Annotated in this window: 32 protein-coding genes and 5 pseudogenes; 8 read left to right on the forward strand and 29 right to left on the reverse strand. The window is 61.5% G+C overall.

The genetic code is table 11. From position 1 onward, the window contains the following. From AC1DZU_RS33865 to AC1DZU_RS33920, 12 genes and pseudogenes are all read right to left on the reverse strand, one after another. Positions 1-540: pseudogene (locus AC1DZU_RS33865) on the reverse strand (hypothetical protein); the annotation flags it as partial. A 12-nt stretch (positions 541-552) separates the two neighbouring features. Then, positions 553-2,298, reverse strand: a complete 1,746-nt coding sequence (gene virD4 / locus AC1DZU_RS33870) for a type IV secretion system ATPase VirD4 (protein WP_436175683.1) — start codon at positions 2,296-2,298, stop codon at positions 553-555. Between the two features lie 1,499 nt (positions 2,299-3,797). Continuing rightward, a complete protein-coding gene (locus AC1DZU_RS33875) occupies positions 3,798-5,450 on the reverse strand; it encodes an MFS transporter (RefSeq protein WP_477291600.1) in 1,653 nt (550 codons plus the stop codon). Positions 5,451-5,856: 406 nt separating this feature from the next. Beyond that, positions 5,857-6,912: a type 2 isopentenyl-diphosphate Delta-isomerase gene (fni, locus tag AC1DZU_RS33880; RefSeq protein WP_172352308.1), complete on the reverse strand. Its 1,056-nt coding sequence runs from the start codon at positions 6,910-6,912 to the stop codon at positions 5,857-5,859. Between the two features lie 84 nt (positions 6,913-6,996). Next, positions 6,997-7,899, reverse strand: a complete 903-nt coding sequence (locus AC1DZU_RS33885; RefSeq protein ID WP_477291602.1) for a terpene synthase family protein — start codon at positions 7,897-7,899, stop codon at positions 6,997-6,999. Beyond that, the gene (locus AC1DZU_RS33890; RefSeq protein ID WP_477291604.1) at positions 7,896-9,446 is read right to left on the reverse strand and encodes a hypothetical protein; all 1,551 of its coding nucleotides are present in this window, start codon (positions 9,444-9,446) and stop codon (positions 7,896-7,898) included. Before AC1DZU_RS33890 ends, AC1DZU_RS33885 begins: the two co-directional genes overlap by 4 nt. A 307-nt stretch (positions 9,447-9,753) precedes the next feature. Continuing rightward, positions 9,754-10,761, reverse strand: coding sequence for a polyprenyl synthetase family protein (locus tag AC1DZU_RS33895; protein ID WP_181956590.1), 1,008 nt, complete (start codon positions 10,759-10,761; stop codon positions 9,754-9,756). A gap of 145 nt (positions 10,762-10,906) precedes the next feature. Continuing rightward, positions 10,907-12,250: a cytochrome P450 gene (locus AC1DZU_RS33900; protein WP_477291606.1), complete on the reverse strand. Its 1,344-nt coding sequence runs from the start codon at positions 12,248-12,250 to the stop codon at positions 10,907-10,909. Further along, positions 12,250-13,074, reverse strand: a complete 825-nt coding sequence (locus AC1DZU_RS33905; RefSeq protein ID WP_477291653.1) for an SDR family oxidoreductase — start codon at positions 13,072-13,074, stop codon at positions 12,250-12,252. The genes AC1DZU_RS33900 and AC1DZU_RS33905 overlap by 1 nt, the downstream gene beginning before the upstream one ends. 18 nt (positions 13,075-13,092) lie before the next feature. Continuing rightward, positions 13,093-13,374, reverse strand: a pseudogene (locus tag AC1DZU_RS33910) (ferredoxin); the annotation flags it as partial. 1 nt (position 13,375) lies between these two features. Then, positions 13,376-14,662: a cytochrome P450 gene (locus AC1DZU_RS33915; protein ID WP_477291608.1), complete on the reverse strand. Its 1,287-nt coding sequence runs from the start codon at positions 14,660-14,662 to the stop codon at positions 13,376-13,378. 94 nt (positions 14,663-14,756) lie between these two features. Further along, on the reverse strand, positions 14,757-15,959 hold the full coding sequence (locus AC1DZU_RS33920) for a cytochrome P450 (protein WP_477291610.1): 1,203 nt from the start codon (positions 15,957-15,959) through the stop codon (positions 14,757-14,759). Positions 15,960-16,606: 647 nt separating this feature from the next. On the opposite strand from AC1DZU_RS33920, the pseudogene AC1DZU_RS33925 reads away from it, so the two are divergent. After that, positions 16,607-17,106 (forward strand): annotated as a pseudogene (locus AC1DZU_RS33925) (Tn3 family transposase); the annotation flags it as partial. A 276-nt stretch (positions 17,107-17,382) separates the two neighbouring features. On the opposite strand, the gene AC1DZU_RS33930 reads toward AC1DZU_RS33925, so the two are convergent. The 5 genes and pseudogenes from AC1DZU_RS33930 to AC1DZU_RS33950 all read right to left on the reverse strand — a co-directional run bounded on the left by AC1DZU_RS33930 (position 17,383) and on the right by AC1DZU_RS33950 (position 23,355). Then, a complete protein-coding gene (locus AC1DZU_RS33930; RefSeq protein ID WP_244748465.1) occupies positions 17,383-18,015 on the reverse strand; it encodes a ProQ/FINO family protein in 633 nt (210 codons plus the stop codon). 152 nt (positions 18,016-18,167) lie between these two features. Further along, positions 18,168-18,353, reverse strand: a pseudogene (locus AC1DZU_RS33935) (hypothetical protein); the annotation flags it as partial. A gap of 1,069 nt (positions 18,354-19,422) precedes the next feature. Then, positions 19,423-20,186 (reverse strand): IS5 family transposase gene (locus AC1DZU_RS33940; protein ID WP_477291613.1). Its coding sequence is split into 2 segments (ribosomal slippage): positions 19,423-19,853 and positions 19,853-20,186, totalling 765 coding nucleotides; the frame shifts between segments, so codons are not numbered across the junction. Between the two features lie 443 nt (positions 20,187-20,629). Beyond that, complete coding sequence (locus tag AC1DZU_RS33945; protein ID WP_477291615.1) at positions 20,630-21,391, reverse strand: AAA family ATPase; 762 nt, start codon at positions 21,389-21,391, stop codon at positions 20,630-20,632. Beyond that, entirely contained in the window at positions 21,388-23,355 is a 1,968-nt protein-coding gene (locus AC1DZU_RS33950; protein ID WP_477291617.1) for a hypothetical protein, read from the reverse strand. The genes AC1DZU_RS33945 and AC1DZU_RS33950 overlap by 4 nt, the downstream gene beginning before the upstream one ends. 970 nt (positions 23,356-24,325) lie before the next feature. On the opposite strand from AC1DZU_RS33950, the gene AC1DZU_RS33955 reads away from it, so the two are divergent. Further along, positions 24,326-25,237 carry a hypothetical protein gene (locus tag AC1DZU_RS33955; RefSeq protein ID WP_477291619.1) on the forward strand — a complete coding sequence of 304 codons (912 nt, stop codon included), beginning with the start codon at positions 24,326-24,328 and terminating at the stop codon, positions 25,235-25,237. A gap of 181 nt (positions 25,238-25,418) precedes the next feature. Continuing rightward, positions 25,419-26,375: a hypothetical protein gene (locus tag AC1DZU_RS33960; protein ID WP_477291621.1), complete on the forward strand. Its 957-nt coding sequence runs from the start codon at positions 25,419-25,421 to the stop codon at positions 26,373-26,375. Here AC1DZU_RS33960 and AC1DZU_RS33965 read toward each other — a convergent pair. Continuing rightward, positions 26,365-27,291, reverse strand: coding sequence for an ImmA/IrrE family metallo-endopeptidase (locus AC1DZU_RS33965; RefSeq protein ID WP_477291623.1), 927 nt, complete (start codon positions 27,289-27,291; stop codon positions 26,365-26,367). The genes AC1DZU_RS33960 and AC1DZU_RS33965 overlap by 11 nt on opposite strands. Positions 27,292-27,293: 2 nt before the next feature. Beyond that, complete coding sequence (locus AC1DZU_RS33970) at positions 27,294-27,674, reverse strand: helix-turn-helix domain-containing protein (RefSeq protein ID WP_477291625.1); 381 nt, start codon at positions 27,672-27,674, stop codon at positions 27,294-27,296. Between the two features lie 165 nt (positions 27,675-27,839). Here AC1DZU_RS33970 and AC1DZU_RS33975 point away from each other — a divergent pair, with 165 nt between their 5' ends. The 3 genes from AC1DZU_RS33975 to AC1DZU_RS33985 are packed head-to-tail and all read left to right on the forward strand — an operon-like array spanning position 27,840 to position 30,675. Then, the gene (locus AC1DZU_RS33975; RefSeq protein ID WP_477291627.1) at positions 27,840-28,949 is read left to right on the forward strand and encodes a multiubiquitin domain-containing protein; all 1,110 of its coding nucleotides are present in this window, start codon (positions 27,840-27,842) and stop codon (positions 28,947-28,949) included. Then, positions 28,946-30,346 (forward strand): ThiF family adenylyltransferase, encoded by a 1,401-nt coding sequence (locus AC1DZU_RS33980; RefSeq protein WP_477291629.1) that lies wholly within the window; start codon positions 28,946-28,948, stop codon positions 30,344-30,346. The genes AC1DZU_RS33975 and AC1DZU_RS33980 overlap by 4 nt, the downstream gene beginning before the upstream one ends. Further along, a complete protein-coding gene (locus tag AC1DZU_RS33985) occupies positions 30,343-30,675 on the forward strand; it encodes a ubiquitination-like system serine protease family protein (RefSeq protein WP_477291631.1) in 333 nt (110 codons plus the stop codon). The genes AC1DZU_RS33980 and AC1DZU_RS33985 overlap by 4 nt, the downstream gene beginning before the upstream one ends. Before the next feature lie 11 nt (positions 30,676-30,686). Here AC1DZU_RS33985 and AC1DZU_RS33990 read toward each other — a convergent pair whose 3' ends face one another. From AC1DZU_RS33990 to AC1DZU_RS34025, 8 genes are all read right to left on the reverse strand, one after another. Continuing rightward, on the reverse strand, positions 30,687-31,619 hold the full coding sequence (locus AC1DZU_RS33990; protein WP_477291633.1) for a hypothetical protein: 933 nt from the start codon (positions 31,617-31,619) through the stop codon (positions 30,687-30,689). Continuing rightward, positions 31,616-32,203, reverse strand: coding sequence for a DUF6932 family protein (locus AC1DZU_RS33995; RefSeq protein ID WP_477291635.1), 588 nt, complete (start codon positions 32,201-32,203; stop codon positions 31,616-31,618). The genes AC1DZU_RS33990 and AC1DZU_RS33995 overlap by 4 nt, the downstream gene beginning before the upstream one ends. A gap of 257 nt (positions 32,204-32,460) precedes the next feature. Continuing rightward, complete coding sequence (locus AC1DZU_RS34000; RefSeq protein WP_477291637.1) at positions 32,461-34,575, reverse strand: DUF4238 domain-containing protein; 2,115 nt, start codon at positions 34,573-34,575, stop codon at positions 32,461-32,463. Between the two features lie 419 nt (positions 34,576-34,994). Beyond that, complete coding sequence (gene hxsA / locus AC1DZU_RS34005) at positions 34,995-35,540, reverse strand: His-Xaa-Ser repeat protein HxsA (protein ID WP_477291639.1); 546 nt, start codon at positions 35,538-35,540, stop codon at positions 34,995-34,997. A 70-nt stretch (positions 35,541-35,610) separates the two neighbouring features. Beyond that, complete coding sequence (locus AC1DZU_RS34010) at positions 35,611-36,648, reverse strand: radical SAM protein (protein WP_477291641.1); 1,038 nt, start codon at positions 36,646-36,648, stop codon at positions 35,611-35,613. Continuing rightward, entirely contained in the window at positions 36,645-38,054 is a 1,410-nt protein-coding gene (gene hxsB / locus AC1DZU_RS34015; RefSeq protein ID WP_477291643.1) for a His-Xaa-Ser system radical SAM maturase HxsB, read from the reverse strand. The genes AC1DZU_RS34010 and hxsB overlap by 4 nt, the downstream gene beginning before the upstream one ends. Further along, positions 38,051-38,317: a hypothetical protein gene (locus tag AC1DZU_RS34020; protein WP_477291645.1), complete on the reverse strand. Its 267-nt coding sequence runs from the start codon at positions 38,315-38,317 to the stop codon at positions 38,051-38,053. Before AC1DZU_RS34020 ends, hxsB begins: the two co-directional genes overlap by 4 nt. 333 nt (positions 38,318-38,650) lie before the next feature. After that, positions 38,651-38,848: a hypothetical protein gene (locus tag AC1DZU_RS34025; protein ID WP_477291647.1), complete on the reverse strand. Its 198-nt coding sequence runs from the start codon at positions 38,846-38,848 to the stop codon at positions 38,651-38,653. A gap of 252 nt (positions 38,849-39,100) precedes the next feature. Between AC1DZU_RS34025 and AC1DZU_RS34030 the strand changes: the two genes are divergently transcribed. Next, positions 39,101-41,968, forward strand: coding sequence for a peptidoglycan-binding domain-containing protein (locus AC1DZU_RS34030; protein ID WP_477291649.1), 2,868 nt, complete (start codon positions 39,101-39,103; stop codon positions 41,966-41,968). Between the two features lie 122 nt (positions 41,969-42,090). Here AC1DZU_RS34030 and scpB read toward each other — a convergent pair whose 3' ends face one another. Both scpB and AC1DZU_RS34040 read right to left on the reverse strand, forming a co-directional pair. Next, entirely contained in the window at positions 42,091-42,783 is a 693-nt protein-coding gene (gene scpB, locus AC1DZU_RS34035) for an SMC-Scp complex subunit ScpB (protein WP_477291651.1), read from the reverse strand. A gap of 2 nt (positions 42,784-42,785) precedes the next feature. After that, positions 42,786-43,301 (reverse strand): annotated as a pseudogene (locus AC1DZU_RS34040) (DUF1403 family protein); the annotation flags it as partial. A gap of 7 nt (positions 43,302-43,308) precedes the next feature. Here AC1DZU_RS34040 and AC1DZU_RS34045 point away from each other — a divergent pair. Further along, positions 43,309-43,429, forward strand: a 121-nt coding sequence (locus tag AC1DZU_RS34045; protein WP_477291655.1) for a DUF1403 family protein, incomplete at its 3' end; no start/stop codon positions are given.

The following is a 43,429-nucleotide window of genomic DNA, read 5'->3' on the forward strand; positions in this document are numbered from 1 at the left end:
CGGCGAGGGCCGGATCTGCTGTTGGCTGGCAGCCAAGACTGGCGGGGCGGCGGCCTGAACTCCGGCGTGCCCAGAGCTTGCGAAAGCGTCCGACACGCTTCTGTTGGGGTCCTCCGGCCCAGCACGCATCCCTGAGTTGCTGAGCGAAGACGAGGCGGCTTGATCATCCTGCCGCTGCTGAAGCACTTCGCGGAACCCCTGTTCCAGTCGCAGAAGCTCCTCTGCATTGGTTGGCGGCTGGTGAGCTCGATCATCGAACAGCGGCCGGAGCGCCTCGGGAACCTCAGCGCTGAAAGAAGACGAGGCGGCTTGCTCATCCTGCCATTGCTGAAGCACTTCGCGGAACCCCTGGTCCAGTCGCTGAAGCTCCTCTGGATTGGTTGGCGACTCGTCAGCTTGATCGAACAGCCTCCGGGCCTCGGCAAGGTGCTGCTCAACGCCCACTTGCCTGGCCTGGACCGCTTGATCCTCTTCCAAGCCGGCGTCCTGCACCACCTGCGGCAAAGCTGTTACACGGGATGGATTTTTTCGCTGGTCCACATTAGCCTCGCATCAAACTGTATCGTCAAAGTCTTGCGCCAATCCGCGCAGCGGCTCATCGAGTCGAGATTCTGCGGAGAATCCCTCCTCTGCTTCCGTCAAGGGTGCCGGCTCCGGGAGGGCGCCTGTCTGGCTTTCAAAGATGCGTTTCAGAATGCGGTCCGAAAAATATCGCACCTTCCTCAGTTGCAATGGCGGCAGACCTTTGATGAGAACAATCTCGTACTCGTCATTGAGCAGCCGAACCTGTTCGGGACGCAGCAGCGGCGCACCTTGAAACGAATTCTGAATGTTCCGGTCGAACGCTCGCGACTGGCTGTAGGAAATCGATTTGGCTTCAAACGTGTATTCACCGATGGCTTTGGAAATGTAGTTCGGAGTCTCGTCATCGGCCGTGGCCATGAACACTTGCAGTCCGGTATTGCTGAGAAAATTCTGCTTACCAGCCTCTCCATAAGCCCCCGTTAGTGCCGAAAGGCTTTGGATGATGAGCATGAAACGCCCCTTGTAGCCCGCGATAGTCGTAATTGCGGTCTCGATCGCCTCCAGCTTCCCCAAGTGCTTGAACTCATCGAGCAGAAAGAGAACCTCGTGCTTTTCGTCCTGGCGGGGCAGCGACCGCTGTAGAATTGAAACGATTTGCTGAAAAAATAAGCGTATCAAAGGCGCGATCACCTCAAGGTCGTTCGGACCAACGCAAAGATAGATGCACGTTCTGCGACGGCGAAGATCATAGACCGAAAAGTCCGAGCGACTTGTAGCCGCCTTGACAGCCGGATCCGCCCACAAGTTGAGCCCGCCATCGCCGAGCACGGACGTGTAGGAGGTTAGGATTTTCGTGTCGTTCCCCGCCATGTCGTCGAAGATGCGTTGTGCCTCTTTGTTCCGGGTCTCCATGGCGAGCTGCGCGAAGAGCTTAAACTTCTCCCCCGGCTGAGCGAACAGATCATAGACGGCGCCGATTGTTGGCGTGCCCCGCTCGATGCAGGCAAGGATCCCCGCGACAAAGATATCTCGCGCGCCGGCGACGAAACCTTCCGCCCCCTCCCCCTTGGCCGTAATCAGGTTCGCGGCCAAGCGGCGGGCTTCGGTGAATTGCTGCTGTGGATGCAGTGCTATGAGATCCAACAGTGGATTGTAGCAGTTTGTGCGCCGCTCTGAATCCAGTGGCGCGAATTTGAACACTTCGTGGCCAGCGGCTTTACGCGCCCTCGATGTGAGCTCAAAGAGCTCCCCCTTGACGTCCAGAGCTATCACAGAGCCTTTAAATGTAAGTAGCGTTGGAATGACTATGCCGACCCCCTTGCCAGCGCGGGTCGGCGCAACGATGAGGCTGTGAGGCTGCTCGCCATTGGTCAGGTAATAGCCAGGCCAGAAAGGACCACTCGTCTTCCCGAAGACCGGCCCTGTCACGCCACGGTATCGTCGCAGATATCCCGGGCGTCGCATTTCATCCACTCGAGCCCAACGAGCGGTCCCGTGATGTTCGAGCTTGCGGCGCAATACGACCTGCTGAATCAGCAAGACAACCGCAGACGTCGAGAGCACGATAGCCGCGCCCTGATAGAAAACGGGGGTTGCGAAACCCAAATAGAAGGGCGTCTCAAACCAAAAGGCACGGACATCAAACGCCATCAGAGCCTCGCCGCTACCCCCGTGGCGGAAGGTTGCGTACAGACTTGCCGCACAGAACCCCAAGGCGAGTGAGCACGCGATGCTAATGGCTATGTTGGGGGACGTCGTTTTTGTAGAAGACATTGTTCCATGGCCGAATTAGCCGTGCTGATGCTGCGCTTGCTTCAGACACCGAACCGAGGTCGCGCGATGCCGACGCTCGACAGATCGATGCCGCAGCGGGTGGTGCGATGCTTGAATCGCGCCACCCGGCAGACGTGGATTTTGAAAGTTTCACGAAGCAGGTACGTCGACGGCCAGCGAATTGGAAACAGCAAGGCCGTGAACGGAATTCGGGAGAGGAAGTGTTACTGCCATGGCCAAGACCTCAACGGCCGGTGCGATCCCTGCTTCTCCTCGCCTCCATTAGATTCTCTCGGGCGTGATTGTAGGAGTGGCTTATATCCCGGCCGACTTGACCACCCCGCTGCAGCTGTTCGTGGGAGGTTTGCGGGCCAACTGTATCACGGACTGCAGCCCCAATACCTGCTATGTGGGCGTCCAGATCCGCACTGCGTTCCTCTGCTGCATGCCGCGGAGGAGGCATCTGCGGCAAGATGTCTTGCATGCCGGGAATTGAGTGAGCTTGGGCCTGTTGATTTGGATCTAACTGGTGATACATCGCGTACATAGCATTGGATGCTGTCGACCTGACGTGGCCATCCGGATCGGTAGCCAATTCAGCGGCCTGATCAAAAATGCGAGCTTTATTTTCAGCGTTAAACTTGCTGAAGTTTTGCGCAGCGTAAAGCGCTCCGATAGCTTGCGAAGGTGGGTCCATGTTGCCAATGCGATTAACAATGCTATCTTGCGTCTCTGGCCTAAGGTAATGGGATACGTTACTGACTGCTCTGAATTGCTCCAATGCTACTTCATCCGAGGTGTGCCCCAACCCGGCAGTCAATTTGTCCCCCAGATCGACGGCTGATCGTCCAAGCTGATTGGTCCGCGTTTCAAATCTCGCGAGGTCAGTTTCTGGCTCGGTTCGAGTGCCCCGAACGGCTATGCGCTCTCGCCTCCCGAGTTCTTTGAAGGTCCCAAGATTTCGCGCTGTATCGCGCGGGTTAGCGCTTACCAGCCGTTCTGCAACATCGGTCAATGGTCCGTATGGAAGGTCACGGAGGGTACTGCGATTCCCCACGTCTTGGGATGAACTTGCAGCTGCGCGTGCCCGTTTGTTATCGCGATCCATTGCTCGGCCTCCAAAGTCGTTAAGTTACCCAATCAGGGTACCACCGACGCTTGACCTGCTAAACCGATATGAGGTTACAGTTGTAGTCTGGCAGAAGCTTCTCCCAACTCTGGGATGCGCCGAGAGCCGTAACCGGGGCAGATTTCCGGGCGGAAGGGTTTGCGGCGAGAGCGTTCGTGATTCACCGTTTGCGTGACGCATCAGGATCGTCTCGTATAAGAGAGTGCTCGAGTGCCGAGGAATCTCTCCGACAAGGATACGTCTGAGCCGCCCAGTATGCCGGCTCGGCAACCACCCGAATGGATCGCAGCCGATCTGCAAAACGGATGGTGAGAGCGTTGGCTCGTTTCCAACCCATCCTGTCTCACCAGCGCGGACGCCTGGACGGATGTCAACGACGGAAAAAGAACCGCATCGATTGGTCCCGCTTGCGGCCAGCTCCAGTCGGGCGCTCGATCGCAAGCGTGATTCGAGGAGGAAGCTCTCCCAGGTGCAATGCGAGGAGACGCTGGTCCAACTCCTTGTCGGCTGCCGTAAGGCGGTGGTTCAGGCGAAGGTAGTCCATCCAGGTCGGGGTGCGGAAGGTTTCTGTCCAACGCGAAGGCTGCTGGAGGTCGCGCTGGAGATTCCAGTGTCGCGCACCAACGCCGCTTTGTACTCGCCGCCGTTCCCGCATCTGCTCCAGGAACGCTTCGACATTTGCTTCGGGTATTGAATATTCGATCTTGGCGACGATCGGCCCGCTTCGGGGCTTCAAATCCAGGGCAACCTGAGGCGTTTCGAAGCCAAGAGGAGCCTGATCGGAATCTTTCCATTGACGGATGGGCAGCAGGAAGCCGGTGCCAGCGACCAGCACCAGCGCGCCACCTGAAAGCTCCAGAGCCGAGCTCAGCGAATAGCTCTCGGCCACCGTACCCCACAGCCAGCTGCCAGCCGCGATGCCGCCGGATGAAAGGGCATAATAGATCGAGAGCGTGCGACCAACGACCCACCTTGGACTCGCCAACTGGACGCTTACGTCCAGCCCGGTCCAGGTCACGACCCAGCCCGCGCCGCCGAGCGCCAGCGCGATAGCCGCCACCGCCACCGAGGGGGTGAAAGCAAGCGATAGACAACAAGCCGCACAGGCGATGCACGACAGTGTCGTCAAACGTTCCTGGGACAGCCTCCGTCTCAGAATGTTGTTGCAGATGCCGGCGAACAAGGCGCCGGTCCCGAAGCCGGCCATCAGGATGCCGTAAACGACTGGCCCTCCCCCCAGCTGATCGCGGGCGACGAGAGGCAAGAGCGCTAGTATAGAGATGCTCGTCAGCCCAAAAAGGGCACCGCGGGCAATTGCTGCCTTGATTTCGGATGACAGGGCAGTGAAGCGCGCTCCGTCATGGATCGCCGTGGTCAATGGTTCACTCGGCAGCGGTGACGAGCGAACATGCCATTTGCAGCGCCCTATGGTCCACAGCAGCATCAGATATGTAAGCGTCGCCACTGCGAAAGCCGTCAAAGGGCCAAAGGAAGCAACGACGACGCCACCGAGAGCGGGACCGATGCTTCGGACGGCGTTATATCCGACCGAGATAAGCGTGACGGCGGCCGGAACATCGCGCTTTCGCAGGATATCGCCAACCGACGCGTGCCAGGCGGGGTCGGTGAAAGCGGCGCCTACTCCGGCCAAACAGCTGAATGCAAGAACCATCCATGGATTGAAAATTCCGAGACCTGCAAGAACAGTCAGCATCGTCGAGGACAATGCTATCACGCACCAGCCAGCGAACATGAGATTGCGGCGGCTGTAATTGTCCGCTAGGGCGCCGGCGATAATTGACAGGAGGAATGTGGGCAAGGTTGTCGAAGCCTGCACCAAGGCGACCATCACATCCGATGTCGAAATGGTCACCATCAGCCAACTGATGGCAACCATTTGAATCAGCCACCCTAGACTGGATACCTGTGTGGCAATCCAGATCGGACGGAAAGTTGAATTCTCGAGCGGCGCAAACGTTGCCGATGACACCGGATTAACTTCTTCACGCGCCACCCCGCTCATTGGGCCGAGCCTCCCTTCGCTGCCAGTTGTATGAGATTTCTCCCTGCCCACGTGCCCATGGAGGAATGGCAGGATCAGGGCATTTTATCCGCGCAACGCAAGTTATTTTTGCCTGGCCGATGCTGTGGCAGAACCGAATGCTTCCGGTGGAGCTATCGTTCCGCTATACGGGACGAGACCGGTTCGATCCTGTCGTTGTCGATCCCCGACCACGTTACATGAATCGTCAGTTTGACGTTCCTTGGCGTCTCCAACCAAGCCACGTCCTGGGCATCGACTTTCCTTCTGGTGATCACGAGTTCCCGCGCATTGAACCGCCTCGCCAAGGTGGATCAGTAGTCTATCTTTGGCGTAGGTATTCAGCAGCCTGCTAGGCGCCCGCCGCCACGTGCGGGCGACGCCGGCATCAACCGGCGGGCAGATGCGCCGGGGGCAACAACCGCGCCTGACGCAACGCCGCCAGATCAGCCGAGCCGGTGCAGAAGCAGGCAACGGCCAACTGGCGGATGACGATCTCGAAATGCGCGACAACCGCCTCGGTGGACACCGTCGCCGCGCGCAGCACGCCGGCCGCCTGCCCGGCGATGTCCGCGCCCAGGCGGATGGCCTTGGCCACGTCGACGCCGTCGCGGATCCCGCCCGACGCGATCAGCTTCACAGTTGGCAGCGCCCGACGTACCGCCTGCACGCTGGCCGGGGTCGGAATCCCCCAGTCGGCGAACGCCATCGCCACTGCACGGTCGGCGGCATCGCGGGCGCGCTCGCCCTCCACCGCGGCCCAACTGGTGCCGCCGGCGCCAGCGACATCGATGACCGCCACGCCCGCCTTGACGAGCGCGCAGGCCACCGAGGCGGACAGGCCCGACCCCACTTCCTTGGCCACAATCGGCACGTCCACGCTGCGCGCGGCGCGAGCGATCTGCGCCAGGACGCCGCGCCAGTCGCGGTCGCCCTCCGGCTGTACCGCTTCCTGCAGCGCATTGAGATGGACGATGAGTCCATCGGCCTCCAGCGCATCCACCGCCCGGCGCGCCAGGTCCAGGCCGTCGGCCTCGCGCAGTTGCGCGGCGCCGATATTGGCCAGCAAGGGAATGTCTGGGGCCATGCGGCGCAGCGCGCGCGTCAGCCCCTGGGAGTTGCGGGATTGCAGGCTCACGCGCTGCGAACCGACGCACATGGCGATCCCCAAGGCTTGTGCTGCCTCGCTCAGATGCCGGTTGATGGCCTCGGCGCGTGGCACGCCGCCGGTCATGGAGCTAATTAGCAGCGGCGCGCGCATGGTCTTGCCCAGCAGCGAGGCGCGCAGGTCGATCTGCGTCAGGTCCAACTCGGGCAATGCGCAGTGTTCGAAACGGATGTACTCCCAGCCGGCGGCGACCGTGGCCGGCGCCGTTCGCCGATCCAGCACGATGTCCAGATGGTCGTCCTTGCGCCGGCTCGGGATGTTGTCGCTATCGCTCATGCTCGCTCCATCCGTCGCATCGGGCGACGGCGTTGCATCGGATCGCACCGACGGCAGCGCGCGCACGCAGCCGCATCCCGCCGTTCAGGCGGGCGCACGCTGGCCTCCCCCCGCAGCGTCGCTGCGGTAGCGGCTGGTCGAGGTCTGGTAGTACTGCGCGCGGATGGCCGCCATGGCCTCGATCAACGCTCCCCACGGCGCGGGAAAGCGTTCTTCCGCCATCACCCGGTGCAACATTCGCGTATGGCCGGCCAACTCGTCGTTGAGGAACTCCACCACAGGCATAGCCGGATAGCGCTGCCGCAGCAGGATCGCCGCGTTGTCGGCCTCGCCCGCCGACCTGTCCTTGTCGCGTCCATGCAGATCGTTCTGCAGGCGCCCTATCGCGGAGATGAGCCGCAGGACCTGGCGAAACGCCGGACGCGCGCGCAAGGTCGCCATGTCCAGCCCCCACAGCAACGACAGGCAACAGAACACGTTCGTGTAGGCGATCGAATCGATGCCGTTGTGCAGGTACTCGGCGTAGGACCAGCGTTCCGCCCCTATCGCCTGCGCGTGTCCGGCGCGCAGCGCCGCGCAGTAGCACCGGGTGTCGTCGAGAAGCCGAGCATAGTCGCGACGATCGTAGGCGAGCGCGGCCAGCGAAGCGCGCAGCACAGCGCAGCCCTCGAATCCGGGGAGCGCGCACGGCACGCCCTGCCCCAGCGCCTGCTCCACCGCGGCGAGCTCCTCCGGCGCGATCAGGCCAAGGTCGTTGCAATCGTCGAGCCAGAACAGCAGCGCCAGTTCGCGATAGAACGCCACGATCAGCGTTTCGGCCTGCGGATCGCGGCCAGTGCGGGCGCTGGTGTCGCGCAGGCTCGGGTGGATGCGCTGCAGGATGTACTGGCCGCCCCTGACCGCTTCCACTGCATGCTCGTCGGCGAACCCTGTCAGGGAACGCCCCCACTCCAGCACCTGCTGCAGCGCGCTTTCGGTCTGGATCATAGCGCCGCTCCTGCTTCCTCGGCCAGGACGCGCCGCCGCCAACGAAGCGCCAGCCACAACCCGGCGAGTTCGGCCACGCGCACGACCCGGGTGGGGCAATACAGTTCCTTGCCGATCCACAGCGCCGTCTGCGGCAATGCATGCGCCACATGGCGAGCGAGCATCCACTCCAGCGCACGCGCCACCGCCTGCGCGATGCGCCGGCGCCCTGTCGGCTCTTCGCTCCCGTCCATCACGTGCAACGCGAACAGCGCATAGGCGGTTTCCTCAAATGAGGACGCGCGACCGGCGCCCCAGCCGCCGTCATCGCGCTGCGCCTGCAGCAGCGCCGCCAGCGCGCGCTCGTCGCGCCACTGGGGCTTGCCTTGCGCCAGCGCAGCGACCGCATGCGCGGTGGGATACAGCCACGAAACGTGCCATTTTTCGTTGTCCCATAGACCGTGCGGGTTGCGATTGGCCTCGACGTAGGCGCTGGTGCCGGCGGCGGGCTTTCCCAACAGTCGCAACGCATGCAGGGCATGGATGTTGGTCGACACCGAGGCATTGCGCTCGCCGGGGAAGGTGACGAATAGCTCGCCGATTTCGAAATGGCGCAAAGCATCGACCGCCGGGTCGCGGCCTGCAAGGCGCAGGACGCACAGCGCAACGGAGGTGTCGTCCGCATCGGCCGCGAAGTGCAAGGCCGGGCCTAGACCGCGCACGCCCATGCGGGCGTCGAGCTGCGCGACGATCACGCGCACCGCATCGGCGAGCGCGGGATGCGCGAACAGCCCGGCCAGATGCAGGGTGTACAGCGACCAGCATGGCTCGAACACATTGATCGGCCAGACGTTGGGGACGACACCTTCGATGCCGCTGCGCGTCGCCCGCGATGCCGCCTGCAGATACGCGTCGGTGCGCCCGACCTGCGGCGTGCTCCCATGTGTTACGGCGTGCGCACGCCACGCGGCGGTGGCCGCCGGACTGATGCCAATGCTGCCGTCGTCGTCCGGGCATGCGGTGGTCGGCGACGTTCCCCAGGCTTCCCAGGAGTGCAGCAACGGATGGCCGCTCGGCAACGTCGCCACCGCCCCCAACTTGACAAGGCACGCGTGCCGCAACGGCAACAGCGCCGGGTGGCGCGGAAACGCCACGCCGCCCAGCAAGGATGCGGCCTCGCCACACAACTGCGGCAGGATCAGCTCCGCGCCGATCGGCGCGTCTTCCGGCACCGCATGCGCGTAGGGATCGGGCTGGCGCTCGAGGAACCGAATTGCAGCCTGGACTGCGTCGGCCGCGCCGGGAAGAGGATCGGCACGCTGCAATGTCAGCAACGCCGCCCAGGTGGGCGCATGGCGGAACAGGGGGAAGTCCGCGCTTCCCCATCCACCATCGGCCTGTTGCTGCGCGATGAGCCACCCGTATGCGTCCTGCCGACCGGTGACGTTGCCGTGGAACTGCAGAGCTCGCGCCGTGTCGTAGACGGACGGACCGACGCTGCCGCCGTCGCTCATCTCGCTCAGCAGGTAGCGCAATTCGGAGAGGATCTGTTCGGACAGCGCGTTCACGCGGTATTTTCCTTCTGCAGACGGTTGACGAGAACCAGGATCGGGCAGACGCCCCGCACGTCGCCGCAGGCCCGTCCCGGCCCGGCGCATGGGCAGCGCCGGACGGCCGCCCTGCTCCGGCGCGGCGACGCACCCCGATGCTGGCGCCGGTCCGCTGCATAGGCTTGCGCGCAGCGCGCCGCGTGCGCCGCGGCCGTGCTGGGCAACCGCTGCGAGCGGTGCCGCGGATTCGGACACAGTGCAGCATGCACTGCTACCGCCGGCCGATCACAGCGGCACAGGGGCGACTCCATGCGGACGGGCGCGCTCATGCGCATGGCGCGTGCTTTAACAGATACGCGTTGGCCCGCTGCAGCATCTGCGCCAACCGTTCCGCACGCGGCCCCAGCGGGGCGATGGCCTCTCCGGCGTCGCGCAACAGCTCCAGCGCGAACTGGCGCGCTGCCTGCAGCCCCATGATCGACGCACAGGTCGGCTTCTGCGCCGCCGCGTCCTTGCCGGGGGTCTTGCCCAACGTCGCGGTATCCGCTGTTGCGTCGAGAATGTCGTCGACCACCTGCAACGCCAGCCCGAAACAGGCGGAGTAGCGATCGAGCGCACAGTACAGCGCAGCGTGGGCGGCATCCTCCGCGATGGCGCATAGCGCGCCCATGCGAACGGACGCGCGCACTAGCGCTCCGCTCTTCATCCGGTGCATCGCCACGATCCTGTCCAGCTCGACGTGCTTTCCGACCAGCGACAGATCCATGGCCTGCCCGCCTGCGGCACCCTCGGCGGACACCGCCTGCGCCAGTTCGCGCACGAGCGCGATACGGTTGTCGCCCGGCGCATCCAGGTTCGCCAGGGTCAGGAAGGCGTGCGCCTGCAGCGCATCGCCGACCAGGATCGCAGTGGCTTCGCCGAACTTGACGTGCACCGTCGGAAGGCCGCGGCGAAGCACGTCATCGTCCATTGCGGGCAGGTCGTCGTGGACCAGGGTACAGGCGTGCATCATCTCGATGGCGGCGCCGACATCGTCGAGCATGTGCGTCGGCGTGTCGGCCAGTGCGCCGGTAGCCAGACAGAGCAAGGCGCGGGTGCGCTTTCCGCCATGCAAGCTAGCGTAGCGCATCGCAGCCATCAGCTCGGTCTCACCGTCGTCTTCGGCGCAGAGAAGACGCGCCAGCGCCTGTTCGACCCGCTTTGCGCCGTCCTGCATCCAGATCTCCGGCGGCAGCCTGCCGGATGCGCCGCGCGCCTGCGCGCCCAATCCGCCGAGCGCGGAAACGCCAGTTCGGTCGTCGTGTCGCGTGGAACCGGTCTGGATGTTTTTCATGTCCTTGTACCTGACAGGAGACGGCCACGGCGAGCGGCGAGCCGCCGCGGCGTTGCCGGCGTCGCACCGAGCGCGCGCGCCGAGTGGAGCAATGCTGCGGGTCGCCGGCGCCGCTGCCTCGCCACACGGGGCATGCGATGCCAGCTCATGAGAATCCGATGCGGATTTTCATGGACGGATGTGCGGTCGGGAAATAGCGCCGACCTTTTTCGACGGGGCTCAGCAACCGCGGCCGCACCCCGGCCTTGTGCATGGTCAGTGCCAAGGCGATGCAGAACTGCACCATTTCCAGCCATACCAGGTGGTAACCGATGCAGACGTGTGGGCCGGTACCGAACTGCAGCATGTCCACCGGCCGGATCGGCTCCGTGCGTTGCAGCCACCGCGCCAGGCGGAACTGATCAGGCGCCTCGTGCAGCAGCGCCGAGGTCGACAAATGCAGCAGCGGGATGCACAGATGGGTGCCCGCGGGAATGCGCCGTTGGCCGAGTTGCAATTCCTGCAGCGCGCGACGCGGCAGGAGCGTGGTCGCCGGATGCACGCGCAGCGTCTCGCGGAACAGCGCCTCGGCGACCGGACACTGCGCCAGGTCCGCGTGCCGGGTCGGCACCGCGCCCACGCGTTGCGCCTCCTCGACCAGGGCGTCCCACAGCCCAGGCTGCCGCGCCAGCTCGATCACCATCCAGGCCATCGTCGAGGCCGTGGTGTCGTGACCGGCAAGCAGCAGCAAGCGGATATTGGCGACCAGGACGTCGTCGGAGAGCGCATCGTCGCCGCGATCGAAGGCGCTCACCATGTCGTTGATCAACCCGGTGCGCGCGGCATGCGCGCGCGCGTCGCGGACGAACTGGCGCAACTGCGCGTCGATCCAGTCGCGGGCGGCGCGGCCGCGCCGCAAGGGCAGTCCGGGCAGGTCGACCGGGGGCGCGACGATCAACTGCAGCAGTTGCCGGTATTTGCGATGCCATCCCGGCAGGTCCTGCGCTGGGATTCCCATGAGGCTGAAGATGAGCTTGAGCATCAGGTCGCCGGTTTCGCGCAGGATGGTTACGTCGCCGCGGTCGCGCCACGCCTGCACCCGCGCCTGGATGACGGGCGCGAACAGGTTGCCGATGCCGGCTTGGGTCAGCCCCTTGGGCAGGAACGCCGCCTTGATCGCGTCGCGCGCCTGCCGGTGCGCGCCGCCGTCCTGGGCGACCAACGTTCCGCCAAGCAATTCGGGCGCGATCTCTTCGATCAGAGCCGAGGACACGTCCTTGTGCCGGAGCAGTGCGAACGCATCTGGATCCACGCAGGTCATCAGGTGTCCGGCAGGGCCGAAATCCAGCCAGAAGTGGCTGCCCAACGTCCGTTCCGCGCGCCGCAGCAGGCGCGGCAGGTCGCATACGATGGCGGGAAGATGTCCGACCAGGGGGAAAGCGCCGGGCACGACCGGGATGTCGTCCCGCAGCCGGTGCCGACGGTCCAGCGGGTTGAGCAGCATGTCCATCAGCAGCGCGGCGCCGCGGCCGCTTTGGCGGTGTCGCCGGCAGGCCGCGCGGCGCGGCTGTTGCCACCGTCGGCGTACGTCGGCACATGCGCCAGCATGCCGCCGTCGATGCACAGGACCTGGCCGGTGATGAACGCAGCATCGTCGGAGAGCAGGAACGCCACCAGCGCGGCCACGTCCTCGGGGCGGCCGACGCGCTGCAGGAGTTGGTGCCGGCTCAGATGCCGTTGCATGCACTCATCCAGCTTGGCGAGGAGACGCTCGGTCATGATGAGACCCGGCGCAACCGCGTTGCAGCGGATCTGCGCATGACCGTACTGGGTGGCGAGCGAGGCCGACAGCATGTTCATCGCCGCCTTCGACGCCGCGTAGGACGTCTGCGCGGTGTCACCGCTGAGCCCCTGGCACGACGACATGTTGACGATCGCGCCACCGCCGCGGGCGATCATTCGTGGGATGGCCTGCCGGCAGCAGAGCAGCGTGCCGCGCAGATTGGTCGCCATGGTCTGATCCCAGACCGCCAGGTCCAGGTCGAGGATCGTGCGGTCGCGCGGTGTCAGATGCATGGCGCTCGCGTTGTTCACCAGCAGGTCGACCCCACCGAAGTGCCGCTCCGCCGTCTCGAACAGCGCTGCCACCGCCTGCGCATCGGCGATGTCCATGGCCAGGGCCAGCGCGTGGCCCGCTTCGGCCGCGATCTTCGCGGTGCAGGCGACGGCCGCCGAGCCATCAATGTCGGCCACCACCACTCTGCCGCCCTCGCGCGCGATGGCGAGGGCGCATGCCTTGCCGATGCCGGCGCCGGCGCCGGTCACCACGGCCACCTTGCCTTCAAACCGTCCTCCTGGGTTGCGTTGGTCTTTCGCGGCATGCCGCTCAGCCTGCGCCGGAGAAGGCGCAGGGTCGGCGCTGGCGCGCTCGCCAGCGTCGCTTTCGATGACCCGAATGGCGGCGACCGGACACTGGCTGGCCGCGAGCCGCGCCGCGGCGTGCAGCGCCTGCGGGACCTTCGCCACGCACACTTCCGCCACGCCGTCCGGTTCGCGCTGGCGAAAGATGCCCGGCAGCGTCAGCACACACTGCCCGGTGGTTCCGCATAGATCCTGATCGATCACGACGCGCATCTCAGCCCCCCTTATGCAGCCGCACCGGCAGCGCGCGGAACGTCCTAAGGAACGCGGAGGGTTCCCGGGTCGGCTGCTCGGCCAATGCCAGTGTGGGGAAGCGCGCTTGGATGCGCGGCAGGCTCTCGGCCAACTGCACCCGGGCCAGTTGCGCACCGAGGCAGAAGTGGATGCCGTGGCCGAAGCTCAGCATGATCTTCCCGTCGGTCGACATGCCAGGAGTGGTGCCGTAGAACCGCGCGGGATTGAAGCGGTCGGGATCGGCGAAGGCGTCCGGGTCGCGATTGCCGGCCGCGATGAGCACGCGCACGTCCGCGTTCTTCGGGATCACCACGCCGCCCAGTTCGATGTCGCGCTGGGCGATACGCGGAATGGAGCTGAACATGGCAGGCGCGTCGCAGCGCAGGACTTCTTCGACGAATGCCTTCACCCCCACGGCGTCTCCCTGCAGCCAGTGCCGCTGTTCGGGATACGCGAGCATCGCCAGGACCGCATGGTCGATGGTCGAAGCAGTGGTGGCGAAGCCGCCTAGCAGCATGCCCCACAGCATGCTGATCAACTCCGCATCCGACAGCGTGTCGGCATCGTCGTCGTGTACGCCGACCACCATCGACACGATGTCGTTGCGGGGATCGGTGCGCTTGCGCTGTATGAGATCGCCGAAGTAGGCCTGCACCCTGGCGCTGGCCGCGTCCGCCGCGGCGAGCTGGGGATCGCTGGCGTGTGGGCTCAGGCCTTCCAGAATGGCGCCGATGCCGGCAGCGAGCCCGTACATGTCGTCCTGGGGCATGCCGAACAGTTCGGCGAAGACCAGCATTGGCAAGGCCAGCGCGAATTCCCAATGCAGGTCCACCGCCTCCCCGCGCTCAAGCGAGGGCGCCATGCCGTCCAGGCGCGCCGCGACGATGCGCGCGATGCTCGGCCGCAGGTTGTCGATCTGGCGCATGGTGAAATCGCGCGAGATCAGCCGGCGCAGACGCGTATGCGTCGGTGGTTCCTTCATCGCTAGCGTGGACGCCAGGAGATTGAGTGACAGGCTGGTCGCCGCACGCGGGAAATAGCGCGCCAGTTCGCCTGGCGCCGGTCCCCGAAACGCGTCGCCCGTGGCCTTGAGCGCCCAGAAGATGTCGGCGTGGCGGCTCAACAGAAAGAGGCCCGACGCCGCGCGATGCACCGGATCGTGCTCGCGCAACCACCGCATGAACGGATACGGGTCGTGGATGCACGCTGGCGACGCAAGTTCGGCGAAGGCGTCTCGGCATGCTGCCTTGGTTTCTTGCACGTCCATCTTGGTTACCCGTTGGCTGGCTGATCTGACCGGCGCGTGCTAGGCGCGCCGGCAAATTGCGGATAAGATCGCGATTCCGGGCGGCGTCCGCGCGTCACCAGAGCACCGGGAACTCCTCGAACCCGCCAGTGATGATCTCCTTGCGCAACTTCAGTTCTTCGGGCGCCACGGCCAGGCGCAGCGCGGGAAAGCGCTGGAAGATCGAGCCGACCACCACCTTGAGTTCCAGCCTGGCCAGCGCCATGCCGATGCAGTAGTGCGGCCCGTGCGAGAACGTCAGGTGCGGATTTTCGTCGCGTCCGATGTCGAAGATTTCCGGGTCGTCGAAATGGCGCGGATCGAACGACGTCGCCGGCAGGCCGACCAGCACCTTGCTCTCCGCGGGAATATGCACGCCCGCGATAGTCACGTCGGTCCTCGGATAGCGCATGATGCCGTCCCAGCCCGCGCCCGGCGGATACATGCGCAGGATTTCCTCCACCGCCTTGTCCACCAGGGATGGATCGCCGACTAGGCGTTCGCGCTGTTGTGGATGGCGGAACATGGCCAGCAGGCCGAATTCGATCTGCGCGACGGTGCTCTCGTGCCCCGCCACCAGCATGCCCGCCGCCAGGCCGATCGCCTCTTCCTCGGTCGCATTGCCCTGCTCGACCGCCGCGAGCAGATCCGTCAGCAGGTTGTCGCCCGGATCCTGGCGCTTGTCACACATCTTGCCGCGAATGTAGGCGCGCAGTTCTTCCCAGGCCAGGCGCGACGCGCTGCGCGGGCCGCTTTCATGCTGGTGCGTCATCACCTCGTCGGACAGCCCGGCGAAAAAGGCGTGATCCTCGTAGAGCACGCCCATCAGCGCGCTGATGACCATGGCCGGAAGCGGAAAGGAGAGGTGGCGCCTCAGGTCGGCGGGCTGGGGCTGGGCCGCCAGCGTCTCGAACAATTGCGCGGCGATCGCCTCGACCTGCTGCGCGAGCAGCTTCACCCTGCGGTTGCTGAAGGCAGGCGCCACGATCGTGCGTAACCGGGCATGCTCGCCCCCCTCATGCGAGACCAGCCACCCCGGCGAACCGAGAATCACCGAATCCGGGGTGAATGCCGCCGGCGGCATTCCCGCGGGCCGGAACGCCGCGTCGGACAGCGCCGCCTTGGCTTCGTCATAGCCTATCACCCACCAGCCTTCGTGCCCGGAGGGGAAGCGCACGCGGTGGATTGGTCCGTTGGCGCGTAGTGCCAACATCTCGGGCGAGGGCTCGATGTGATCGACGCGCCATATCGGCAGCGTCGGCAAGGGTTGTTCGGACATGGTGGCACGTCACTCTCTAAGCGATGGAGGGGCGGAAGGCGCTGCGGGCAGCGAATGACCTAGGACGGCAATTGGACGTCCTGCGCGGCGTAGCCCGACTCGATTATCAAGATCGGCCAACTTGTAACTGCCTAGGCATACCGCGCGGCGAGATGCAGAACTTTATCCTGCGCCTTCGAGTTCAGGATTAAGGCAAGGGTGGTGGGCCTTTGAGTCGCAGCCGGCCATCAAGATTTCCTGCGCAAGGGTCGACAAGGGCGGCAGCCAGTTTGGGTACGGGGCGGTTTCGCCGAGGCCCCCCTTGCATGGAATGCTATCTGATGCGGATTTGACATTTTGCTTTTCTTTCTCCGTTTCATCGATCGCGGTGTCATCCACGAAATTGAGGTCGGTCGGCGGCTCCCGGCTCCCAACAAAGGAGTTTCAAAACTCGTGCCAATTAGGCCGACCCAGCAGAAGAAAAACATTGTGATTAACTTTCAGCGGGTTAGCCGAGACCAGACAAGAGCTCGACGAAATAGGCTGGTGTCGCGGACGCAACAAAGGCGACAGAACAGTGTCGGATAGTATACGGTCGTCAGACGCTAGGCTGGCGACACCTCTTTGATCAGTTGTCCTTTCCTGGAATGATGGCAGGCCACCTGACCCTATTGACCCATAGGAGGTTGGCTCAGGGGTTCACGTGCTTGCTAAGGGGCGCGCTCGAGGCGACTTGCGGGCGCGTTGCCAATGCAACACTGGCTATCCGCATCACCATCATCTGGGGCGAAGCCGGCAAGGCCTGCGCGTCGGACTCCAAGAAGTTCGGCGCTTGGGACGGCAACCTGATGACGGAATGGCATGTCCGCTACGGCGGTCGCGGCGTGATGACCTACTGGCATGTCGAAAAGGGCTCGACCTGCATTTTCTCGCAGCTCAAGCGCTGTTCGTCTTCGGAGGTCGCCGCGATGATCAAGGGCGTTCTGCGACACTGCACCAACGTCGAGATTCAGGGCCAATATTCGACCGCCGTCGGCGTCGCTTTTTGCCGCCTGCTCGGGTTCACCTGCCGCCACGCCTGAAGGCGATCGCCCAGCAGAAGCTGGCGCCGCCATGCCTGCGCGCTGAATTTCCCAATCTGCTTCCCATTCTTTCCAACGTCATCAACTGAGAGGAGGTTGAGCAGCAGTATGGCCACAGTCAATCTGGGCCGGCATCGATCTGACTGCCATCCCGAAATATCACGGTCGCAGCGGTAGCCAGAACGACCATCGGAATAGCCTCCGGCCTTCGTTCATCCCGAAGAAGGGATGACCGACCAGTCGCTTTTCGCGCGCGAATGCGGCAGCTCCATTGCGATCGCGGCAATTCGGATTGGCGCGCGCGCCATGTGCTCCGACCCTGAGGGCTGTCCCGGTCGGCGCGAGCTATCGCTCAGCGGCGATCAAGTCATCGGCTTTCGGAATGACCGGCGACGCTTCGTCTCAACGATTATGCCGGTCGGGCTGTCGGCCGTATTCTTCGCCTTGAACACGGCGGTTCGCTTCGGTTTTGGTTTGGGTGGCGCTTGAGGCTCAACCCTTGGCTCCGGCGTTTGCTTGCCCTTTTGTTTGTCCTTGCGGGAGCAAAGCAAAGCCTTGGCGGTCGCGGCGTCCGCATCCGAGACCACGCCGGCCGGCTTGCCATCGAGATTGACCCGTGCGGCGCCGGCATCCAGTCTCGCCAAGTATTTGGCCATCTTGGTATACGCCAGCAGGGCTCTCCTCAATTCATCATCGGACAGTTCGCCGTCGAGCACCCGAATGTCATGATGGATGCCGATCTTGAGCGGCCTGGGCGCTTTCGGATTGAACGCCGCAGGCCACTTGGCCGATAGATAGCGGAAAAGCTGTGCAGGCGATTTGCCTCGGCTACAGCTCAACATCATAAGCCTCGCCCCATTGTTTTCGTTTCCAATTCGGACCTTCCTAGCACTGATATATGCAATGATTATGGAAAAATGAGCATTCGCTCCGCAGGGCAAAGACCTCCTCATTCGGACACGCGAGGTGCCTGGTGAGCCGAGCAGGATCGGCACCAATCACGCCGAGCCGTCCCGTTAGAGTTCACAGCCATACATCAGGGTCGGTGGAATGCTGTTCCCCCATATCTCCGCCAGCTCATTGACCCTTGGCAGCGCATATCAAACGCCGGCAGCGAAAAAGACTCGACGGCCCTCCGCGGAGGGCAGCGGCGCCCAATCGGAAACATTAGCACCTCCGCGTTTTGGCTCGGCTGCTTGAACTCCTCGACGGCAACTGCCTCAATTAGCAGATCCAAGGCTTCGCGCCCCCTCTGGCTGATCGGGTCATCGCCTCGCAGGTAATGATATGCTCGATCTAGATGCACTCGCGCGGCGGAAAAATCGCTTGTCATATGACCCTCTCAGTTGCCGCCCGCGTTAGCCGTCTACGAGGTGAGGGTCACGCAATCGTCAATATCCACAGACGGATTTGATTTAAATCGCAGATGACCCGGGAGAACCAAACACCGGCTTGTCCTATGCGAGAGCTCCTTGATTATGTCGCCGGCGGGCCCGGTGGACTCTGCAATAGGGTTGCCTGGCAGGACGCCACTATGGCTTTTCTGCGTTCTGTCTTATCGCTGTGACATTTCCCGCACAGGATGACGTTAACGACACTCTTTCCCGCGTGAGGTGAGGTGATGAGAGCAGGTTAGAGTGACGCGCGGCAGGGAGGACAGGAGGCGATGGCAAAGGCTGAAACTCGGTAAGACGGCGCAGACCGTCACGCTTGCTACAAAGAGAATATTCTTCGAAGAGTATCGTTATGATCGATCCGGCGTCGCGAGGCTCGGCCGGCTGAAGGAGGACGCTGGCAATGATGCGGTCAGGGGATGGTTGGCACGATCCACGCCAGGCACCTGCACGGATCACCCCGCAAAAGTGGCGGACGGGACCTGGAATCGAGCCGACATTGCGAGATTTTCGCGGCCTTGGCGGCTTCGCTGTCTGCTGTCCGCAGGGCGAAGCGCGCATCAGATGAGGGCCAGCGGTGGGTGCATCGCCGCCCGGAACCGCGGGGATGACGAACACGATCTTCGCCGGCTAGGACAGCGGCACTGCGAACTCAATGTTGGAGGCGCTACGCCGCTCGGTCTAGCGGAGGCGTGGCGAGTCGATGCGACCGGCCGGCAAAACCCGCGCTGCCGCTCGATTTCGGGAAGGATCCCTTGCCGCTTAAATATGATTCACCGATGAAGCTTAGGGTGTCGACCGTCTCGAGGTGTTCGTCGCCAAATGATTATCCGRGCGGCAACTGGACGATGCCAATTATTCGGGACATCACTCCGAATTCGATGTGGCGTCCAGAATTATCTGCCTCTCTCCGGAATTAAGCCGAGGTTAGAAGATCGTGTGCGGTATTGTGCGCGCCCAGTCAAACCGTGTCGATTTGCGGCGTGGCCGACGTGTCTCAAGCTAGGGTCAGGACTCATTGATCCAGAAGATGAAGGCTGCAGCGAAAGCGATCGCCGACAGGAAAGTGTGAGCACATCGGTCGTACCTCGTGTGGATGCGACGCCAGTCTTTGAGGCGTGCGAACATGTTCTCGATCCTATGGCGCTGTCGGTATAGGACAGGATCGTAGCTGTGCTGGACACGATGCTTGGCATGGGGCGGGATGCAGGGCGTGATGCCGCGTTCGACGAGCGCCTGGCGGAAGGCCGCGGAACTGTAGGCCCGATCGGCGAGCAGGGATTTGGCGGCAGGCAAGACCTCGATCACTGCGGCAGCGGTCTTGTGATCATTGGCCTGCCCTTCGCTCAGATGCAGCAGCCGCGGGCGCCCCTTGCCGTCGCAGACCACTTGCAGCTTGGTGGTCAGTCCGCCACGGCTGCGTCCGATACATCGGGGTAGAGCCCTTTTTTAAGCAGGCTTGCGGCGGTGCGATGCGCTTTGAGATGGGTGGCATCAATCATCAGATTGTCGGTTTCGCCGCCCTGGGCGGCCAGTTCCGCCAGAATGCGGTTGAATACACCCAGCCGGCTCCAGCGGATGAAGCGGTTGTAGATGGTCTTGTGCGGACCGTAGTCGACTGGGGCGTCCCGCCAGCGAAGGCCATTGCGGATCACGAACAGGATACCGCTCAGCACCCGGCGGTCATCCACTCGCGGAACACCATGCGACAAAGGAAAATAGGGCTCGATCCGGCGCATCTGCTCCGGCGTCAACATCAGCAAATCACTCAAGGCAGCATCCTCCTGCCACCTTGAATCACCTGCCAGCCTTCAACTCAACAAATTAATGGGTCCTGACCCTAGGCGGCGTCGCACTCTGGTCCCGATTGTCGTGCTATGGTGAATGCGCAGGGCTAGACCTTGTTACCAATCCTGTCGTCTTGGGTTGACCAATCCGTTGTCGATCGTGAGCGGGTTTACCAATAAGGGCGGCTATATTGTACGCAAATCCAATCACTCAATGCCAATCCAGAATTAACTGTCATTGAGGCCATTGGTAAACTCGATCTTTGGATCGGAAACCCGTACCCTCAGCCAGAAAACTCGCGTATTTTCAATCGCATAGCCCACGCGCCAGCAACCCGTAATTCCGGACTGGTAAACCTCGTGAAATGCCAAATAATTCCGGACGTCACACCACTGTGCCGTCCGGAATTATTTGTCGCTGTCCGGAATTAAGCCGGGCTGCGGAGGTCGTCTGCGGCATCGTTTCGACGCTCGTGCAGAAGCCTGAGCACATCGCTGCCGCACGACATGCCGCGAAGCGTGGTCTCTATCCGGGGAAGACGAATGTTGCCGAAGCCGCTGGTACCGGCGGCGCAGTTCTGGAGGAGGTGGCAAAGCGCGCGAAGGGAGGTGTTCTCACCGTAGGTGACAATCGCTTCGTAGGCGTCTGCTCCCTCAACGTTGTGTTCGGCGCCGATCCTCACGCAATCCTCCCGCGTCGGCTGCCCGATCTCGAAACGCATGCCGATACGGCTTTCGATCTGATCCATAGCGTGGATATCACGCCTCGTGCCTGCTAACCGATGAGTGTTGCCGGCGAGCAGCAAAGCGAAGCCGCAGCGCTCCTGAAGATGCAGCAGCTCCCGCAAAACACTGGGTGTGAAGTTCTGATATTCGTCCACCAGCAACGGACGCGCCGGGCCGTATCGGGCGCCCAAAAAGTTCATGCAATCCTTCGCAAGATCGTATGTGTGCTTGCTGTCCTTTTGGACGCCGTAGGCGTCGTGCAGCATCAGGAACATTGGCCTGATGGCCTTGGTATGCTGCGCAACTTCGCAATAGGCAGCTCCGCTTTGGGCGGCTATCCAGTTTAGCGCTACGGTCTTTCCGAGTCCGGCTTTGCCGACCGCAAGCACCGGATATCGCATCTTGACTGCCGTGTCGAAGGCAGCCCGCACGGTGAACGCAGCGCGAGTTTCGATAAATGTCACCGGACGATCCTCTTCGCCAAGTCCATCTGAGCGGCTATGCGCTCGTCCTGTTCGCGCCGGCGCTCTTCCGAGATTGAGGGCCTCTTTGGCATCACGATCCGCGCCGGCCGCTTCGTCGGATCGTACGAGACGATGCCGACAGGCTCGTTCGGAACCGTCTCAGGCTGAACTTCGCCGCGGGCGATCAGGCGAGCAGCCACATCGATATCAGGCGCTGACCGATCGAGGTCACGCACCGCCTGCCGATGCACCTTCGCGCGTTCGGCTGATGTTTTTGCGCCGCGCTTGTCGAGCGGATGGAACTCGACATCGGGAGAGGCTATGCCGACTTGTTCACCACGCCGGTCAAGCAATAGCAACTCGGCCGGTGTGTGATAGGCCGGCACACGGACCCAAATCTTCTCGTACTGGTAAGCCTGCAATTCCGGGCATGTCCAATGACGGCCACCGACCGATATCGCACCCTGAACAACCGACCGCTCTTCGGTTCGCGCACATGCCGCGCGCACTTCATCGCGGCTCATCGCAGTCGGCGCCCATCCCGCCTCCAGGTGTTTGCGGAACTTGGCTTCAGGGGAGAGGCCTTTTAGCGCGCTCTTCTTGCCCTGCGCAGTGTGATTATAGGTGCGCACGAAGCCTTCTATGGCTGGCACCACGTCTTCGAACGCACCGAACGGAGCGACCGTCCTGCCGATCGCCTCCTGCTTCTTGCTCATTCGGTTGCCGCCGATGTGGCCGCGCGCCGTGCTGAAATAGCGCGTCTCCAGGTCACCGAATAAACGCTCAATCGGCTTTGCGGAGGCGTTGTAGGGCAAAGCATTGATGACGTGGATTGATCGGGAAGGGCCATGGAAGCCCGGCACGGTAAGCTGCATGGCATCGTCCAGAAAGGCGGCGAAGCCGAATTCTTTGCCGTTGTCGATATAGAGCGACTGCGGCATGCCCCAGGCTTCGATCATGGCCGCGAAGACTTCGATCACGTCGCGGTTTTGCACGCCGCCGCGCTTTTCGAAAAAGATCAGCCCCATCCAGAAGCGCTGCGTCGCCCAGTCTAAGAAGCCGATCAGCCTAGCAGTGGCGACAGTGCCGTCAGGACGAGTGAGGTGAATGTCGACAGGGTGAACATCGCCGACCACGAGCTCCATCGGCTGCATGCCGGCGACGGTGCGGCGGATGCGTGGCCGGCGATCATCATAAGCCTTGTGGTCGCGCTTAAACCGGTGGACGTTTCGGAAGTGGAGTTCCGCTGAGACGAAGCCGGTTGGGATAGAACAAGCGCGCTCCAGCACGTCAGGATCGCCGGGACGGAGGCCCCAGGCCCGAGTCGCGTCGATCAGGAACTTTTCGGCTTCTTGCAGGGTGTGGCCCCACGACATGCCGCCTTTGAGCAGGCCGCGGATTTCCTGCTTTAGATCCTCCGCGATTTTTGCCTTGGTGGATGCGTCGAACGGGACCAGTTTGTCCCAGCTCCGGCTTATGACGACACGCTTCTTGCCCCTATCCGATCGACCATGCCGTCCGACCTTCATGCCTTCGTCAAAGCGTGCGGCATGGCGCTGCAGCGTCCGCAGGGAATAGCTGACCGCCGTGCCCTCCCAGTTCCGCGTTGGGTGGTCTGCTAGCTCGGACAGAGCGTCGGTGCGGGCAGTCGATTTGGCTGGATGCTGAAGCACTGGCCTCAGGTAATCGAGCCACCATGTGTGCTCCGCTGTCCTGCCAGTGATTGATTTCGAGTGGTTTTCAACGAGGGTTTGAGAGACCTTTAAGCGGTGCTGGTATTCGAGCGGCAGGGACGCGGAATTCACCTGATATTGCTCCCCAGCGTTCCCACCGCGCCGACCATTGACCTTCCGCACTTCGAGCGGATTCTTTCGCCAGCGACGCTGACGAAGAGCGCGGTGAGCGACTTGTCGCCCAATGCCGACCAGCGCAGCAAACTCAACTGTGGGCAGCCACTCACTCATAGCTAGCAACCTGGCGTCGACGCGGGGCAATTCCTGAGAATTTTTGCGGGGATATGCTACCTCGCGAACGTGTAGGCTATTTGAAGATCGTCCGAGACCACCTCGCGGAGGCAATATCAATGTCAGCCCCCGGCGAGTGCGAACGCCACTCGCTCGATGGGGGTTACCAAACCTATCGCTGGAGGTTACCAATGCGCGTGTTGGTTGGCCTTAGGTTCCCAATCGTGGCCGCAATAAGCTCAATCAAAACACCCCCTTAAGGCCAGTCGGGAATTGATTGTCGTTGGGGCACATTGGTAACCTGTTGTCCAAAGGGCATTGTTAACCTCTTTGGGCGAAAGCGGCAGGATATCATCCACTTAGAAGTCCGGCCGACGACAGATAATTCTGGACTCTTGCCCCTCACGACGACAGATAATTCCCGACGCCATACCACACTGCCATTTATGCGACTTTCGAAGCACAAAAGGCGAACATAGAGAGCCGATTGCTCTTTCGGCGTCAATAGACTGCGCTCCGTTGCTCTTTGGGTTGAAGTCATCGGCCGAGATACCTAGCCGTGTTAGATTCAGAAATGCGCGAACGCCGGGCATGAGAACAGGAGATGGCCAAGGCAAAGCCTGCCTGACGTTCCCGAAGAGAGAGACCCGCTCGAGATGGACTGCGTGCACGTCTCCTTTCTTTAGCCTTGGGTCAGCTTACTTCCTTGCCCGTGTACTCGCGCCAAGCCGAGCCGCTTGATCCGGTTTTCTACCAGCTCGGAGAACGTACCGAACTTTCCGGCTATTTCGAGAGGTTCTGGGTCACGACTTCGACATAACGCCGAAGTGCACCGCTGCGTCGCCGATATGGTAAAGCGCGATGGCGTTTGCCGAAGTAGCAATTGCCGTCTAGGACGCTGATAAAACAACCATATCGGGAGGCACTTTTGTCTGAAGGGCAGTCGCACATCTCGGACTTCTTCAAGACGATGAAAGTCCGTTTCGAGAAATGTCTGGAACCGACACTTTCTTGCGCGGAGGCAGCTATCAGCGCTCATTCCGTCCAGAATGCGACGTCTCTTGGCATCATCGCTGACGACAATCACGTTTACGAGATGCGAATGCGGATCAAGAACGGCGCGCCGCAATGCGCCTTCGAGAAGGTCGGGCGCAACCAGGCATCCACGTTTCCGGGCTTCTGCGGGCATCACGACACCGAAATCTTCAAGCCAATCGACACGAAACCGCTGTCGCTGCAGGACGAAGAGCAGCTTTTCCTTATCGCCTATCGGTCAGTCACACGGGAGCTACACACCGTGATGGAGGCCGCGATGCGCCTGCAGATGACGCTGCAGCGGCAAATAGCTGCCGGAGTTGTCCCCAAGGACGAGCCATCGGCGGCCATGATGGAAGCGACCGCGCACATGATGAAGGCCTGGGGAGTATGGAAGCACCGCCTCGAATTCTACGATCGACCGTTGGTGAGGCGCCGATACGTCGATGTAGGCCATTCGATATTCATGGTCGAGGGCCGCAAGCCGGTATTGGCCTCCTCCTCGTTCTTTTCCGTTGATGACAGGCCATGGGGTAAGCGTTTCGCGGGCGTGACGCTCAATGTCATCCCGACGTCAACGACAGAGGCCGCTGTCATCGTGAGCTATCCGAAGGAGCAATCCGGGCAGGCCCGACGCTATGTCGCGCAGATCTTTCTCAAGAGCGGAGAAGAGCGACTTTGCGCGCTCTCGCACATGCTTGTTGACCGAGCTGAGAACTTCTTCGTGTCGCCGACCCATGTTCAAGGTTGGTCGGCCGAGAAACGCAAGTTGATCGAAGAGGCGTTCGTCGGCACGGTTATCCGAGGCGAAACGGCAAGGCCGTCGCCGGACTTGATGCTGTTTTGAGTAGGGTATTGGCCCTGGGTTGACAAGGCGCGGCCGATTACGGACGGAACAGCCGCTCCTGCCGCCGTCCAAGTGACCGGAACGTGCGGCAGGGAGAGCACCAACTCCAACCGAAAATATTGAGGATTTGAGGGCCGATCAGTTGAGGGCGAGAGAATATAGCCGGCTAATGACAGCATGCTTGGCCACGGCTACTAGCGATCCCGATCTGCAACGGCGGCAGGGCGAGGGACCGGAGGACAGCGCGCGCTCCATCGAAAGCGAGATGGGTACCTTTTTGCGCGCCGTGCTGAACGATCGCGAAGACGTGCACCAAACTGCCGAACGGACGCTTCAGCCGCTGTTACTGATATACGATCTCGCGCTACTACACGTCTGCGACATGTCGCATTTCGGCTTCGAACACGCCGAAGGCCGGGCAAGAATCATTTGGCCGGGCGCGCGTCTTCCGAAGCGACCACGACCGAATGACGTCTTCTACATTCTTGCCTCGAATTTGGCATACGCCATGCAGGCGTTCCGGCTGCTGATCCTGCATGGCTTCGAAAGCCAAGCGCGCGCAGCATTCCGAAGTGTCGTCGAGGTCACCGATCTGATGATCATGGTTCTGGCGGACGAGGCCACCTACCGGGCCTATGTAACGTGGTTTGAGGATGGGAAGTCTAGCTATCAGCACTGGAAAAAGCATCTGTCGCCGGCGGTCATCCGGGCATCGCTCTCGGAGCTCGAAGCTAGCGATCCTATCACCATTCCGATCAATATGACGGCGGAGGAGATAAGGAATGACAACTACGCGTGGCTATCGCGGTTCGTTCACGTTGACTACGCCGCTCACATAGTGGCAGCGCATCCGTCGTATCCGGATGGAAGCTGGCAGCGGCTAGCGATGCTCGGCAATGTCGGCGAGATGTCAAAAGCCACGCTCGCGCATGGGCTCCTGTACCTTTGGATCAGCTTGCTCAGACTCGAAAGCTGTATTTCGAGAAGCACGGCTGGGCGCGAATGCGAGGGGGGCGCAGCCGTTCGTGGTTTCGCTACCGCGGTTGTGCGCTCGACAAGCTTTTTCTTGCCTATCTGCCAACATTCTGGGAGGAAAATCCACCGCTCGGCCTCGACCCATAGGGCGGTCAAAACTTAGAAATGTCTGCCGGCAACAAAATCCGTGTCGCAGTTAAGGCTTTGATGGCGTGGATCAAGACAAAGACCTGATGGCCGGTGGAGAAGGATTCCGCGACACAGTCGCGGAGAACACCATTGGTGTCAGTCAGGCCAAGCGATCGCTTGCCGGAGGAACGGCGCTTGCCGACGGGGATCATCGCGCCAATGTCATCGTCGGGCGTGTAGGTATCCTTCCAGGGATAGTCACCGAACAATTCAGTAAAGCGCTCAGACTGGATCGCCCGCCGCAGCGTCGCGTGAAAACCGTCACCCGGAATGAGCTCTGGCATGTTGAGGACCACAACAGCGCAGGAGCGATCGTTCTTGGACACATATTGGCGAATGGCGGCGTAGTTTGAGGCATTGAACTTTGAAGCAAGCCGAACCGGCGTCCAGATTTCGAAGGCTGAGCTGCTCGCCATTTCATGGAAGGTATCGAGCTGAAACAGCACCTCGGAGGCGAAGACATTCGCCTCGCGGTCGAAGAGTTCCGCAGTCGCGCCATCGAGTGCCTTCTCGCAATCTTCGACGAGCGCATACATGGGGCGCTGCCACGGCAGAAATCCGTGCGCGGCTTCGTGAAAGCCGACGAAGCGCTTCTTCACCGCCATCATGGTCTGGTTGAGAAAAACCAAACCATCAGATGCATGAAAAACTCCGAGCACTTTGGTCACGGCGCGTTTGACGGCATGACCGGCCTTGGCTCGGAGCTTCGCCAGGAAGCCTGGGTTCAGGACGTCCTCTTTGACCTCCTCGATCCCGGCAACCGTCATGATGCGATCTATCGGCGTCGGAAAAACGCCGAGCGCGCCCGCTTCGCGCAGCGCACGCCCGGCTTCCTTGTGGACTCGAAGTAGCTGGCCGGGCGTCAAACTGCAATCGTCCGGCCGGCGCATGGCTATTTCCGTTTCGAGCGAACGTAAGTGAGATAGTCGAGCAACTCGGTCTCCTCATCGGCGGTGAGATTGTCGATCGAGAAGGTGGCGGCGCGACCGTGCTTTTCGCCGTCGCCGCGGTTCGCTGCGGGAACGATATATCCCGCGCGCTCCATCAGCGTTTCATATGCGACGCCCAGCGCTGTAGAAAGGGCGTACAAGACATGAGGCGACGGCTTCATGACCTTGCCGCTCTCTAGTTGGCTCAGATACGCGTTCGAGATCTCTTTTCCCGTAGCGTCTTCGACCTCGCGCAACGACATCCGCATGTCCTGGCGCGCCTTCTTCAGAAATGGTCCGAGTTCAGGTTTGGCTTGCGTCTCCATTGGTTTGTCATCGGGCATCGATGCTCCTCTACGTATGGTTTCCGGACACAGACTCCGGCCCGATACATATGGATCAAAATGCTTGATGTGTCAAGCGCGCTAAGTCAATGCTTGACAAATCTAGCATGCTTGTCTATCTTAGCGACTAATCGGCGCTGGGCCGAGAACCAAGGAGTTACCCCGATGGACATTGTTTCGCAGGCCGCGGTCGACCGCGGCCAGGACCGCCACCAAATTGAAATTGCCGACGCGACGCTCACCTTCCGCTCGGTGCCGATCGCGGATTTGACCCCTACCGGCATGCAGGTTGCGACGGCGGCGGGCTTCAAGCCGACGCAGCAAGTAACCGTGCTGCAGTTCCTGGCGAATGGCGACCTGGAAGACATCCGGCCTGACGAGACGGTCGACCTGCGGCATGCCGAGGGTCGGTTTGTAATCGTTGAGAGCGACCGCAGCTACCGGCTCACGATTGACGGCCAGCGCTTCGACTGGCCTTGTCGTGTTGTGTCAGGCGGGCTTTTGAGCAAGCTGGGCCGGGTACCGACGGATAAGGGCATTTTTCTCGAACAGGGCGAAACGGCCGACCGCTCAATCGATGCTCATGACCTCGTCGATCTCGACGCCACCGGTGTCGAGTCGTTCGTCACGCGGATCAAGTTCTGGAAGCTCAACGTCCAGGGTATCGTCCTCGACGTCGATACGCCGACCATAGGTGTCCGCGATGCCATTGCCCGCGCCGGATTCAACCCCGACCAAGGCTGGCAGATCTTTCTCAAGATTGCGGGTCAGCCGAAGCGGCCCGTCACGCTCAACGATACGATCGATCTGCGCACACCGGGCATCGAGAAGCTCCGGCTGACGCCGAACGAAGTCAACAATGGCGAGGCGCCTTGGGCGCCTCGGCGGGATTTCGAACTGCTCGATGCCGATCACGCCCATCTCGCGCGCCTTGGGCTGCGCTGGGAAACGGTCGAACAGTCGGAGCGGCGCTGGCTCCTGATTCATGACTATCCGCTGCCGCACGGCTATAGCGTCACCCATATTTTGCTGGCCCTGGAAATCCCGCCCACCTATCCGGGCGCGCAGATCTACGGGTTTTACGCATATCCGCCGTTGGCGCTCGCTTCGGGGCGCGCGATCGATAACACGCAAATGCGCGGCACGCTCGACGGGCGGGAGTTTCATGGCTGGTCGCGCAATCGCGGCAGCCTTGCCTGGAATCCGGCGACCGACAACGTCAGCACCCAGCTCATGCTGGTCGAGGCAGCCCTTGCCAAGGAGGTCGGCGAATGAAACCTGCGATCACGCTCGGGCTTTCCGGCCTGATGCATACGGCGCTCAGGCGGCACCTTTTTCCAGGTGACGGGCTTGAGGCCGCGGCTCTGCTCGTCTGTACGCGCGGCGTTGGAAAGCGTGACCGCCTCATTGCACGAGACATGATCCTCGTAGCGCACGATCGGTGCCGACGCGCGAGCGACGCGATAACTTGGCCAGGCGCGTATCTCGAAGAGGCGATCGAGTTGGCTGAGCACGAAGGACTCACGATCGTCTTGATGCACGCGCATCCTGGCGGACTGTTTGCATTTTCCGAGGTCGACGATGAGAGCGACCGGAACGTGGTGCCGTCCCTGTTTGCGGCATGCGGTGACCGGCACGGATCAGCCATCATGACGCCGGACGGTGCCATCCGAGCGCGGCTCTACAACGCCGGTATGGGCATTGTCCCGATCGATCTTGTAACTGTGGCTGGAGACGATCTGAAGTATTTCTGGAGCGCCTGCGCGACGCTCTTGGATGCGGCGCGCCGCCCAGTCGCGTTTACGAGTGACATGAGTCGTGAGCTCGGCGACCTGACCGCCGGCGTGATCGGCGTGTCGGGCACGGGTTCAATCGCCGGCGAGCAAGTCGCCCGACTGGGCTTCGGGAAGATCGTGCCGATCGATTTCGATCATGTCGACCGCCGCAACCTCAATCGGATCGTGAATTCGACGCTGGCCGATGCAGCCGCCCGACGCAAGAAGGTCGAGATGTTCGCAGCCGCCATCGAAGCCTATCGCGGGCCGGGGGTGGTTGACCCGGTGGCCCTCTCGATCGCGACACGAGAGGGCGTGATCGCCGCAGCCGGCTGCGATGTCCTATTTTGCTGTGTCGACACGCTGGAGGCACGTCAAATCGTTGACCTGATCGGCGCTGCGTTCCTCATCCCGATCTTGGATGTCGGCGTGACGATCCCGGCACGCAAGACCGCGGACGGCATAGCGATCGGCGATGTCTGTGGTCGCATCGACTATGTGCAGCCCGGTGGCGCGACGCTCGGCGACCGCGGCGTCTACACGCCCGAAAGCCTTCGGGCTGAATATCTGCGCCGTGTGGCGCCGGACGCTCATCAGCAAGAGCTCGACGCGGGTTATATCAAGGGCGCGATCGAGGAAGCGCCGTCCGTCATCACTCTCAACATGCGGGCGGCCTCGGCCTGCGTGAACGAGTTTATTGCGCGCGCCTTTCCGTTTAGGCTCGATGCCAATCGGCTCTATGCACGGACGACGTTCAGCCTCGCGGCATGCGAGGAGGACTATGTCTGCGAAGACGGCTTCACATCGAGCCCGCAGACCGTGCTTGGCCGAGGTGGGCGCGAGCCGCTGCTCGGACTGCCGATGTTCAGCGCTCGCCGCGAGAAATCACGGTCATGATTTTGCAACGATGGTGGCGAGGATTGCGGGAGCGGCTTGCTCCCGTGCGGCGTCTCCGCGTCGTTGACGGCGATAGCCTTCCGCAGGCGTTACCGTGGCGCGATCTTGTCGTGGCGCGCGACGGGGACGAGGATTGGTGCGTTGGATTTCGTTGCCCTTGCGGATGTCGATCAACGATCGAACTTCTGGTCGTCCCCGAAGCGAAGCCGCGCTGGGATCTTGCCATTGACGCAAAGGGTCGGCCAAGCCTTTCGCCTTCGGTCTGGCGCAAGACCGGATGTCGCTCGCATTTCTGGTTGCGCTCCGGACGCGTCCATTGGTGTGATTGAGCTGGATACAGTCAGGGAGCCTCGATCCCGGTGAGCGTAAAGGTTTCGCGGACGACAGCGTCGTTGCGACGGACGCGCTTTACACGCACGCGGGCGCGAGCGGCGACATTGACCCAGTCGCGATTGTAGCGCGAGAGTTCATCAGCGCTGAGTGCGCGATCGATCCGCCCGCGGATCGTGCCCTGTGGCGGGCCGACGCGGAATTCGAACTGATGTGCATCCGGCAAGACGCCCCCGAGCTGTCCGCGCAATATCTCTACGCTGTCCTGCACTGTTGTCGACGTTGCGCGTTCCGCGGCCCGCTCGACCGCTTCGGTCCCGAAGCTTCTGTCGGTTTCGCCTGAGACGAGACGAAGCGTCGCCCCATTTGAGCGCATAATGTCGAAGAAGTCGCGCGCCGTGGCCAGAAGTCGATCGTCGATGGTCTCGATCGCTGTCCGAAACTCCTCTTCGTCGGGCTCTCCAAAGGCATTGAGGAGCCGGGTCGCTTCGTCAACAGCGGCACGGAGCGGGGTCTCGACCAATTGCTGTTGCGGTCCTGCTTCCTCAAGAAGGAATCCGAACGAGCCACGAACGATATTTGTGATGTGGAGCGTGGAAGCCGCTTTGTTAGCAACGACACCGCGCTGGCCCAGACCGTCGGTCTCATGAGCTAGAACCTTGGCGACAATGTCCTGGAATTTTGAGATCACCGTACCGGCAAATTCGCTCTCGATACCACGCTGACCGAGCACAGGACGACCGCCAAAGAAGAGCGCGGCCGATGCGGTAGGCTCATTGCCTGCGGCGTCGAGACGCGCTATTTCCTGCTGCAAATCCGCAAGCCGTGCCTCGAGGCCAAAACGCGCCATTATGTCTTCGTCACCGAGCTGCGCAAGCAGACCGGTCACTGCGGCGGCGTCGGCATGAGCGAAGTCCCGTTCGAGTTTGCGTAGGCTTGTCATGGCGTTCCTCCATTAACAGCTTCGTCATTGGCGGGATCGAGCAAGGCGAGCGCCGCCGCGTCGTCAGCTTCGTCCTCGAGCCGAACCTGCAGCATGCCTTTCCAAAGGCTGTCCTGGCGTCGATGCGAAAACAAGCTGAGCCAGTAGCGGGTCAGGTTGACCAACGCTTCTGGCGTGCCGTTGAGGTCGACCGGGAAGAAATCAAGGCTGTAAGTGGCCTTGACTTGGGCGCGGCCAAACAAGCCAATATTGCCCTGCATAAGGCGTGCGAGCGTATTGCCGTCACGGATTCCGGGTGGCCGATAGAAAAACGCGACGATGTCGAGATCCTGAGGCTCCTTGTTTTCGACGAAGCTACCGTCGAGCCATTGAAAGCCGCGCTCAAAACCAATCGCCCTGAGAGATGCCCGATGATCGAGCCAGCCCTTCAAAATGGTGCTGCGCCTCGGGGTCGTTGCAAGCGTCGTCACCACTTCGGCTGCGGTGGTTGGGTAAGGCGAAAGATCTTCGGGCGCCCCGCCCGGTCCATTGGGGCCAACGAAGGGTGGTAAAACGCCATCGATAGTGAATGATGGTATTGGCATAGGTCTATGTTACTGCCTTCCGCCCTTGAACATTAGAGGCACACTAAGATCGGATCTGAACGGCGTCGCGAGGTCCAAATGACACAAATCCATTTCGAGAAGATAGGTGGGACGACCGAATTGAAAGGTTGGCGACAGAACGTTAGGCTGATCCTCTGCCGATAATGTGAGAAACACCTTAACCACGCGCGACCTCGCCGACCGTTCTGGCAAAGGGGGGAAGAGCGCAACCAGAGCCGCCTTGCTCGCGTAGATATTTAAGACCGCACGACATGATCATACTGGCCCCCCTCTAGAGGTATCCCGTTTGCAATCCTTTCAAGCTCGTTGGGGACGAATGGAACCTCGATCCGGCCAACCCCTTCGGGTGTCGTCCAAGGCAAGATGGAGAACGTCCATAGAATGCGTTCCGCATGGCGGTTCAATGCTAAGAATTCTGAGTAGGACTCCCATTCTCCGCGACGGTCCCAGAGATAAGCCAAGTCTCTGCGGAAGTCGGCGTACCACGCTCCAAGTTGTCGCCGATCAAGTTCCGCGGCAAGCGCCGTTGTCCTTGCAAGCACGTCGTCGCCGACTCCATCGGCGTGCCCGAGCAGAGCGGCTGCATGTTCGAGGAAGAAAGTCACAAGCGGCAAGATCTCTTCGAGGAAACGGTCCATATCCCCGTGCCACCGGTAGGACACACGGGCCGCGGGTATTTCAGTGAAAAGTTCATCCAGCGCGGTCAGGATGACATATTGTTCATCTTTGAACTGGCGCGAGCCGCCGAATTGTGCGGCTGCCCTTCCGGCAAAGTACGCACTCCAAGCCGGATAGGTGCAGCGCTGTAGCAGCCCGTCGACACCATCCACGGGGGACAGAAGAACTCCGGGGAGCGCCTCATCGAAAATCTCAGTTATGCCGGCATGCGCAAGCTGATTGGCAACGACATACTCTGCGCGCTCGCGATCTTGCTCTGCCTCGCTGAGGAGGTTTCGCCCGACAAAACCGGCCATCACAATATGGCTCTTAAGCGTTCCATCGCGTTTAACGCCAATCGGCTGCGCAACTCCAGAGATCTTATCGGATTGTCGACTTTGCGCGGCACCGATTCCGAGCTCTCCCCGATCCAACGTCGATAACGCTACCACGTAATCATCTGCGATAGTGATCCCGTCTAGGCGCTCCAATGGAATCGTCCAGGCAACATCTCCCAAAAGGTCTGACAGCGCCTGCGAGATCAGGTTGGCGGACTCCTCGTCGAAATCACCTCGGTAAGAAACGGGAATATTGAACGTTGAATACGGCGGGGATACGGGCTTACCGACAATCTTGGGCGCTCCAGGGAGGATTGCTTCCAGCCCGCTCTCAATTGCATTCTCGACCACCAAGACGGAGCGCTGACGGATGAGCGCGGTCAGTTCCACGATCTCGACGGCCTGCGACGAACAAAGAAAATAAGTATGGCTGCATTGCGCCGCAGCTCGATTGAATACAGCTGGGTCGAATTCCTCGCTGGCTTCTCGTCGCCCTACAAGAAGTGTCCTGGAAGTTAAAGGCAGAAGTGCCGTTGCTACCTCCTTAGGTCCCGCCATCATGAGTGGATAGATATCTCCGGCAGCCTCGATCCCCAGGGCCACACAATCCGGCAAGATCAAATCGTTGTCGGATGAGACCACGCGCCACTTGAACTCGCTGAGCATGGCAGCACGGACTGTCGGCACGGCGGATCCGGCTAGCATCTTTCTGTGTCCGTCCCGGGCCTGGTTTGTCGCCTCAGCTGAGAGCAGGCCAAGTACGGCCTCGATACCTGGAAGTTGCTGAGCAAAAAGGGGCGAAAATCCTTCTCGCGCCGCGGTGAAGGCGAACTTCTCGAAGAGCGAAATTGGAATTCCTGACGCGGCGATGCCCGGATTTGCCGCCAAAGCACTGCCGACATGTTGTCGGAAGGTATCGGTCACTGAGGGTTCGGCAAGCCCTAAGAGCCTTCGGACATTTTCCTCATCGGAGAAGGCGCGCATTGCCCCGTCGGCAAGGCTCGTCATTCCGTGCGCAAGCGCTCCACGCAGGTGCGCATTTCTGGTGGTTAGATGGGCAATAACCTCGGCAACGATTTCAGGATCAGCAAGGTCGCCCACAGGTACAGATCGCAGACTCTTAACGAGTGACGACAAACGGTTCTCGTAGTGTGTCAGCTCGTCATCGAGCGTCTTCGAACCATCGGAGCTAAGATCGGAATAGAAATAGCTTTCTGCCCCGCTGCGGTCGATATTGGAGGGATAGTTTTTGCCCCCCTTGCGGAACACAAAAATCCTCTCGGCATCCCCAGTGTTGCGGATGAGGAAGCCGCGTTGGAAGAGTTGCGGGATTTCATGCTGAACTTTACCTGCCATGCTCGAGGCGATTCCTCACTTCCAAACTCACAATCTGTCATCGACTTTCGTCCTGGGCGGTTGTGTAGAAGGCGACAAGCCACTCCCGTTTCAGCTGCGCGACAACAACTCGGCACGGGAATCCAGGCTCCCAGTTAGTTGGGAAAAAGGCGTTGATCTGCTCGCCGGCCTGCCCGCAAGGCGCGCATTTCCGAGACTATCGCGTTGAGCACCGTCGCCTCTATCAATGGGCCAATGACCGCATCCACCTCCTTTTGCGGGCGCATCCATAGTGGCTTCGACAATATTGAGATGCAGTCGAAGCTGTCTGTCGGTAATGATATCAAACGCCTTCTCGCGAAGCTGCTCCTCGCCGTCGTATAGCATTTCAACATTCGTCGGAATGACGTTCCGCGTTTGCCCAGGCACGGCATGAGCCCCTATCTGGCCTCTATCCTCAGCGCAGTCAGCGTCTCCGGCGTGATCGTCCCGGTGACCTTCAGCGAGTAGTCTGCCTGCATGCGCAGTAGCCCGGCCCTCAGCTCCGGATTCATCTCGCCGTCTATCTCGCCGCTATAGTAGCCGAACGCGAGCAAGGCGAACTGGACCTCCTGGACGATCTCCTTGAATTTGTAGGCATTGCCTGGGAGTATCTTCAGCGGTGCCGGCGCTGGCGCGATAGCGGGCGCCTGGTATGTCGGCTCGGGCGTTGACGGCGCGCTATACACCGGGGCCTGTGCGCTTGGTGCCGGCGGGATGTAGGAATAGCCGCCCGTCGACGACCGATGGCTCGAATGTGAACTATGGCTGCTGTGACTGCTATGTCCGGCCAGCGTGTACAGGTGGTCGAGCTTGAAGATATCGAAGAGAGATTTCGTCCTTCCAAGGTCGCCGTCCAACGTTGGCTTGGTCGGCAGCGCTTGTGCGTTGGCGGGCAAGAATCCCGCCGCGAGCAGCGACGGTATCGCGAAAAGCCGCTTTTTCATTGGATGGCCCCCAAATTGCTGTATCCGTGGTTAGCTGGATGCCACTCGAAAAATCCCCCGCACCTAGCCTTCAACGAGCATCCGTCACACTCCTCTCGGTAGGCACGCTTCCAGTCGGAGATCGTCGCCGGGGCCAGATGGCGGTATGGCTTTCTGGGACCGTGCAGAGCGGGAAATTGTAGAGCCAGGCATCAATTCCCCGGCTCCGCACGAGATCGATGGAACGGCCGACGACATCGAAGCCTTCCGAACTGTCGTAGAAGAGAGTCTTCCAGTTCATTCGACCGAAGCCGATGTTCTCCATCTGCATGACTGCCCATGTCCGGATGAACGGCAGGGTGGAGACGATGAACCTTGCCAGTTGAGGCAGCCCATTCGCATTCGGACGCATCAGCACGGTGCGGAGCTCTACCTGGGCACCCAAGCGGCACATGAGCGCCAGGGTCTCCAGCAGTTGCGCGTGCGCGCCGCCCTTCCCGACGATCTCGTCATGAACAGCGGGATCGCAGGAATAGAGAGGGATTCCCCAGACCACCCTTCCCCGATCGATACGACTCATCGCCTTCCAATCATCCAGATCGAAATGCTGGCCATTGGTCAGGACGTGGAAGGAAAGGTCCGGGCGCGCCAAAAGCACCCTCTCTAGGAATCGAAACAGCTGAGTTTTGAAAAGCGTCGGCTCTCCACCGGAGATCCCGATCGTCGCGCCTTCCGGCGCAAGCAACGCGGCGGTTTCGAAATACGGGAATAGGTCGACGTGATGCTTCTTGGGCGGCTGGGAGCACATCAGGCAAACCTGGTCGCACCGCTCCGTGACCAAGAAGGTGTTGTGTTGAGACGTACTACGGATAAGGCGATCCGCGGTTCCGCGCCGCGGGTTTACGAGCAGCACGTCTCCATCGACCTTGGAAGGATCGATGCCAAGAATTCGTATCGGTCTGCCCTCGCCGACATAGTGGGCGCCATCGGGGCCGACGCGCTCCAGCACCGCGTCGAAAGGACTCAGTTGTTCAGTCCTTTGTTCGCGGGCATCGGCCTCAAACGAGCGAAGCCGGACCACGAAAGGCTGGTCAGCGTTTGCTTCCACCTTGATGCGCAGGGGTATCATGGGTGCACCGACGCCATGTCGCCGGTCCAGCCGGCAACGCCGAGCCAGGCGGCCAGCGAGGCGCGCGTCGGCTCGTCGTTGCGGTAGAGGACCTCAAAGACCTTGTCGAAGAGCGACAAGTGCCGGCCGCAAAACCATGTGTCAGGCCGCGGAACGTCGATCCGGCCATACCGGGAGATATCGTCGATCACGTCAGTGCCGCAGAACGGCTGATAGGCGCAATGGATGCAATCTGGATCGAAGTGGTTGAGTGCCCCCGAATTGAGAACGTCTACCTTTGCCCGGTCGATCCCTGTCCCGACATCGCCAATGCTGAGATCGATACGGCCGATCCTGGACAGCATCCGGGCCTCGTCGGTCGGGTAGAAGCGGCCGTCGTGGTCTATCACGGCGTAGTCGGAGGCGAAGAAGTTCGGGTTTCGTATGTCGACGTGGTTGTTGGCATCGAAGTGGAGCACACGCTTCAGGCACTGGCTGAAGTAGTATTCCTCCATAAAGCGCCCAGTGCGATGGTTGCGAGCGATCAGCAGATCGATGAATTCGCCATGAAGGCGATTCCAACGCGCAAGGAGATTGTCGCCCTGCTGAAGCTTTCGCGCGAACCCTTGGTGGTTTATCGGGCGGAGGTAGACGGACCGGACTCCATAGCGTTCGTAGTTGTCCAGCAGCGCCTCGAAGTCCGGTGGGTTGGTGACGTCGACCGTCGGCAATGCCGAGATCTTGCCCTTCGGATAGCGGCAAACGGCCGCCTCGAGATTTCCAAAGAAGGTGTCGGTGACTTCGCTTCCATGCGTGCGCTGGCGCTCATGCGTTGCCCGGTCTCCGTCAAGGGAGGTGCTAATGAAGGTGTCCTCGGCATCGAGGAACGCCCATGCGCGCGGATCCAGTCGCTGCAGGTTCGAGCAGACGACGAACTGTGATTGGGAAAACTTTTCCCGGCAGAAGTCGCGGACGGCTTCCAGCATGTCGACCCGCAGCAGGGGCTCGCCACCCTGGAATTCGATCTTTATGTCGGGACCTTCCAGACTGTCCAGAAACGAGAGGACACCAGAGAGGGTTTCGGGCGACCAGTCGAACCCACGTGCACTTTCGGGAGCGCGGGAAACCTGGCAATAGCCGCAGGCGAGGTTGCAGCGGAGCGTCGGCACCAGGATGACGTAGTTCATTCGCGTCGGCCTCGACTGGCGCCGCGCCCACCTGTAGGCGAACGATGTCCAGTTAAGGTCGAACTCCTTGTCGAAGCCGTGATTTCCTTCCCTGAGGAATGTTCCGTCGACGGGAGTCAGGCTATCGGCGGCGTACCGATCCAGGAAGCCGTGGCTCGACTTGAAGAATCCGCCTGCATCGTCGGCGAACAGTACCGAACCGTCCAACATTTCGCGGAACTTCAATGGCCACAGGTTCATCGGCTTATTACCGCGGCGACGAGCGCCTGGCGCATGATCAGAGTTTCGGCGTAGATCTTCTCACGGTAGACAGCGTGCAAAACATCTTTGCGAAACCGCTCTTCGGTGAGGTCGCTCGAACCGCGTATTGATATCCCGCCGTCGCGCCACGCGAACTGGCACGCGGGGTAAAGTGCCTGAAGGCGAAGCATCGCCGAATCGACGTGCTTCTCAAATTGTGGCGAAACATCCACCACGAAGTCTAGTTCAACAGCGTTAGGCAATCTTTTCGTATCCCGCCCCGCGCGATAATGCGCGGGTCGGAATAAACAATCAACGGCATATTCGACAATGGGCAGTCATAATCGGCCTCACTTGCGACGTATTTTCTTACTCTCGGCTCGAGCCCATACTTGCAAGGTGCGCTAGAATACCTATTTCACTCTAGCGTCCGAAAGGAGGACGCCACAATGAGCTACCTGATGCTCCGCATCTCGATCGCGCTCACCCTGTTTCTGATGGCTGACGGCGTTGCCTTCGCCAGCAAGGTCATCGGCAACGGCTAACAGCATGAGGCAAGGGCGCGGCATGCCAGCCACGTTTCCCGCGCCTTAAGTCTATCCACTCTGTCCACGATAGTGTTCTGGCGGTGGCCGAAGCTTTTCGGCATTTTGATCGGGAGAGCTTCGCCGACAGATCGAGAAGAACAGGAAGATGAGCAGCACCATCATAATGCCGAAGGCGGCGATGGTGCCGACGATGTCGGCTATCATGATCTGCATCACCAGCTTAAGGCCGACGGTGCCGTTGGTCACGGCGGTGCCGCCGTCATGGTCAACAGCATGCCCCCGATCATAACAGGACGATCATCATCGTGATGGGGAGGTTCGACGCGCGGCGTCGCTGCGGCTATTCATCCCCTCGGACCTCCCGCGAGACGGACCTCCGCCTTCAGCGCCCGATTCTTGCCATCACCCGGTAAGCATAAAAGCTCAAAGCCCTGCCGCCTTCTTGCCTAGGCCCTAGGATTCGTGAATATGGCTCTTGGGGTTGTGTAGGGGATTACCATGCGTCGCGTGTGCAGTGTGGGCGTTGCTGCGTTGTTGGCGGCTGTTTGTTTGCCAGCCGTAGGCTCGGCATCGTCGCTTTTCGACCTCATCCAGATAATACAGAACGGGCAGCAAATGACGCGGCCGATGGCTTTCAGGCCTCCGCAGTCGAACGCATTTTGGCTCGTTGTATCGAGCAGGCCGACCGAAGGAGAGGCTATCGCTCTTGCGCAATCTTATGCGCCGACACTGGGGCCGACACTTGTCGTTCACAGCCGGAACGGCGTGTTTGCTGTCGTCGCCGGGACACTCTACCAGGACAAGGCCAAGTCGAACCTGACCACGCTCAAGGAACTTTATATCATCCCTCAAGATTCATTTCTCTCGCGCGGGGACGGTTTGGACGGATTGGTCTGGATGTCCTATCAGAGAGGAGCCTCCTTCGACTTTGCAACCCAGCCCAACTATTTGAGAGTCGTCCAAAGGCTCCAGGCGGCGATGTCCAAGCTTGGCCTCTATTCCGGCCCTGTGGACGGCCTGATCGGGCCGACGACCGTCAAGGCCTTCAGGGCATACCTTGCGCGTTTCGACCTGCAGCCGGGCGAAGTTCTTACCGACTACAGCCTCGCGGAGATCGAACGCAACGCCGGCGATGGCTTCCACAGCGACCAGGAGCGAAACGCCGCCCGGGCGCTCGGCTTTACGGACGCGCAGAGCTTCAACGATGCAAGGTCCGGCGGCTTTACCTCGGCTAGCGCATTCGCGCAGGCGAAGAGCATGGGCTTCATGACGCAGCGCGACTACGAGGCCGCCTTGTCGGCCGGTTTTCGCAGCCGAAATGAATACGAAAGTGCCCAGACAGGCGGATTCGCTGCAGCCGATGAGTATCGAGCGGCCCTCCAGTTTGGCATTCAGACCAGGGCGGAGTTGGTCGGCTATCGCGCGTCAGGTTTTTCCGATCCCGCCGCGTACCGAGACGCCAAGCAGAAGGGCTTTTCCGATAAGGCCTCCTACGACAAGTCGGAGGCCCGGAAGCTGAAAGCCGCGAGAGCCGCCGCAACAGCGCTGCTCTCTGATGCCGAAACCTTCCTGAAGCTGAACCCTCAGACTTCTAACCTCGTCGAGATCGCCGCCCAGGCCGCCGCTCTGAACGCGCAAGTCCAAACAGATTCCACCGATGCTCTGAACAGCTCGGCGCTGCGGCTGAGCAACCTGCTTATGGCCGTACCGGGATATTCCGAGTTTTCGGCATCTAGGGACAAGGAGCGCGCCCGGGAAATTGAAAAGCGGAAGGCCGAAATCTTCGCCGAGCTACAGGCCGAACGTCAGGCGCTCAAGCATTGGATGAGCAGCCATCTGACATCGGCCAAGCTTCCCGAGGTCGTTCAGGAGGTGAAGGCGCTCGACGAGATCACCGACACGAACGATCTGGACACGCTGGCCGATGCACGAGAAGGCGTGCGGGCGATGATCGCCAGGCAGGCGCTGGCGGATGAACTGGATACAGGCAAGGCCGCTGACAGCCAGGAGAGCAAAGGCGCGACTTATGCAGTCACCGAACTGAACAAGGCGCTCCTCCGCGGCCCCTTAGAGGACGTGGTCGTTCTCTACAACGCAGGTCCGAAGGCGCCATCCCTCCTGCGCACGATATCCGGGCAGTTCTCCCTGACGAAGAACCAGGCGTGGATCTGCCTGTTCGGCCCAGAGAGGACGCCTGCCTTGGACAGGGCCCTCCTCGGGGCCATCGACCCGCTGGGAGGCAAGGCAATAAACGTCAAGTCGGAATGCGGGACGAACGATCTCGAAAGCGCCGATCTCTTCCTCGTCCAGCGGAAGGTCTTCCTGGAGGCCCCGCCAACGCTTCAGGCGGCCTATCTCGAAGCGATGGGCGCCAAGACCATCCGCGTGTTCGATCCTATCCACTTCGACGACATTAAGGCCCGAATGGACGCAGACCAGACGCTGGCCGTGAAGATCGCTCAGGACGTCTCGTCAGGAATGCGCGAGGGATATGGTGGCATCCTGCTGACGAGCTCGTCCGACCGGATCTGCAGCGTCATCGATGGTAATGCTGCAGTACACGGAGCGACCATTGGCAAACTAGCTGATTTCGCAGGCATGTCGGGAAGCACCGTCTCATATCCGTCGATCGACAAAGCCTACGAGGACGTACGGCACGAACAGTGCCGGGTGCTCTACGCGTCGGCCGCCAACCTGAAGGCCAGCTCTGAGGCCCTCGCGCGCGACGGCGTACAGTTTGCCTTCGCCCCGGTGTGGCTCGACAACAGCGAAGCCGCCACTGACGCGGCCAAACTAGATGCCGCCAAGCAGGCAGCAATCAAAGCTGCGGAGGCCAAGCGCGTGGCCGCCGACGAGGAAAAGAAGATCGCTGCCAAGCGCGAGGCGGACGAGAAGAACTCCAAATCGGCCCGCCAGTTGGATCTGCGCCAGAAAAACGGACCAGCCGCGACCGCACTGCTGAACCTCTTCTCGGAAGGCCTGAAGAGGACCGTTCTCGGTTCGACAGACAAGTCAAACACCTCCTCCGGGATCAATATGGAGACACTGTTCCCTGATTTTGCGAAATGGAACGCAGGCCTTTCACAAGACAACTGGAAGGCTACGGACGCAACCTCCGAGGTGCAGGACTATGGCACCGTAAACTGGAAGGGTCGTAACCTGGATGGCATCGTCATCAAGGCGACGGTGAAGATGGCGAGCGCTGAGCGTGGTCAGTACAAGGATGAGTGCTTTCTGTTCGGCGCAGTGGTCGACCACGAGTTCGAGATGATTCGTGACCCGTATGAGTCCAAATGCAATGACACCCAGACTTCCACCCGGTGGGCTGCCGGTCACGAGCTCAAGAGCCTTTGGGTTGCCAATTGACTGCCGGCGACGAGGCAACAAACGAGTTCGGAGGCCTGCAAATCTTGCTCAGGCCGTCGAGGATTCACTCCCCTCCATAGCGGGCTGAAATAGCTCCAAGGCGCCGACACCCCAGAAGGTAGTCACCGCCCTTCTTGCCCAACCTGTCCCTCATCGCCATCGGAAAAGTCGGGCGTGATGTCGCCCGCCAGCAGTTTCTCCTTCGACAGCAGCCCAGCGTCCTCGAGCGCCTCGAAATCCGGCAGCTGGCGCAGCGTGTCGAGCCCGAACTGCGACAGAAAGTTCTTCGTCACATAGGTGTAGGGCGCGCCCGGCTGCGGGCTGCGCGGCCCCGAAGCGATCAAATCCTGCGCGCGCAGCACGCCGATCAGGTCGCGCGACACCTCCTTGCCGAAAAAGCTCGACAGTTCCGAGCGCGTGATCGGCTGGAAATAGGCAATGGACATCAAAACGAGCGCCTCCGACTGCGACAGCTCTTTTGCCCCCTGCCCCGCGCCCGTGCCGAATGCGGCGTGAATGATCTCTCCAAAGGCTTTTTTGGTCCGGTGCTGCCAGCCGCCGGCGACCGACATGAGCTCGTAGGGGCGGCCAGCGAGCTCGGCGCGAATGTCGTCGATGATCAGCTCGAGATTGCAGCTTTTGCCGACGACACGCACCAGCACCTCGCGCGGCACCGGTTCATTTGCCGCAAAGATCACCGCTTCGACGCGGCCCATCCATTCGCGCCAGCGCAGTTCTGGCGGCAGGTGCTCGAGCTCGGTGTCAAGCAGCGCCGGCGGATCGTTCGGTTTGCGGCGGGCAGAGGCTTCGCTCATCGCTAGAGCCCAAACAGCCGAAAGCTGGTGCGGCCAGAGAGCTCGCGCACGACCTCGAATTGCTGCAGCCGGTCGAACAAGCGCCGCGCCGCAAAACGCGAGAGGTCTTTGGTCGTCAGCGAGCCGGAGACGGCGTCTTCACTGAGCAGCAGAAGGATCACGTCGGCAGCGCCCTTGGCGCGCAGTTTTGGCGCCACCGCGAGAAGCTTTCCGGCGCGGCGCGACAACTCGCCGGCCAACCGGCAGGCCTCCGCCGCCGCTTGAACCAGCGCAACGCAGACCGCCCGTTCAAAATCCTCCTCCCCGGGTCGGATGCGCTTGCCACTGCCCGCCCCGGCGCGGAAGGATGGGCCAAAGGCCTGCGCCATCAGGAGCGGCAGCGGCCGCGGCCAGCCCAGGCTTTGCGCCAGCACCAGGTCGGCGAGCCACCAGGTCAAAAGCTCGGCATCGGGCCGCATGGCGACGATTTGAGCGGCGGTCGCCGCGGCGGCGAATGGCGCCGGCCGCGCCGAGGACGCGGCTGCCCTGCGCGACGCCTGGTATCTGCGCCAGGCCGGGGCCGACCCCGGCCCCGCCGGCACCATCTTTGGCGTCTGGCGGCAGTTGGCCGTGCAGCCGCCCGTCGCCAGCGCCGACCGGCTCGAAA

Source organism: Mesorhizobium sp. P2_A12 (assembly GCF_056405075.1).

Excerpts from the sequence above, each read along its gene's own strand:
- AC1DZU_RS33995 (WP_477291635.1), bottom strand. The coding sequence starts at position 32,203 with ATGCCAATACCATCATTCACTATCGATGGCGTTTTACCACCCTTCGTT.
- fni (WP_172352308.1), bottom strand. The coding sequence starts at position 6,912 with ATGAGCGATAGCGACAACATCCCGAGCCGGCGCAAGGACGACCATCTG.
- AC1DZU_RS33965 (WP_477291623.1), bottom strand. The coding sequence starts at position 27,291 with ATGCGCCGGCCGGACGATTGCAGTTTGACGCCCGGCCAGCTACTTCGA.
- AC1DZU_RS33970 (WP_477291625.1), bottom strand. The coding sequence starts at position 27,674 with ATGCCCGATGACAAACCAATGGAGACGCAAGCCAAACCTGAACTCGGA.
- AC1DZU_RS33920 (WP_477291610.1), bottom strand. The coding sequence starts at position 15,959 with ATGTCCGAACAACCCTTGCCGACGCTGCCGATATGGCGCGTCGATCAC.
- AC1DZU_RS33975 (WP_477291627.1), top strand. The coding sequence starts at position 27,840 with ATGGACATTGTTTCGCAGGCCGCGGTCGACCGCGGCCAGGACCGCCAC.
- hxsB (WP_477291643.1), bottom strand. The coding sequence starts at position 38,054 with ATGAACCTGTGGCCATTGAAGTTCCGCGAAATGTTGGACGGTTCGGTA.
- virD4 (WP_436175683.1), bottom strand. The coding sequence starts at position 2,298 with ATGTCTTCTACAAAAACGACGTCCCCCAACATAGCCATTAGCATCGCG.
- hxsA (WP_477291639.1), bottom strand. The coding sequence starts at position 35,540 with ATGAAAAAGCGGCTTTTCGCGATACCGTCGCTGCTCGCGGCGGGATTC.
- AC1DZU_RS34000 (WP_477291637.1), bottom strand. The coding sequence starts at position 34,575 with ATGGCAGGTAAAGTTCAGCATGAAATCCCGCAACTCTTCCAACGCGGC.
- AC1DZU_RS34010 (WP_477291641.1), bottom strand. The coding sequence starts at position 36,648 with ATGATACCCCTGCGCATCAAGGTGGAAGCAAACGCTGACCAGCCTTTC.
- scpB (WP_477291651.1), bottom strand. The coding sequence starts at position 42,783 with ATGAGCGAAGCCTCTGCCCGCCGCAAACCGAACGATCCGCCGGCGCTG.
- AC1DZU_RS33990 (WP_477291633.1), bottom strand. The coding sequence starts at position 31,619 with ATGACAAGCCTACGCAAACTCGAACGGGACTTCGCTCATGCCGACGCC.
- AC1DZU_RS33985 (WP_477291631.1), top strand. The coding sequence starts at position 30,343 with ATGATTTTGCAACGATGGTGGCGAGGATTGCGGGAGCGGCTTGCTCCC.
- AC1DZU_RS33900 (WP_477291606.1), bottom strand. The coding sequence starts at position 12,250 with ATGGACATGCTGCTCAACCCGCTGGACCGTCGGCACCGGCTGCGGGAC.
- AC1DZU_RS33875 (WP_477291600.1), bottom strand. The coding sequence starts at position 5,450 with ATGAGCGGGGTGGCGCGTGAAGAAGTTAATCCGGTGTCATCGGCAACG.
- AC1DZU_RS33950 (WP_477291617.1), bottom strand. The coding sequence starts at position 23,355 with ATGAGTGAGTGGCTGCCCACAGTTGAGTTTGCTGCGCTGGTCGGCATT.
- AC1DZU_RS33915 (WP_477291608.1), bottom strand. The coding sequence starts at position 14,662 with ATGGACGTGCAAGAAACCAAGGCAGCATGCCGAGACGCCTTCGCCGAA.
- AC1DZU_RS34030 (WP_477291649.1), top strand. The coding sequence starts at position 39,101 with ATGCGTCGCGTGTGCAGTGTGGGCGTTGCTGCGTTGTTGGCGGCTGTT.
- AC1DZU_RS33885 (WP_477291602.1), bottom strand. The coding sequence starts at position 7,899 with ATGATCCAGACCGAAAGCGCGCTGCAGCAGGTGCTGGAGTGGGGGCGT.
- AC1DZU_RS33980 (WP_477291629.1), top strand. The coding sequence starts at position 28,946 with ATGAAACCTGCGATCACGCTCGGGCTTTCCGGCCTGATGCATACGGCG.
- AC1DZU_RS33895 (WP_181956590.1), bottom strand. The coding sequence starts at position 10,761 with ATGAAAAACATCCAGACCGGTTCCACGCGACACGACGACCGAACTGGC.
- AC1DZU_RS33955 (WP_477291619.1), top strand. The coding sequence starts at position 24,326 with ATGAAAGTCCGTTTCGAGAAATGTCTGGAACCGACACTTTCTTGCGCG.